At 30.1% G+C, this 45,058-nt stretch carries 39 protein-coding genes and 1 pseudogene (1 of these 40 running past the window's edge); 3 read left to right on the forward strand and 37 right to left on the reverse strand.

From position 1 onward, the window contains the following. The 9 genes from CLOBL_RS02100 to CLOBL_RS02140 all read right to left on the reverse strand — a co-directional run. Positions 1–1,150, reverse strand: partial view of an ABC-ATPase domain-containing protein gene (locus CLOBL_RS02100; protein WP_077857480.1) — the 5' portion only. The gene continues 551 nt to the left of window position 1, outside the view; 1,150 of the gene's 1,701 nt are visible here — the first part of the coding sequence; it begins with the start codon at positions 1,148–1,150; the stop codon falls past the left edge of the window. 187 nt (positions 1,151–1,337) lie between these two features. Next, entirely contained in the window at positions 1,338–2,255 is a 918-nt protein-coding gene (locus CLOBL_RS02105) for a HAMP domain-containing sensor histidine kinase (RefSeq protein ID WP_077857482.1), read from the reverse strand. Between the two features lie 108 nt (positions 2,256–2,363). Continuing rightward, on the reverse strand, positions 2,364–3,131 hold the full coding sequence (locus tag CLOBL_RS02110) for an ABC transporter permease (protein ID WP_077857483.1): 768 nt from the start codon (positions 3,129–3,131) through the stop codon (positions 2,364–2,366). Further along, a complete protein-coding gene (locus tag CLOBL_RS02115) occupies positions 3,124–4,044 on the reverse strand; it encodes an ATP-binding cassette domain-containing protein (protein ID WP_077857484.1) in 921 nt (306 codons plus the stop codon). The genes CLOBL_RS02110 and CLOBL_RS02115 overlap by 8 nt, the downstream gene beginning before the upstream one ends. Before the next feature lie 161 nt (positions 4,045–4,205). Continuing rightward, positions 4,206–4,907 carry a response regulator transcription factor gene (locus tag CLOBL_RS02120; RefSeq protein WP_077857485.1) on the reverse strand — a complete coding sequence of 234 codons (702 nt, stop codon included), beginning with the start codon at positions 4,905–4,907 and terminating at the stop codon, positions 4,206–4,208. Between the two features lie 529 nt (positions 4,908–5,436). Further along, entirely contained in the window at positions 5,437–6,063 is a 627-nt protein-coding gene (gene eda / locus CLOBL_RS02125; protein ID WP_009168216.1) for a bifunctional 4-hydroxy-2-oxoglutarate aldolase/2-dehydro-3-deoxy-phosphogluconate aldolase, read from the reverse strand. A gap of 116 nt (positions 6,064–6,179) precedes the next feature. Then, complete coding sequence (locus CLOBL_RS02130; protein ID WP_009168215.1) at positions 6,180–7,130, reverse strand: sugar kinase; 951 nt, start codon at positions 7,128–7,130, stop codon at positions 6,180–6,182. Between the two features lie 163 nt (positions 7,131–7,293). Beyond that, complete coding sequence (locus CLOBL_RS02135; protein ID WP_077857486.1) at positions 7,294–7,929, reverse strand: RpiB/LacA/LacB family sugar-phosphate isomerase; 636 nt, start codon at positions 7,927–7,929, stop codon at positions 7,294–7,296. Positions 7,930–7,945: 16 nt separating this feature from the next. Continuing rightward, complete coding sequence (locus CLOBL_RS02140; protein ID WP_077857487.1) at positions 7,946–8,749, reverse strand: gluconate 5-dehydrogenase; 804 nt, start codon at positions 8,747–8,749, stop codon at positions 7,946–7,948. 349 nt (positions 8,750–9,098) lie between these two features. Between CLOBL_RS02140 and CLOBL_RS02145 the strand changes: the two genes are divergently transcribed. After that, positions 9,099–9,896 carry an IclR family transcriptional regulator gene (locus CLOBL_RS02145; protein ID WP_077857488.1) on the forward strand — a complete coding sequence of 266 codons (798 nt, stop codon included), beginning with the start codon at positions 9,099–9,101 and terminating at the stop codon, positions 9,894–9,896. 80 nt (positions 9,897–9,976) lie between these two features. Here CLOBL_RS02145 and kduD read toward each other — a convergent pair whose 3' ends face one another. The 19 genes from kduD to CLOBL_RS02240 form a co-directional block, all read right to left on the reverse strand. Continuing rightward, positions 9,977–10,759, reverse strand: coding sequence for a 2-dehydro-3-deoxy-D-gluconate 5-dehydrogenase KduD (kduD, locus tag CLOBL_RS02150; protein WP_077857489.1), 783 nt, complete (start codon positions 10,757–10,759; stop codon positions 9,977–9,979). A 152-nt stretch (positions 10,760–10,911) separates the two neighbouring features. Further along, positions 10,912–11,730 carry a Cof-type HAD-IIB family hydrolase gene (locus tag CLOBL_RS02155; protein ID WP_077857490.1) on the reverse strand — a complete coding sequence of 273 codons (819 nt, stop codon included), beginning with the start codon at positions 11,728–11,730 and terminating at the stop codon, positions 10,912–10,914. 36 nt (positions 11,731–11,766) lie between these two features. Beyond that, positions 11,767–12,522: a DeoR/GlpR family DNA-binding transcription regulator gene (locus tag CLOBL_RS02160; RefSeq protein WP_077857492.1), complete on the reverse strand. Its 756-nt coding sequence runs from the start codon at positions 12,520–12,522 to the stop codon at positions 11,767–11,769. A 23-nt stretch (positions 12,523–12,545) separates the two neighbouring features. Then, positions 12,546–13,163, reverse strand: coding sequence for a DeoR/GlpR transcriptional regulator (locus CLOBL_RS02165; protein WP_077857493.1), 618 nt, complete (start codon positions 13,161–13,163; stop codon positions 12,546–12,548). A gap of 295 nt (positions 13,164–13,458) precedes the next feature. Beyond that, a complete protein-coding gene (gene manZ / locus CLOBL_RS02170; protein WP_077857494.1) occupies positions 13,459–14,280 on the reverse strand; it encodes a PTS mannose transporter subunit IID in 822 nt (273 codons plus the stop codon). A 22-nt stretch (positions 14,281–14,302) separates the two neighbouring features. Beyond that, a complete protein-coding gene (locus CLOBL_RS02175; RefSeq protein ID WP_077857495.1) occupies positions 14,303–15,097 on the reverse strand; it encodes a PTS mannose/fructose/sorbose transporter subunit IIC in 795 nt (264 codons plus the stop codon). 59 nt (positions 15,098–15,156) lie between these two features. After that, positions 15,157–15,648 (reverse strand): mannose/fructose/sorbose PTS transporter subunit IIB, encoded by a 492-nt coding sequence (locus CLOBL_RS02180; protein ID WP_077857496.1) that lies wholly within the window; start codon positions 15,646–15,648, stop codon positions 15,157–15,159. An 80-nt stretch (positions 15,649–15,728) separates the two neighbouring features. After that, positions 15,729–16,151, reverse strand: a complete 423-nt coding sequence (locus CLOBL_RS02185; protein WP_077857497.1) for a mannose/fructose/sorbose PTS transporter subunit IIA — start codon at positions 16,149–16,151, stop codon at positions 15,729–15,731. Between the two features lie 446 nt (positions 16,152–16,597). After that, positions 16,598–19,402, reverse strand: a complete 2,805-nt coding sequence (locus tag CLOBL_RS02190) for a sigma-54-dependent transcriptional regulator (protein ID WP_077857498.1) — start codon at positions 19,400–19,402, stop codon at positions 16,598–16,600. Between the two features lie 575 nt (positions 19,403–19,977). After that, positions 19,978–20,484, reverse strand: coding sequence for a GNAT family N-acetyltransferase (locus tag CLOBL_RS02195; protein ID WP_077857499.1), 507 nt, complete (start codon positions 20,482–20,484; stop codon positions 19,978–19,980). 105 nt (positions 20,485–20,589) lie between these two features. Continuing rightward, complete coding sequence (locus CLOBL_RS02200; protein ID WP_077857500.1) at positions 20,590–22,137, reverse strand: DHA2 family efflux MFS transporter permease subunit; 1,548 nt, start codon at positions 22,135–22,137, stop codon at positions 20,590–20,592. Positions 22,138–22,145: 8 nt separating this feature from the next. Continuing rightward, positions 22,146–22,799: an HlyD family efflux transporter periplasmic adaptor subunit gene (locus tag CLOBL_RS02205; RefSeq protein ID WP_077857501.1), complete on the reverse strand. Its 654-nt coding sequence runs from the start codon at positions 22,797–22,799 to the stop codon at positions 22,146–22,148. A 15-nt stretch (positions 22,800–22,814) separates the two neighbouring features. Then, a complete protein-coding gene (locus tag CLOBL_RS02210; RefSeq protein WP_077857502.1) occupies positions 22,815–23,801 on the reverse strand; it encodes an efflux RND transporter periplasmic adaptor subunit in 987 nt (328 codons plus the stop codon). 451 nt (positions 23,802–24,252) lie between these two features. Beyond that, the gene (locus CLOBL_RS02215; RefSeq protein WP_077857504.1) at positions 24,253–24,843 is read right to left on the reverse strand and encodes a TetR/AcrR family transcriptional regulator; all 591 of its coding nucleotides are present in this window, start codon (positions 24,841–24,843) and stop codon (positions 24,253–24,255) included. 11 nt (positions 24,844–24,854) lie between these two features. Further along, the gene (locus CLOBL_RS02220) at positions 24,855–25,553 is read right to left on the reverse strand and encodes an ABC transporter permease (protein ID WP_077857505.1); all 699 of its coding nucleotides are present in this window, start codon (positions 25,551–25,553) and stop codon (positions 24,855–24,857) included. Beyond that, on the reverse strand, positions 25,522–26,472 hold the full coding sequence (locus tag CLOBL_RS02225) for an ABC transporter ATP-binding protein (protein ID WP_077857507.1): 951 nt from the start codon (positions 26,470–26,472) through the stop codon (positions 25,522–25,524). Before CLOBL_RS02225 ends, CLOBL_RS02220 begins: the two co-directional genes overlap by 32 nt. 390 nt (positions 26,473–26,862) lie before the next feature. After that, positions 26,863–28,014: a lactaldehyde reductase gene (gene fucO / locus CLOBL_RS02230; RefSeq protein ID WP_077857508.1), complete on the reverse strand. Its 1,152-nt coding sequence runs from the start codon at positions 28,012–28,014 to the stop codon at positions 26,863–26,865. A 234-nt stretch (positions 28,015–28,248) separates the two neighbouring features. Next, complete coding sequence (rhaD, locus tag CLOBL_RS02235; RefSeq protein WP_077857509.1) at positions 28,249–29,067, reverse strand: rhamnulose-1-phosphate aldolase; 819 nt, start codon at positions 29,065–29,067, stop codon at positions 28,249–28,251. Positions 29,068–29,530: 463 nt separating this feature from the next. Further along, positions 29,531–30,289, reverse strand: coding sequence for a DeoR/GlpR family DNA-binding transcription regulator (locus tag CLOBL_RS02240; protein WP_077857511.1), 759 nt, complete (start codon positions 30,287–30,289; stop codon positions 29,531–29,533). Positions 30,290–30,513: 224 nt separating this feature from the next. On the opposite strand from CLOBL_RS02240, the gene rhaM reads away from it, so the two are divergent. Then, positions 30,514–30,828, forward strand: coding sequence for an L-rhamnose mutarotase (gene rhaM, locus CLOBL_RS02245; RefSeq protein ID WP_077857512.1), 315 nt, complete (start codon positions 30,514–30,516; stop codon positions 30,826–30,828). Positions 30,829–30,963: 135 nt separating this feature from the next. Here the strand turns inward: rhaM and CLOBL_RS02250 are convergent, their stop codons facing one another. After that, a complete protein-coding gene (locus tag CLOBL_RS02250) occupies positions 30,964–32,505 on the reverse strand; it encodes an MFS transporter (protein ID WP_077857513.1) in 1,542 nt (513 codons plus the stop codon). A 644-nt stretch (positions 32,506–33,149) separates the two neighbouring features. Further along, positions 33,150–33,989 (reverse strand): sugar phosphate isomerase/epimerase family protein, encoded by an 840-nt coding sequence (locus CLOBL_RS02255; RefSeq protein ID WP_077857514.1) that lies wholly within the window; start codon positions 33,987–33,989, stop codon positions 33,150–33,152. A 483-nt stretch (positions 33,990–34,472) separates the two neighbouring features. Between CLOBL_RS02255 and CLOBL_RS02260 the strand changes: the two genes are divergently transcribed. Next, the gene (locus CLOBL_RS02260; RefSeq protein ID WP_077857515.1) at positions 34,473–35,600 is read left to right on the forward strand and encodes a glycoside hydrolase family 88 protein; all 1,128 of its coding nucleotides are present in this window, start codon (positions 34,473–34,475) and stop codon (positions 35,598–35,600) included. 68 nt (positions 35,601–35,668) lie between these two features. Here the strand turns inward: CLOBL_RS02260 and CLOBL_RS02265 are convergent, their stop codons facing one another. From CLOBL_RS02265 to CLOBL_RS02295, 7 genes and pseudogenes are all read right to left on the reverse strand, one after another. Next, the gene (locus CLOBL_RS02265) at positions 35,669–36,931 is read right to left on the reverse strand and encodes an ABC transporter substrate-binding protein (protein ID WP_077857516.1); all 1,263 of its coding nucleotides are present in this window, start codon (positions 36,929–36,931) and stop codon (positions 35,669–35,671) included. Between the two features lie 60 nt (positions 36,932–36,991). Further along, the gene (locus CLOBL_RS02270) at positions 36,992–39,004 is read right to left on the reverse strand and encodes a methyl-accepting chemotaxis protein (RefSeq protein ID WP_242953771.1); all 2,013 of its coding nucleotides are present in this window, start codon (positions 39,002–39,004) and stop codon (positions 36,992–36,994) included. Between the two features lie 353 nt (positions 39,005–39,357). Next, positions 39,358–40,614, reverse strand: a complete 1,257-nt coding sequence (gene rhaA, locus CLOBL_RS02275) for an L-rhamnose isomerase (RefSeq protein ID WP_077857518.1) — start codon at positions 40,612–40,614, stop codon at positions 39,358–39,360. Between the two features lie 107 nt (positions 40,615–40,721). Beyond that, positions 40,722–42,119: a rhamnulokinase gene (gene rhaB, locus CLOBL_RS02280; RefSeq protein ID WP_077857519.1), complete on the reverse strand. Its 1,398-nt coding sequence runs from the start codon at positions 42,117–42,119 to the stop codon at positions 40,722–40,724. Positions 42,120–42,426: 307 nt separating this feature from the next. Beyond that, positions 42,427–43,908 (reverse strand): L-fucose/L-arabinose isomerase family protein, encoded by a 1,482-nt coding sequence (locus CLOBL_RS02285; RefSeq protein ID WP_077857520.1) that lies wholly within the window; start codon positions 43,906–43,908, stop codon positions 42,427–42,429. 70 nt (positions 43,909–43,978) lie between these two features. Beyond that, positions 43,979–44,602 (reverse strand): DUF4867 family protein, encoded by a 624-nt coding sequence (locus CLOBL_RS02290; protein ID WP_077857521.1) that lies wholly within the window; start codon positions 44,600–44,602, stop codon positions 43,979–43,981. A gap of 211 nt (positions 44,603–44,813) precedes the next feature. After that, positions 44,814–45,058: pseudogene (locus tag CLOBL_RS02295) on the reverse strand (transketolase); the annotation flags it as partial.

Raw genomic sequence — 45,058 nt, forward strand, 5'->3', positions numbered from 1 at the left:
TAACTACTTCAATAAATGGTGTTATTGGTTCCTTTTCTTTTGAAACTAGCTTTTGCATTAGCTCATCTCTCATCATAAAGTTAGTAGCTGAAGTATCTTCATCTATTAATAATACACCGCTGCCACTTTCTATTCCTTCTATTATATTAGCCGCCTGAGAGGTGCTTCCACTTGCATTCTCTGTACAGAATTCTGTAGTATTTTTTTCATTTGGCAGATTATTTATAAATAACGATATATCTGTTTTCGTTACACATCTATTATCTTCTGCTCTCACTTTCAATGCAGATTTATCTGTTATTACAAATTCTCTTCCATCACCCTCAATATGATTATAAACGCCAAGTTCTAAAGCTCTTAATAATGTGGATTTACCATGATATCCTCCTCCAACGATAAGAGTTATGCCCTTTTTTATTCCCATTCCTTTAATTGTGCCTTTACTTTGCGTATTAAACTCCATTTCTAATTCCTTAGGTGAAATAAATACCTTTCCATTTTTTAATGGTCTAGAAGATATTCCGCTTTCTCTAGGTAAAATTGATCCATTGGCAATAAATGCAATCAAACCTCTTTTGCCTAGTTCTTCTCTTATGCATTCCTGATCTTCCATTAGCTTTACTCTATTTATCAGCTTTGTACTATTGATGTTTTTATATATCAAAGTTTTCTCAACAATATTTGGTATAACATTATATAAAATTTTCTCAAGTTCCTTTGCTAAAACGCTCCTTCCTCTTGCAGGAAATCCAACATAAAACCTTGCTTCTAGCTTATCATTATCTATAATTATTGAAGTTCTTTCTAATATTTGCTGAGGGCATTTACTTATAACTATTAAGCCACTCTTTCCTGAACCAAAAATTCTTTCACTGCACTTATTTATATTGTAATAAAATTCTCTTGTTAAATAATCTGCTACCGCAATATTTTTGTATTTATTATCAAAAAGCTCCTTTGGAAATCCCGCCATTTTTTGATTTACTATTACTCTAATTCTAGACGGTGCTGCAAAAGGATCCCCTTGAACATGATCTATGCTCAATATATAATTTTTAAAATCATATTGCCCTTCTAGGTTTTTATATAGCTTATAACTTTTCCCATCAATTCTATCTAATTCTCTCTTTAATTCTTCTAAATTTTTCATGTAATTCACCTATTTTTCTCTTAATATTTAAGATTTTTTTCTTAATATATTTTCAACTTATTTAATAATATCATATTATTTTATAGCTAAACAAATTAGGGACTTGATTTATTCCTTGTAATTTGCAACTTGTCACTGCTTTAGTTATTGCCTTAATCTATAAAAATATTAGTTCTAAGTTATAAGCCTAGTTCCTATTCTGGATATCTATAGCTTTCCATTCACATATTAGTGAAATATTATTTTCTTCAAGATTTGCTATTATATTACCATTCATTTTTTCCATTAAACTTTTGACAATTGATAGTCCAAGTCCTGTTCCTTGTCCTTTTCTCACCTGATCTGCCATGTAAAATCTATCAAACATATGTAATATATCTTCCTGGTTCATATTTGTACATATATTTGAGATTTTAAAAACAGCTTCATTTTTAACTTCTTCTAAATTTATTTCAATATCTCCTTCAGCATACTTTAATGTATTTGAAAGTAAATTATCTATTATTCGCTCTAAACTATCTTCATCTCCCATTATAAAGATTGGGCTATTTAAAATATTTATCTTAGGATTAACTCCTTTACTTTCAAACACTTCATAAAAAGATAGAAGCTCTTCACGTACTATATTGGTTAAATTTATCTTTGTCATGTGTAATTCATAATCATCACTTTCTATGTATGCTAATTCAAAAAAGTCATTTATAAGTACATTTAGCTTATCCGTTTTATTCCTGAGTACATTTAACGCAGTTTCCCTATCTATCTCGTCATTTTCAAGTAACCTTAAATATCCTATTATTGATGTCAATGGAGTTCTTAAATCATGCGACATATTGGCTATTCCTTGCTTCAAAGTATTTTTAACCATTATTTTTTCCTGTTCATTTCTCTTATAAAGTTCTAAATATTCATTAATCTCAAAAGCTAAGCCTTCTATGTTTTTATCTGCTATTTTAATATTAACCTTCCTATTTGTTTTTCTCTTTCTAAATTCCTTAATTTGAATTGTAATATCTCGTATCTGCTTCTTATAAAAAAACAGCTTAATATTCATAATTATTACAAGTATAATTAGCATTGATAAAATAGCAATAAATAAATACATTTCATATCTCCTGATTCATCTAAGGCACTATCAAATAAATAACAAGTCCGCTTGCAAGGCTATTTTGGACTCGTTATTTATTTTCATGTGCCTAATATAATTTTTTAGTTATTTAATATCCTCATATTTTACAAATAAGATGCTTCCTCCAATTGTTATTATAAAAGTTATGATTGATGATATTATACATTTAATAATTTCAAATAGAGATGCAAATCTCACCATTGCATGAATTCCTGCTATATAAGGTAAATAGGACAACATATGCGAAACATATGGATATTTACCATTTGGAAAAGCATACTGAAATGAGATAATTAATACAAAAGGTGCAACGATTGTACAAAAATTACTCTTCGTTATTATAGCTGTCATAAAGATTATTGATATTGTCGCTAAATTATACATTATTCCAAGAATAATTGTTCTAACTAATGCTAAAATAGTATCCAGATTCAAGGAATCACAAAAACCGTGTATCAATGAAACATAACTGACTAAAACCGATATATATATTATTTCTAAAAGCAAAGAAAATAGCATTGTCACAAGAATTTTACTCAACAATACTTGAGTTCTTTTATATCCATAAACAAAACTCTTAGTTATATTACTACTTTTAAAATCTTTTACTATAAATCCTGAGGCAAGGAGTGCAAAGAGAAAATTTCCTAACATGATATCCCCAAACCCATCCCCATCTGTTAAAACATATGCTCCATTTAATATAGCACCTTCATAACTTCGATTCATTTCTCTCTCATGATCCCAAAAAATCATGAGTAAAAATCCAAACGCAAATGCTAAAGTTATCATTCCAATGAAATATTTACTTTTCCTTAACTTATAAAATTCTCCTCTAATTAAATTAATCATTACATTTACCTCCAACTAATTTAAAGAAATAATCTTCTAAAGATTCACCCATCTGCATTATTTCTTTAACCCCTATGCCATGTTTAGCTAAAGCCAGCGTAATTTTTTCTCCATCAAATTCATCATATATTCTTATAATATTATCTGGGAAAACTTCGTAATCTTTTATTCCAAGTTCATTTTCTAAAATAAGCGAAACATCTGAAGAATCCTTTACTTTTAAATGAAGGTAATTCCTAGATTTATCTGCTAGCTCACTCGCAGTTATTTCTTCAATTAATTTTCCATCATTAATAAAAGCATATATGTTACAAATTTGAGTAAGTTCAGTCAATATATGACTTGATATTAGAATTGTTGTTCCTCTTTCTTTATTTAATTTAAGTAAAAGTTCTCTTATTTCTTTTATTCCAACTGGATCTACTCCATTGATAGGCTCGTCTAAAATCAAAACTTCCGGGTCACTTAGCAATGCCATTGCAATACCTAACCTTTGTTTCATTCCCAATGAGAAGTTTTTGGTTTTCTTTTTTTCAATATCATTAAGTCCTACTGACTTTAAAGCTTCATCAATACATTTTGTTCCTGGAATTCCTCTTTGAATTCTAATAAGCTCAAGGTTTTCCTTTGCAGTCATATTAAGATATATTGCTGCCGAGTCTATTAATGTACCCATCCTGCTTCTTTGCTTTACAAGCTCCTTTTCATCACTATGTCCAAATAACTGAACTTGTCCTTCATTTGGTGCAGCAAGCCCAGTAATTACTCTTATCATAGTCGTCTTTCCAGCTCCGTTTTTACCTATAAAACCATATATATCACCTTTTTTTATCTTTATAGATATATTATCTAATACTTTCTTTCTATTGCATATTTTGGTAATATCATCTGCTTTAACTATATATTCATTCATTGTTTATTACTCCTTTCTTCGTTACGCTCTTATAATAAACAATGGCACTTAAGAAAACTTTGCTAAAGTATTTCAAAAACCTTAAATTTATTATTGAAATCTATTTCTCTAAATACATATTTTTATACAAATTATTTGGAATATTAAATGCGCCTCACTTATTACTTTTTCAACCTATATCCCATTGCCCAAATTGTTTCTATGTAGTCTTGTCCATTATTACCTGCCTTTGATAATTTATTTCTTAATCTGCTCATATGTACATTCACAGTATTATCATCTCCTAAGTATTCCTCTCCCCAAATACTTTCAAAAATATTAGCTTTACTATACACCTTACTAGGATTCCTCAATAACAACTCCAATATTGCAAACTCTCTTGAGGTCAGCGTGATAATAACTTTTCCCACTTTTACTTCCTTACTTTCCGTATCTAAACTAATGTCTTTATAACTTATAATATTACCTTTCTTTTCTTCCGCTGAAGAAAATTCTAAATATCTTCTTAAATTAGAATTAACTCTTGCAATTACTTCATCTGGATCAAAAGGCTTGCAAATAAAATCATCAGCACCTTTCTCCAATAGCTCTAACTTGGTTTTTTTAGAAGTCTTTGCACTTACAACAATTATTGGAGCCTTTGTTATTTCCCTGATTTTTAGAATGACTTCCTCTCCACTGATTCCTGGAATCATCAAATCCAATAAAATCATCTTCCACCTCTCATTTTCAATGCACATTAAAGCTTCTGTTCCAGAGAAAGCAGCTCTGGCTCTATATCCCTTTCTCTCAAGAATACTGCAAAGCAAATTATTAATGTCATTCTCATCTTCCACTACTAAAATTTTAGCTCTCTTATCCATAACTTCCTCCATTAAAATCTTCATAGTTACTTTTAATATTTATCTTTAGCTTAATACCAAATAAACTCATTATTATCCTTTAATTATATTTCATGTAAAAATTATACTATATTATCTAATGGTAATTCTTAAATAATTATTAATTCAAAACAATGTTTATAAAAAATAAACTATAAAATAAAAATATCCACATGAATTATAATTTCTTATAGTATTCATGTGGATATTTTATTTAAATTTATATGGACATCCGACTTACAATTCGAAATATATGCTCAACATTTACTTAAGCTTATATGCAGACAAAGAAAAGAAATACATGTTTGTGGAGTAGGCATTTGAAATTAAGCTGTGGAAGTTCTTAATTGGAGCTTGTTCTATTTCTGCTTGTCCTGAACTTGCTTCAGGAACATGCAGAAATGGATACAAGCTTCAGTTTAGAACTTCCCAGTGAAAATTTCATAGTCCTACGTAATAAACATGTATTTCTTTTCGATTCATATACGCTTAAGTATAAGGTTTATATGAATTATAAACTTTTTACTTTGCTCATAACTTCTGCACAGTATTCTGTTACTCCTGCAGCACCACCATTTTTGTATGCTTTATTTAAATCACTACCAATTCCGCTACAATCTGCTCCTGTAGTAATCCATTCAGTTATATTATCTTTATTTACTCCACCAGTAGGCATTATGTTAAGGTCTGGGAATATTGATTTTGCTCCACCTATGAAACCTTTTCCTACAACATTTCCTGGGAATACTTTTATAAATCTTAAACCTAATTTATAAACTTTATTTAATTCTGACATTGTCATTAATCCTGGAATTACTAATGCTTTTTTAGCAATTATATGAGTTATAACTTCTTCATCTACACATGGAGAAACAATAAAATCAGCACCATTTTCAATACATGCATCTGCTGCTTCTGTACTTAATACAGTTCCAGCTCCAACACAAGCATCCTTATATTCTTCTTTTAATTCTTTTATTAACTTAGGTGCATCTGGTACACTCATAGTTACTTCTATAATCTTCATTCCGCCTTTAATAGCAGCGATACTTATTTCTTTCGCCTCATCATATGTCTTAGTTCTAACAACTGCTACTGCTTTTTCTTCTTTTAATGTGTTATAAATTTTTTCAAACATTCTTACACCTCATTTAAATTTAAATTTTAATATATATTTTCAATTCTAGTTAACAATGAATAATAAAGTTTCCTTAAGCCTTGAGTTACTTATTAATTGTTAAATATCAACTGAATTTAGCGCTCTATTTTTTTCGCTTGTCCTAAATGTACTAATACATCTTCATAGTTAGGTAATCCTTCATTATCGCCTTCTACACCTACAACTAAAGAGCCAACTGCATTTGCAAACTTAACACATTCTTCTAAAGTTTTACCTTCACAGAATGCTGTTAAAAATCCTGCTGCAAATCCATCTCCCGCACCTACAGTGTCAACTAAAGCTTTAGGTTTAATAGCTTCTACTTCATATACATTCTTGCCATCTGAACCTAGTGCTCCTTTAGCTCCTTTTTTAACAATAACTTTGTCTATTCCATAACCATGGAATGTTTTTATTGCATCTTCTATAGTTGTTTCTCCTAGTAGAATTTCGATTTCTTCATCTCCAACAAGAAGAATATCAACATCAGGAAGTAATTTTTCTATATATGCCTTTGCTTCTTCCTTTGTCCACATTTTTAATCTTATATTAGGATCAAAAGATACAGTTAAATTGTGTTTCTTTGCTAATTTTACTGCTTCTAATATAATTTCCTGATTATTTTTAGTTATAGATGGAAATACACCGGTAATATGAAGTACTTTTGACTGCTTAAAATATTCTTCATTTAATTCTTCACTTTTCATCGTGCTTGTTGGTGAATTTTCTCTATAATAAAATGATCTGCTAGATCCATCAGATAAAACTTCTCTAAAATAAACTGAAGTTGGATGTCCATCTACAAGTTCAACTTCTGAAGTGTCAATGCCCTCTCCTCTTACAGTTTTTAATATGTACTTCCCGAAATCATCATTACCAAGTCTGCTTATCCAGCCTGATTTTAATCCTAATCTCGCACATCCTATTGCTACATTTAATTCCGCTCCACCAGTTTTCCTTTTAAACGTATCACAGAATATTATTGGGCCTTTCTCCTGAGGGCACATTGCAATCATTGCATCCCCTATAGTAATTACATCTAGCATTGATAATACCTCCTAATAAAATTTACTCTTCTTCTGTATAAAATACAAGTCTAATTTTAACATGTATCTGTACTTTTTCCTAATATGAAAGAACTAGATTGATGTAATTTACTAAGTCTAGTCCTTTCATATTTTTATATATTAATTTTTTATTATAATACTATTACAATATACTTTTAATATACTCTTCTATTTCCTTACATTTACAATTATTAAAGAAATACTCTTTGAATTTTTCTCCGCTTACAGCACCTTTTAGTAAATCCTGATCTATTTCCTTTAAAATTGTAACCATATCTCTATGTGTTATTTTCTTAACCTCATCTAGTATCTTTTTGTTTCTTTGCTCTGGAACAACTCTTTCCTTTGGATATCCTTGACCACTTTCTCCTTGAAATAACTTTTCAAAGATATATTCTAAGTTTAGCTCTGCTCCCCATCCAAATCCTTTTGCAAACGGTAATGCTATTGCATTTCCATCATTGATTTGTGCAAACATATAAGCATCTGATGGATCTACTATGTGACCACATAATACTCCTGGGAATGAGTTACATGCAAGCATTGCACCTTCACCTGTTCCGCATCCAGTAACTACATAATCAGCTGCTCCTGAATTTAAAAGAATAGCTGCTAAGATACCATTTTGAACGTATGTTAATTGTGCGCTATCTTCTGCACTGTACATTCCATAATTGAATACTTCATGCCCTTTTGGCTCTACTACCTTTTTAAGGGTCTCATATATAAGCTCATTTTTCGCTGCTTGGCTGTTTTCATTAATTAAAGCAATCTTCATTTTTATTACCTCTCAATTATTGTGGTTGTTTTCCAATGTAAGCTAGGATTCCACCGTCTACATATAATACATGACCATTTACAAAGTCTGATGCATTAGATGCTAAGAATATAGCTGGTCCTGTTAAATCTTCTGCTGTTCCCCAACGTGCTGCTGGAGTTTTTGCAATTATAAATTGATCAAATGGATGTCTTGAACCATCTGGTTGAAGTTCTCTTAATGGAGCAGTTTGTGGTGTTTCTATATAACCAGGTCCAATTCCGTTACATTGGATGTTATATTCACCATATTCAGATGCAATGTTTCTTGTTAACATCTTAAGTCCACCCTTAGCTGCTGCATAAGCTGAAACTGTTTCTCTTCCGAGTTCACTCATCATAGAACAGATGTTGATTATTTTTCCATGTCCCTTTTTAATCATTCCAGGAATTACTGCTTTAGAAACTATAAATGGAGCATTTAAATCTACATCTATAACTTTTCTGAAATCTTCTGCCTTCATTTCAAGCATTGGAATACGTTTGATTATACCTGCATTATTTACAAGAATATCAATAACTCCAACTTCCTTTTCTATCTTTGCAACTAATGCTTGTACTGCTTCCTCATCTGTAACATCACATACATAACCATATGCTTTTAAACCTGCTTCTTCATATGCCTTTAACCCTTTATAAACTAATTCTTGATTAATATCGTTAAATACTATTGTAGCTCCTGCTTCTCCATAAGATTTTGCTATAGCAAATCCAATACCATATGATGCACCTGTTACTAATGCTATTTTACCTTCTAATGAAAAATTTTTGATTATATCCATAATATGTTCCTCCTCAAATTATTATTTTAAACTTTAACCATATCAAGCATAATAGACAGGACTTATTTTTTGACTTGATAAGGTCAAATTAAATCTTTAACTATACCATATTTAATATACAAAACATGTAATTATTATTTTATCAAAGTGAAGTTATATATTAATATAATTCAAACCCATTCGTTCCGTATTGTGGAATGATGTTTCACTTTCCTAATATTATTTTAATATTCCTATTTCCACTTGTCAATGATGCATGCCTAAAAATACCTAAAATTTTTTATTTGTTAAAATATATATTAGCGATTACAATATACTATAAAGACAAAATTATGTAGGAGGATTTAATATGTCTCAAGATTTAAACAATTCTAATTTGGTTCAATCAGTAGAGCGTGCTATAGACATACTTGATTGTTTATCAGAATATCCAAAAGGTATTGGAATTGGGGAATTATCAAAAAACTTAGGTTTAAGCAAAAGCACTATACATAGAATAATATCAACTTTGAAATATAAAGAATATGTTACTCAAAATAAAGAAAATGACAAATATCAGCTTGGAGTGAAATTACTTAATCTCTCCTCTTCAATAATTAACAGCATGGATTTGATAAATATTGCTAAACCATATTTATATGAATTTGCAAATAAAGTTGATGAAGTTATACATCTTTGTATTCCAGATGAATCATACTCTAATATAATTTACGTAGATAAGGTATCCTCTGAAAATACAAGTAGAAATATAGTAATGTCTTCGAGCATAGGGAAAAAAGCTCCAACTTATTGTACAGCTTCCGGTAAATTATTATTATCTCAATTTTCTGATGATAAAATAAGAGAGCTATTAAAAGATACAGAGCTTGTTAAATATGCTGAAAATACAATAACTGACTTAGATACGTTCTTTAATGAAATTCATGAAATACGAAAAAATCAATATTCTCTTGATAATATTGAATATGATACTGGAGTTATCTGTATAGCTGTACCTATCTTTGATAGAACTAATAAAATAATTGCAGCTACAAGCCTTTCTTCAGTAACTCTCTTTAATACCTTGGATGATTTATTGAAATATAAAGATGAATTTATGCAAATCGCTAAGGATATTAGTAAATTAATGGGGTACATACCATCTTAAGTTCATTAACTTTTTTAGGGTAACCTAAAATAACCATAAGTCCATTAGTCGGACTTATGGTTATTTTTAATTTTTCTTTGTTACCTTACTAACCATCCACCATCAACTGCTAGAATATGTCCATTAACATAATCTGAAGCCCTGCTCGCTAAAAATACCACTGCCCCCATTAAGTCAAATGGCTCAGCCCATTTTTCTGCTGGAATTCTATCAAGTATTTCCTTATTTCTCTTTTCATCTTCTCGTATTGGCGCTGTGTTTGCTGTTTTTATATATCCTGGTGCTATAGCATTTATTTGAATGTTTTTGCAAGCCAGCTCATTAGCAAATGCCTTCGTTATACCAGCTACTCCATGTTTACTTGCTGTATATGGTGGTACAAATTTACCGCCTTGGAAGGTTAACATTGACGCAATATTAATTATTTTTCCTGAACCTTGTTTGGCCATTATCTTTGCTGCCTCCTGGCTTAAGAAATATACTGCATTTAAATTAATATCCATTACTGCATTCCAGTCCTCTTCATCATATTCAAGGAGTGGAGCTCTCTTTATAGTTCCTGCATTATTTACTAGTATATCTATTTTCCCAAACTCTTTCATACTAACTTCTATTATATTTTGCCTATCTTCTTTTTTAGTCAAGTCAGCTTGTACAAATACAACTTTTCTACCCATGTTCTCTATTAATTCTTTTGTTTCACTCCAATTGGTTCCATGAGTTGTGATTACTAAATCTGCACCTGCTTTGGCTAGAGCTGCTGAATACGCCTGTCCAAGTCCTGTATTTCCACCTGTAACTATTGCTACTTTTCCATCTAATCTAAAAAAATCCATTGAAAATTCATTTAAAAAGTTTGCCATTTTTGCTTTGCCTCCATATTAATTTAATATTTCTTCTTAACTATTAGATATAGTTATTGTTCCGTATTATGAAACTAAGTTTCATTTTTATAAATTAATTTTAATAGCATACTTAATAATTGTCAATGACACTATTCTGGAAAACCTCAAGTCTAAAGGGTATCAGATAACAAAATATATTTCTTTAATGCCTCCGCAACACCATCTTCGTCATTTGTTGAAGTCACACAGTCTGCATATCTTTTCACGTCTTCTGGAGCATTTCCCATTGCTATTCCAAGTCCTGAATACTTTAGCATATCTATATCGTTATAATTATCTCCCATAGTTATTATCTCTTCTTTAGCTGCATTAAACATTTTTTGCAAATAATTTATAGCAGTTGTTTTAGATACCGTGCCTTGCATAATTTCTAAATATGTTGGCTTTGATAGGTATAAATTTAAGTCATCTACCTTAATATTTTCCTTCAGTTTAATTATTTCATCTGGATTAGCCATACATAAAATTTTATTGGGTCCTGTCTTTTCTTTTTTCCATAGCTCTATTAGCTCTTTAAAATCAGATATTTTAGGTATAATATTTGTTATATCACTTTCTTGTTTTGCCCAATTATCCATTTCTTCTATATACCATTCATCATCTTTATATAGACTCATGTGTATATTATAATTTTTAGCTAATCTATATACTTTTTCAAGATCCCATACATTTATAAATTTCTTATCTAACACTGTCTTGTCCTTATCTAAAATTAAAGCTCCACTATAACAAATAATTGGCTGTTCTATTTTAAGTTCCTTTTGCAAAAATGTTATACCTTTTGGCATTCTAGCTGAAACTAATATTACAGGTATGTTCATTTTGTTTACCACCGCACTAATTGCATCTTTGACATTTTCACTAATTTGATGGTTAGAGTTTAACAAAGTTCCATCAATATCTAGGCACACCATTTTAAAGTTATTCATAAATTCAACTCCTCCATATATTTAAATTTTCTATTTTTAATTTGTAACTATAAGATTAATATCATTTGACTCTATAATATCTATAAATACAGAAGGTGGCATTTTATTAGTAATAATTACATCAATTTGATTCCAATTTACTCCCTTGTAGTAACTTAAAGTTTTAAATTTTTCATATTCAGCAAGAACAATAACTAAATTGGATTTTTTAATAGCTGCTTGTTTAATTGATGCATCTTCTTGGTCTACATAATATATTCCATCTTCTGTTATTGAAGCTGCACCTAAAATTGCAATGTCAAATCTTATACCCTCAAGATAATTTGCGCAGTCTAATTTATAAAAGAATCTATTTTTTTTATTTAGGCTTCCACCAATAGATTGCACATCTACCTCATTTTTCTCAGAAAGTATTTCAATGTTATCTAATGAATGTGTTAATACCCAAATAGGTTTATCTATTTTTTGGGCTAAAAAGCTTATAGTTGTAGAAACATCAAAAAAATAATGTTTGTCTTCCTTAATAAACTCCATTGCTTTTTGGGCAATATTTTTCTTTTCTTCTGAATAAGCTTCTATTCTCTCCCTATATGCTTTAATAGTATCTTGTAAAACCGGTAAGCTGATTCCTCCATGAGTTCTAACTGCTGTTCCCTCACTTATGAGTTTCACTATATCACGTCGTGCAGTATCTCTCGATACATTAAACATTTTACAAATATCATGAATAGACATATAGTTATGTTCATTTAAATGCTCTAATATTTTCAAAAGTCTTTCTTCTTGATACATTTTTGATCACCTACTTCTTAAATCTATATGATTACCAAGCTATTAGGATTAATTTTAATATTTTGCGATGCTATAATATATATAAATAAAGAAATTGCGATAGGATCAACAATAATGATATTTGCTTGTTCCAAATCTAACCCTTTATATTTAGCAGTCTTTTCATATTTTTGATGTTCTGCAAGCAAAATTACTTTCTTTGACCTTTTTACAACTTCTCTTTTAATAAAAGCATCTTCTTCATTTTCATAATAAATGCCATCACTTCTTATAGCTCCGGCGCCTAAAAATGCTGAATCAAACTCTACTCCATTTAAATACTTTTCATAATCTTCTCTATAAAAAAAACGATTCCTAACATTAAATTCTCCAGAAATTAAATTTACTAATACATTTGACTTTTCTGAAAGTATCTTAAAATTATCTAGAGAATGAGTGAATACAATAACATTTTTATTTAACTCTTGTGCAAGAAATTGAACACTAGTAGAAACATCAAAAAAGTATTTTCCATTATCGTGAATAAAATTCATAGCTTTTTCTACTATTTTTTTCTTTTCTGTAGTATTTACATATAATCTTTCCCTATATGGAAGAATTACATCATTATTTGATTTTTTACATACCTCTTCTTTTACCATATAAATCTCCTCCTCTAAAATTATTATAAGTATTTTTAAGTACTTATTCAATATATTTAAGTATATTTAAGCAAATTACTTTTTTATAATATTTAATTTTATTAAACTAGAATTAAATATCTACAGGTTTAACCTTAATATAATTTTTAAAAGGATAAAAAACAAGAACCTTGCACAATTCGGTTTTCATGCAAAGTTCTTATAATTCACTTATTTTTATTGATTATATTTTATACAAAAATGAAGCTGCTGTTCTAGCAATATAATATTTCAAATAATAATATTTATCTAAAAATTATTGTAATATTCCAGACGCAACTCCTAAAATACCTACTGCAAATAATCCAAATATGATTAATAATGGATTAACTTTTTTCTTTAATAGATACATACACAAGAATGTTAGTAGAAGAGGAACTAATCCTGGCATTAAGCTGTCTAATACACTTTGAACAGTTGTAACAACTTCTTTACCATCTTGCCCTGTATACCTAGAAATTACAAATGGTATATTGACAGTTGTCCATTTTGAAACAAGACCACCTATAACCAATAATCCAAGTACTGAAGAGCCTTCAGTAAGATACCTTAATTTATTTCCTGACATGTCAGAAACCAACTGAGTACCTTTTTCATAACCATAAAATATTCCATACCAGTTTATTGAAAGTCTTATTGCATTAAATACTAGGAAGAAAATTAATGGTCCAATAATACTTCCAGTAAGTGCAAATCCTGCACCTAAAGCTGCAAGCACCGGCCTTACTGTTCCCCAAAATATTGGATCTCCAACTCCCGCAAGAGGCCCCATAAGCCCTATTTTTACACCACTTATTGATGCCTCATCAATATCGGCTCCATTTGCCTTTTGTTCCTCCATTGCTGCTGTTATTCCCATAATTGGTTTAGCCACATATGGATGTGTATTAAAGAATTCCAGATGTCTTTTAAGTGCTGCTTTTAATTCATCGCCCTTATACAATTTCTTTAATGCAGGTATTAATGATACGCAAAATCCTACAGACTGCATTCTTTCAAAATTAAATGAACCTAAAAGGAAATTTGAACGGATGAACATTTTTACTAAATCACTTCTATCTAATTTTTTCTGACTCATTGTTGTATCCTCCTTCTGTATTTTACATTAAATCTGAATCATCAACATCATCTATACTATTACCAGCTGTTGCCACTACTACTTTTCCTTCATTAGCTATTGATTTAATATGGAATATTGCTGCAATTACACCTACAGCACCAAAACCAATTAAGTTAAAGTTAGTGAATGCTGCTATTAAGAATCCGATAAAGAAAAATGGCATTAGTGATTTACTCTTCATCATATTAATAACCATTGCATACCCAACAACTACAATAAATCCACCAGATACTTGAAGTCCTCTTGTAATTACTGTTGGTATAGCTGCAAGTGCTGCATTTACAGCATCTGTACCTGCAAGAACTCCTACAATAGCAGCTGGGACAGCCACACGTATTCCTTGAAGTGATAAACCTAAGATATGACACATTTCAATCCCTCTTGTATTACCAGCTTCAGCATACTTATCAGCTAAATGTTGGAAAAATACTGTTATTGTTCTTACAAATATAGTTAATACTTGTCCTGCTGCTGCTATTGGCACCGCGACTGCAATACCTGCTCCAATCGATTGCTTTCCAACGATTACAAGAATTGCTGATATTACACTTGCAAGAGCTGCATCTGGTGCCATTGCCGCACCAACATTCATCCATCCAAGTGCTAACATTTCAAGTGTTCCACCTAATATAATTCCTGTTTTAATATCTCCTAATACAAGTCCAACTAATGTACATGCAATTAGTGGTCTATGGAATTGTGCTTCGTCCAATACACTAGCCATACCAGCAACTGCTGCAACTATTACTAATAAAATTAATTGTAAAGTGCTCATTTATAAATTCCCCTCTTTCTTAAAAATTTAAAAATATATATAAACTATTATTTATATATCTATATAAGTTTTAATTCCTTAAGTCTATCCATTAAGTCGATTTTAGTGTCTTTGGCTAATTTTCTTACTTCTAATTCAATACCTTTTTCATGAAGCTTTTTGAATGATTGAATATCCTCATTACTCATACATAATGCATTTGTGATTTGCTTTGTACCGTCCTTATAACACATACCGCCAACGTTTACAGATTTAATGTCAACTCCACCTTCAACCATCCTAAGTACATCTGTTGGATTTGTGAATAAAAATAAAGTTTTAAAGCTATTAAACTTAGGATCTTTATATGCTTCTATTGCTTTTGCTACTGGAATTACATATGCTTTTATTCCAGGAGGTGCTACTTGAATTACTAATTGCTTCCTCAAGCTATCAGCTGCAACCTCATCACTTACAGCCATTATTCTATTGCAGCCACTTTCCTTTGTCCAAACTGTTGCAACCTGTCCATGAATTAACCTATCGTCTATTCTTACAAAACTAATTTCCATAACTATATCTCCTTCATATCTCTTTTTTCTTTTATATTGAGTTACATATATATTTACATGTAATTTTTTGCACTAAGCATTTATATCAATTCATCATTCATATTCTCTTGAAAATTTTTAGATAAAGTTTTTATAGCGTCTTTTCCTGAATCCGTTGCTACTTTTAGCAGCTCTGACATAGATAAAAGTTCTCTACTTCCTAATACCTCTAAAATCATTGGAAGATTCACACCCGTAACTATTTCCATATTCTCATTCTTTACTGCAATCAAACTAGCCGCATTAAATGGACTACCTCCAAAAAGATCAACCATAAATAAAACACCGTCATTAGAATCCATTTTCTTTATGAGCATATTATATTTTTCTACTAAGGCTTCCACTCCCTCGCCCGGTTTAAATGTAACAGCGCCCACATTTTCCTGAGTTCCAAAAATCATTTCTGCAGATTTAAGAATTTCTTCTGAAAACATGCCATGAGTGCCTATTATTACTGAGATCATTATTGCATCATCCTTCCATTAGTACATATATTATTTTTTATACCTTTTTTAATAGCAATTGCCATGCCAAGAAAGAGTGTAAATATATACATTGCAGTATAGAACTTTATTTTCAATACCTTAAAAAATTATATTTTTATAGACTACACTGTGGTTTCTAGATTTACACTCTTATATTTACGTTTAACACAGTTATATGTAAATTCTCACTTTAATTCACACACTCTTTTAGGCTTAATACATAAAATAATAGTTTATACTTTCTAAAAATATATTTACTCAAAATAATTTATCGTTAAGTAATGAAAAGTTAAGTATAAAAATTATGAGTACTTTCAATACTCATACTATTTTTATACTTAACTCTTCGCTGGCTATTTTTATTAAATAATTATCAACCTAAACATAACTCCTTTAAAATATTTTTGTTTCTATTTTATTCAATACTAATCTGTCATTTTTATGATATCTGCTATAAAATATATTTCATCATCCGTTAATTTTATTGATAACGCATCTTTAAAAAGCAAACTAGCTTCCTTTAATGCCCGAATAGTTTTTTCATCAAAATTTATATTTTCTTCATCATAAACTAGTCCATTATTTCGAATCATTCTTTCTAATGCACATGCGACATGAAACATAATTCTTAACTTAGCTGAATTGTGGAAACTTATATTTAATGATTTCTCAATCAAATGCAAAAATTCATCTAATAATGAATAAATTTTCTTTGGATTAAGAAATGTTATGATTTCCGAAAGATTTTGTATACAGAGATCTTTAAAAATCACCTGTTTGTTTCCTTTACTTTCAACAGGCTTAATATTTTTCCCCTCTAGAATACTTACTAAAGTATTTTCTCCACTTCCATCAATTAATTGCTCTATTGATATAAATGGTATTCCAAGCTTTGGATTAACAATTCCTATAACAGCTAAAATATTGCTTTCCTTAGAAATATGAGTAATGCTATCTTTTAAATTTTTCACTCCTAGTGAAACAACATTAATCTTTTCAGTACTTATATTCCTTATAACATTTTCAACTAATACTTTAAGTTTAAGCGCTGCACCTTTTCCTGTAGAACAAACTGTAACTATAACTTTTTCTTTTTGCTTCTTGTTTTTGGTTATACATTCAGAAATATTATTTGAATATCCTCTAAAATCTGTAAGTAAATATGAATACACTGAATTTAAATCCACATCGCAAACAGAACATTTTCTAACTGCCTCTAAAACCAAGGGGGTAGATACCATATCAATACTTTTTATTTCTATGCCTGTCTTTTCTTTTATTACTTCACCAAAACTATTTAGTGAACCCATATCTACCAAAAGTAATACCCCTTTTCCTTCATCAACCAGTTTAACTTTTTCAATAACCGTATCCAGTATGTCTGCTGGAGATCTTTCAAGCGGCATGTCAACCGCTAAAATGTTATCTGCTTCGAAGAGTTTTTTAGCTAAGCTAACCATACTCGTAGCAATATTGGCTCCATGAGAAGCCACAACTATTCCCACTCTCTCCTGACGAGATGATTCCTGTATTGAACTTAGGAGTAAAGCCAAATATTCAATTTCTACATCTGGTATAATAAGGTTGAAATTTTTTTGTATAAGTTCATGAATTTCTTTAGCAACTTTATACTCATTACTCTCAGCAGAAATTGATAAGGTAATATTGGATTCAAGTGACACAGTATTTTTTTTGATACGATTAAATAGAGCGCTAAAATGAAGACTTGTAGCATAAATAAATCTTTCATTTAATTTTCTATTCAATCTTGTTTCCGCTATTTTTTTTATCTCCTCAGCAAAATCAATAATATCCTTATCTACAATCTTCAATAGTCCTTCCCTTCGGTTAATATCATTTTTAAACCTATCGTAAAATTGTTTTAAATGAATATTTATATCCGTAGTTATAAAACTATTTATTTCATTATCATCAAGTCCTTCCTCCTTTAATAATGAAGTTTTATTTTCTATTATGCTGTAAATGTTAAATGGCGTTTCATAATCATCCGTTTCTAAAAATGTTTTATTTCCATCAGGTTGTATAGTAATGCTATTAGGCATCATATTCCACATTGTTGTATTGTCTCCTGTTTGATTTCCAAAAGCTAATATTCCACTTTTAATATTAGGAGGTAATAAAGTCAAATTTATCTCAATATTTTTATCTGTATTTACAGAATTAAAAAATCCCTTAGCACATACTAACTGTATATTTGACTTTAATTGTCCAACATTTCCATATGTAGTACTACCTATTAAAGCTTTAATTGCTTCTGATGAAATCCTAATGGCTTTATTCACTCTTTGGGCTTCTTTTGAAAACAAATATTGGACTAATTCTAACTTTTCATCTATAGATCTTTCATCAAATGCTGGTATTGTTATTGTTATAGGAATTCTTCTAATAAATGTATTTAATAATGCAGAATTTGGGTCCTCAGTTGTAGCCCCAATTAGCAATACATTTGCTCTTCTGCGTCTGTCCGTTTCTCCAAGTTTATTATATGTTGCAGTATCCATAAAATAAAAAACCATTTCTTGACCTTCTGGGGGCAATCTATGAATTTCATCTAAAAACAAAATTCCACCATCGGCTTTTTCAACTATACCTTCTTTCTCTTTTTCTGCCCCAGTAAATGCTCCTTTTACATGTCCAAAAATATGAGATAATAACAGTTGTGGATTATTACAATAATCCGCACAATTAAAAATAATAAAAGGAGGATCTTCTGGCAATTCTTTAATGCTCTTATAGTATTTATACATCATATTGGCAAACAAACTTTTCCCGACTCCTGTGCCGCCAATTATCAATGTATGAAGTCCGTTAGGAGGATACAATAATGCTGCTTTAGCTTGTTCAATTTGATTTTTTAAACTTCTATTAAAACCAATAAGGGAATTAAATGGTGATCTATCCTTCTTTTCATCAGATGTATCAATGAAGTCCTTAATATCTATGCCTTCTTCATAATCAAAGGCACCCTTTATATTTAATAATTTAATGAATTGTTCTTTTTCAAAATAGAGTACAGGCCTATTTTTTATTTTAATTATTTTTTTTTCACGGCAAAGATTGTTTAATTCTCGTGATACATTGCTTCTTAAAACCCCAAAATGCTCACCAATTTGTTGTGCGCTAAATCCCTTAACTTCTAATAATTTTTCTTTTGTAAATTCTTTAGATTTTAATAATATATAATTATAAATTTTCTCAATTTGCTTCATATGTTATACCTTCCTTTGAGCCATAGTAAAAAATAATTATTCTAATCATTGAATTTAGTGTCACCGTTTCCTATTTTTAATTAATTCACTAGGAAATATGACTTTCTAAAAAAATAAAATGCCTCTTTGTATATGTAATATTTTTGAAAAAAATTCATGTTTATTCTTATAATATAACTCACATTCAGTCTATCATTCAATATAAATCAAAATAATTCATAAACAGTCATAATGGAATTTTCGAAACATTTTGAACTAAGCTTATCCCTAAACTATAAAAATTTTTATTATCTCTATAAGTATTTAAAGCAATACTCATGCCAAATAAGCGTGTAATTTAAAGTGTTAACTATAACTTCTATTTCAAAGTCCTCCTCTATTAACACAAATGTTTTTTACACACTCATAGTTTTTATCACACACTATAATTTATTTTTGATACGCTTATTTTTTGTTAATTTCTAATAAGGCACAATCAAATAAATAACAAAAAAACTTTGCATAATCTAAGTATCATGCAAAGTTTATATTCTTTTACGACAATAAAATTTATTAATCAAAATATACTATTAATGTTAACTTTCATTTTTAATTATTTCTTCTATAGCTTCCTTATCTAATCTATGAATAATCCATTCCCTCATTGGTTTTGCCCCAATACTTTTATAAAAATTAAGAGACGGCTCATTCCAATCCAAGCAAGTCCACTCAATTCTTTCACATTTATTTTCTTTTGCTACATGAGCTAAAACCTCAAAAACCTTTTTACCTATTCCGTTTCTTCTATATTCCGGTTTTATATATAAGTCTTCAATATATATCCCCTCTCTTCCAACAAATGTTGAAAAATTAAAGAAGTATATAACATATCCTACAAATTCCTTATTCATTTCTATAAGCAATGCTTCTGCTCTATTATTGTGAAATATGGATTCACTTAGTGATTCTTCTGTTGCCTTTACTTTATCCAGCATTTTTTCATAAGCTGCTATTTGTTTTATAAAATCTAATATAATTGGAATATCTTTTTCTGTAGCTCTCTTAAAATTAACTTTACTTACTGTTTTCTCAATGTCTTTCATTTATCTCTACCTCCATCTTTTTACTTTTAATATTTTAGATAAGTTAAATGTTATTTATAATATATTTCTCACTTTACTTCTAATTTAAATATTATTTTTAGGTTTCTATCCTTCTGCCTTTATTACCTTTATTTCTTCTTGTTTACCTTGTTTTAATAAAAGTGTTGGAATAATTACAATAGCAGTAATTATTGAAATAACAAGCATGGTATCATTAAGAGCTTGGAGCTGTGCCTTAAGTGCAATTTCTCCAAACATTTTGTTTAAAGCAATTCCTTGAGCATTACCTGCTGACATCCCGCTTTTAATAAACACCCCTTGAAGCATTTCATATAATTTCATGCTATTTTTATTAAAAGATGTCACTTGAGATGCTAAGTTAGAGTAATCAATCACATTTCTATGCTGCATAACGCTTGTGATAATTGTAACTCCTATGGAAGTCCCTACCTGTTTTACTGTATTAGTTAAAGCAGATGCGTTTGACATTGCAGTCTTTGGTAATCCACTAAAACCTACTGTTTGAACAGGTGCCATAAGAAATCCGACACCAAATCCCCGAATCATTAATAAAATCATAATCGTCATATTAGGTGTATCCAAAGTAATTTTTGACATACTATAACTGTTAATGCCTATCAAAATTAATGCAAATACAGCAAATAACCTAACGTCAAATTTATTACCAATTTTCCCGTATAAGACCATAGAAATGGCTGTAGCTATTGCTTCTGGAAATAAAATCAAACCTGTATTCATTGAATCAAGTCCCCTTATTTGTTGAAGGAATATTGGCATCAGAAACACACCACCATAAAGAGCTAACATTGCAATATTCATGATAATATTACTCATACAAAAGGTGTAATTTTTCAATAGTTTTAAATCAAGCATAGGTTCTTCAATAAGTAATTCATTCACAACAAATATTACAAGACTGTAACACCCAACAATCATAAGCACGATATTTTTTATATCGTTCCAGTCCAAATCACTTTTCCCAAGTACATAAAGAACGCAAGACATTCCGATACTTGAAGTTAAAAATCCAATAATATCAAATTTCTTTGATGACTTATGTTCTGATTTTTTGAATATGAGTATAGCCATTATTGTGGCAACTATTCCAACTGGAAGATTTATAAAAAAAAGAAATCTCCAATTAAAATTTTGAATAATATATCCCCCTAAGCTTGGCCCTAAAGCTGGGGCTGCCATTACACACATTCCCATTACCCCTATTGCCATTCCAAGTTCGTTTTTATCAAAAGTAGTCATTAATATTGTCATACCAAGCGATATTATACAAGCTCCTCCAATTCCTTGAATTACTCTTGCAATTATCATTATAGTTTCATTCCATGAAATCCCACACAATAGTGAACCTAAAGTAAATAAAATTAACGCAGTAATAAATACGTTTTTAGTGCCAAATTTATCTCCAAAATAACTTGTTGATGGAATTACAACTCCTAATGTTAGGGTATATGCACTAACAACCCATTGTATTTGATCTATGGATGCGTTAAAGGTCTGCATCATTTTAGTAACAGAGATATTAATAATGCTGGTATCTAGATTTACCATAAAAATTGCCATAATTACAACACTCATAATAAGCCATTTAGCTGATGATTCTTTTTTATTTTCCATGCTCCCACCTACTTTATATGTATTTTTATGTCTGCATTTGTACCAGGTAGAAGCTTAGCATCATTTTCCTCAAGTTCAATTTTCACAGGTACCTTTTGAACAACCTTAGTAAAAGTTCCACCTGAAGAAGATGGGAGAAGTGAAAATGCTGAATTTGAAGCCTTTCCTATATATTCAACTTTACCTTGAAATACTTTCCCATCAAATTGATCAATTTTTATATCTACATTTTGCCCTTCTTTTAATTTTTCGACCTTGGTTTCTTCTATATTAGCAGTTATATAAAGTTTTTCTTGGTCAACCATTACCGCAAGCGTAGATCCAGCCTGAACATATTGCCCCTCCTCAGCTTCCTTTTTAATAATTATCCCATTAATTGGCGCTCTAAGTAAAGAAGAATTAACATTTTCATCTGCTATTCCCTCTTCATCTATGTGTCCTACAATTTGATCTTTAACTAAAGTTTCTCCTTCTTCTACACTAAATTCAAGAATACTTCCTGAAACTTTTGGAGTTATATCTATAAAATCTCCAGCTACCTGTGCATCTTCAGTTGAAACAAAATACTCATTTTCATACCAATAATAAAACCCAACTCCGCTAAGAGTTATTAACATAGCTATAGCTATACAAAAAATTATTATTTTACGTTTCCCTTGCATTTTTATCATCCCTTCCTAACTTCTCACGCCAACTTCGGCAAACATGCCAGGTTTCAATTGTTCGATTGAATCTGTTAAAATTATTTTTACTAAAACATTATTACTCTTAGTATTTAATTCTGAATTTATTACTGATATAGTTCCTTCAAATTCTGAATCTTCTATCTCCGACACTTTAACATTTACAGCTTGTCCTTCTTCTAGATTTTTTGCAATACTCAACGGTACATATGCATTCACGCATAAAGTGTCAGGATTAGATATCGAAATAAGAGTGCTGCCAGGTGATACTATTTCACCTTTATTTATATTTTTAACAGTAACTTTCCCTGAAATAGGCGCTGTAATAGCTCCGTTATTTAATGCTATTTGTGCTGTTTTTAATGCTTCTTCAGCTTGCTTTACTTGAGCCTTGTAAACATCTATACTCGTTTCTGTAGCACCATTTTTAAGCATTTCTAATTGTTCCTCTGCTGATTTTTGCCCTGACTCAGCAGAAGTAAGTTGCTGCTGTGCAGTTTCAAGTTGCACCTCTGTAGCTGCACCAGCCTCAACTAAAGCTTTTGTACGATCATAATCCTTTTTAGAGGCATCATAAGTTGCTTTAGCACTATCCAGAGCTGCTTGTGCTTGCTCTATTTGTTCAGGACGTGTACTGTTCATAGCATTAGTTAAATTTGCATTTGCAGTATTTACTGCTGCTTGTGCTTGATCTACCTGAGCCTGCAAGTCTTGAGTATCTAGTTTAATGACAGTATCACCTTGATTTACAACTGACCCTACATTAACTGATATATCTGAAACTCTTGCAGAAATTTTTGAAGATACATTTACTTGATTATCTGTTTCAAGTTTTCCTGCCATGATATATATGGATTTTTGCTCATTAACCTCTTCTGCTTGAACAGCATTTTCATTTCTATTATTATTTGCGACGCATCCTGTAAAAAAAGATGTTCCTATAAGCACTGGTAATACAATTAACAAAACATATTTCTTCATAAATTACTTACTCCTTTAACAAATTAATTATCGATAAGAACTCTCATTCTCATTAAGCTTTTAAATTTTCATCACTGAATTTATGTAATTAGTTAGGATTCCATTTAAAGTTACTATAAAAATTTTAACTTGTTCATCATCAACCTAACCTCTAACAGACATATTTTTATGAAATATATTCACTTTTTTAATAATAATGCTAATAAATAAAAATAAATGTATCTAGCCGTATATATATGCCCTTGTTTTACTTGCAATGTTCAGCCCAAAAATCAATAGATTTTTTCTTCCATTATTCTAAACTCAAATTAGCCACATTACCAACTTCTCCATAAAATTTTAACAAGTTTTATGATTTAATTGTATTCATGCCCTGAAGCTATTTCTTTGCTTTACAAGAAGTAACAAGGGAATCTTAATTTTAAGTCCCATGTTATTCTTCCCAATTAGATTATTTACTCGCTTTATATATCGGAAGTAAAATATTATCAATAATATCCTCAGTATTCGTTTCTGTGATCCTTCCATGCAAAACAAGCTCATTTATAATTAGTATAGCTGGTAAATTTAAAGCCTTTTCAGAAATAGTATCTATTGAAAGTGAAATCTCTTTGCGCTGATTAGCCCTCGTTATAATAGTTTCAGTTGATTCACGAAGACCATTTCCGTTGTTAATAACATTAAATAAATCGTAAGGCGTCATATTAGAAAGCATATCTAAAATCGCATCTCGTAGATCATCGGGTCTGATAATTTCAAATAGATTTAAAACATTAAATAAGGCAATTAAATCTTCTCTTAGCGAACCATGATCACTGACTTCTAATTCTATTGATGGTAGATGTCGGCTTAAAGCGGCAAAAATAAGATAACATTTTTGTGGCCATCGGCGATAAATAGCATTTTTGTTGGTTTTTGCAGCACGAGCTACGTCATCCATTGTCAATTTGCTATATCCAATTTGATTAAGCAATAACCAAGCCTCATCTAAAATTGCATTTTCAAGTATAGCGCCACGGCGTCGACTAGCATTATTGTTCATGATACAACCTCCTATTTTTGGTCTACATAATTCCACCATAATATAGTACCATAAACACCAATAAATAAAATAACAAGAATCGTCAATTTACTGATCCAATTAATAAGCTGAGGATTATTTAAATATATTCCAGAAATTGTCCATGGGATATAACGGCCTAACGGCTGTGATCCAAAAATGGCAGCTATAATTATAGCTACAAATGAAGTACTAACTGGAGCCAAAATTCCCCGTGTCATGCTGGCGATAAGAGGAAATAGAAAACTAAGACTACAATTATAGAGTGTTACTATCCCCAACCTTTTTAGAAGAGTTCCAGTCAATAGCACATCAAAATTTGTCAAATCTAAGCTCAAGCCTATGGCAAATGTCGCACCAATTGCTAATACCGTTATGCCTAAAAAACATAATCCTAAAGCAAAAAATTTTGAATATACCAAACTTGTACGAGAAATTGGCAATGATAAAAGATCTTTAAAAGTTTGATCTTGATACTCTCTACCAAATACCCAGCTGCTTAAAATACCAAAACCCATCAATCCAATAACAGTAGAATACATAAAAAAAGTATTTTTCAAAAATTCTTCCCACGTTTTATCCTGCATATGGATAAGTAACAAAAAGCTATAAAAAGCTAAAATATAAATTGGTATATGACCTCGTATTATTTTATAAAACTCAATTTTGGTCATTGACCATATCTGTTTCATAATGATTTGCCCCCTTAATTGTTCTAAGAAAAAATTCTTCTAAACTTTCATTTACAGATTGAAAAATCATTGGATTAAATTTCTGATTTTCTAACTGATGTAATAAAGCAGAATATTGGTTAATATGTATATCCGAAACAAGTATCTCCTCTTCACTTACTGGTGTGCATTGCAAGTTTTTTGTAGCAAGGTAATCAGCAAGATTCTCTACAGAGCCATCCGTTTTTATGTAAAGCTTGGATTCTCTGCAGGTTTCAAATTCTGAAAAATTTAATTCCCGTAGCAGACATCCATGTGCTAATATTCCAATTCGACTTACCAACTTTTCCATCTCATCTAATAGATGGCTTGAAATAAAAATAGTTGTTCCATTTTTAGCCATTTCTAATAAAGATTTACGAACAACTACAAGCCCCTCCGGATCCAATCCGTTTGTTGGTTCGTCTAACAAAAGAATTTTTGGCCTATGAATAAGCGCTTTAGCTAATCCAATTTTCTGATTGTTTCCTAATGAAAGATCTTTTACCTTAACCTGACGATAATTATCTAACAATAGCTGCTGTGAGATGTTATCAATTCGTTTCTTAATTTCTGAATCGGGTATTAGTCTTTGCTTTGCATATAATATAAGATTTTCTTCTACAGTAAAGTTTGGATAAGCATGTGGGGTTTCAATTAAGTAACCAACCTGATTCCAAAATTCAGAAGGCAGCTTTGAAATTGATTGTCCAGAGTAATAAATTTCACCAGATGTAGGATTAATCATTTTAAGCAACATCCGCATTGTTGTTGTTTTTCCTGCACCGTTTAATCCTAAAAAACCATATATTTCACCTTCATTAGCTGTCAGATTAATATCATAAACACTATTTTTTGATCCGTAACTCTTTGTTAACTTCTTCGTTTGTATTATTGACAAAACGTAGACACCTCCAATGTTATACTTCAATTAGGGTACTCCAGTACCTTAATTGAAGTATAACATTGGAAATTATAAAACGCAATACTAAATATCTATATTCTTTTATTTATTCTTATCATTATTACTATATCCCTGATCTATGAGACCATTTCCTGCTCACTGTCTTCAATATATAAACTCCTCTATAATATCCGATTTGTTTTAATTAAAGAGATATCATAGAAATTATTTTTAATGGCCAAAAAGGAGCTATTTCAATAACGAATCTCAATCCGTTATTGAAATAGCTCCTCATAAATTTAAATTACTCTTATTTTAAGGCACATGAAAATAAATAACGAGTCTAAAATAGCCTTGCAAGTGGACTTGTTATTTATTTGATAGTTCCTAATATATTGATTTATATATTTCTAAAATCTCTGCTACATTTGTATCTCTTGGATTACCTGGAGTACATGCATCTGCCATAGCTGATTCTGCAAGCGCCTTTAAATCTTCTTCCTTTACGCCAATTTCCTTTAATGTCTTAGGTATTCCAACATCCTCTGAAAGCTTTTTAACCGCATCAATAGCCGCTTTTCTGTATTCCTCCTGAGACATATTGTCTACACCTTGAACTCCCATTGCTCTAGCAATTTCTCTATATTTTTCGCCTGTAGCCTCTGCATTATATTCCATTACATATGGTAAGATTACCGCATTAGCAATTCCATGTGGAGTATCATAAAATGCTCCAAGTGGATGCGCCATTCCATGAACTATGCCAAGACCTACATTACTAAAGCCCATACCCGCAACATATTGTCCAAGAGCCATATCTTCTCTTCCCTTTGGTTCATTGTTTACTGCACTTCTAAGTGAACGTGAAATAATTTCAATAGCTTTTAAATGTAGTGCATCGGTCAATTCCCAAGCTCCCTTTGTAATATATCCTTCAATTGCATGAGTTAATGCATCCATGCCTGTTGCTGCTGTTAAACCTTTTGGCATTGATGACATCATTTCTGAATCAACAACTGCTATAACTGGAATATCATGTGGGTCAACACATACAAATTTACGTTTCTTTTCCTCATCAGTTATTACATAATTAATTGTAACTTCTGCTGCTGTTCCTGCTGTTGTTGGAACTGCTATAATATCAACACATTTATTTTTTGTCTCAACTGCTCCCTCAAGACTTCTCACATCTGAAAATTCAGGATTATTTATGATTATTCCAATAGCCTTTGCTGTATCAATTGATGATCCTCCACCTATTGCAATTAAATAATCTGCGCCAGCTGCTTTAAATTTATCTATGCCTGCTAAAACTACATTTATAGTTGGATTAGCTTTTACTTCATCAAATATTTCAAAATCCAAATTATTTACTTTTAATAAATCTGTTACTTTAGTAGCTACATTAAATTTAATTAAATCTTTATCTGTTACAACTAATGCCTTTTTATACCTTCTTATTTTAGCTTCTGTGATAATGTTTTCAATAGCACCTGCACCTATATAGCTTGTCTCATTTAAAACCATTCTGTTTGACATAAAAATCAATCTCCCTTTTTATATTTAATTTATTGTTAAATAATTAACTTTTCGGATAAAAAAAATCTATCCAAATATATTTATTAATTGAAGATTTTTTTATTACCCTTGAGAATTCTCAAGGGTAATTTTTTATATTATAATATATTAACAAGTTATCTGAGGCTATTGCTGAATACGGAGAAGTAGGCTCATACCAAAAATTTTTTCATAGCTTAGCCTCAAATAACTCTATTAACCTAAATAATCTTCTGAGATAGTAACATTAAAATCCTTTGCTAAATCTCTAAAGTTTTGAGAAGTTATAGTTTGTTTTTTTCCACCCATAGATAATACTTTAACTAAAATTTCAGCTGACTTTTCAACTGTGTCCATAAGTCCAAAAGTTAAATCTAATGTTTCTCCTGAGCAGAACATTCCATGATGTGCCCAAATAACAACATCATGGCTCTTCATTAGCTCACCTGTAACTTCTGCAATAGCAGCTCCACCTGGAACCATCCAAGGAACCACTCCAATTCCACTTGGAAATACTACTGGACATTCTGTTGCCATTTCCCAAAGCTCTCTAGTAAATACTACTCCATCTAGTGGTAATACAAATGTCAATGCTATTACATTAGTTGTATGAGAATGCATTATAACTCTGTGAGATCCATTTGTTTTTTCTACCTTTATAGAATGACTCATTAAATGTGAATCTAATTCACTTGTTGGTTTTGCTTCATTCTTTAGTCCCCAAACTATTTTATAGTTTTCTCCCTTTTCATCTATTTTAATTATTCCCGCATTTTCTTCTAATGAAATTTCCATGTTTCTTATGAATTTTCCACTTCCAGTTACTAAAAAATATTCATTAGCAAGATTTTTAACAGTTACACCAATTGGAGTATACTTTGAATCTTCATTAATAAATCCACCAATTGCTACTACTTCATCTTCTGTTAATCTATAAGTTATGTTTCCACCATTTCTTTCATGCCAACCTTTTAGCCAAGCATCATTGGTGATTTTTTTAAAGTTCTCTATAAATTTCATATCTTCTATTGCCATGCTTTCTCCTACTTTCATATTTATAATTGATTTTTAGATTTTTGCTTTAAATCTTTATTCTGATAATTCCATTTGAATTTCTCTCATTACTCTCAATTTTTCAAATAAACTTATTAATTCTGTAAAAATTACAAGTTATTGTGTGATGATAAATGCGCGTAACCTTTATTTATAGACATGAGCGCTATATCTATCTCAAATAACAAATAGATATATCCCCTCTAACTTCTTTAATTATACTTCATTTTTTAGTTAAACACAATTGTTTTTTGTTGTTTTTCTTTGTTTCTATTTGTATATTTTTTGCAACTCAACATTATTATTAAGTTTGTATTTATGTTTTTAACATAAATGTGATTATTCTAGTTCAATCCAGATATATGACTTTATTTTAAAAAAAATGATCAGCTGTAAATCATTTTTTACAATTCACAGCTGATCATTTTCTACACTAGGTTTTTAATTAAAATACAACTTCAATATTATATGAATGCAATAAATTTATCCATTCCTCTTTTGGTTCCTCATCTGTAATTATATAATCTATATTTTCATAATCAAAAAGCTTTACAAATGATGTTTTATCATATTTAGAATGGTCAACTAATAATATTACTTTATTAGATTGTTTAATCATAGTTCTCTTAATTTCTGCCTCTGCCTCATTTGAATCAAGTATTCCTTTTTCAAGGTCTATACCTTTGCAGCTTACAAGTGCTATATCAACGTTATATTTTCTTATAGTATTTTGTGTTATAGGACCTTGCAATGATAAAGAACGTTGTATTACACTACCACCAGTTGATATAATATTTAAATCTGATTGATTTAATTCTTGAAGCACCTCAATAGAATTTGTTATGACTGTTACATCATTTCTGTTTTTAATCATCTTTAAGGTTTCAAGAACTGTTGAACTGCAATCAGCAACTATTGTACTACCTTCTTTGATAAATTCTACAGCTTTTGCTGCTATATATTGCTTACTTTCTATATTAGTCTTTGATCTTTTATAAAAAGGTATGTCTTCATTGGTTTTTTCCGCGTTTAATATTGCACCACCATAGCTTCTAGTTACTATTCCTTGTAATTCTAACTTTTCTAAATCTCTTCTTATAGTTTCCTCAGTCACGTCAAACTTTTCACTTAACTTCGATACATATACCTTTTTTTCTTTTAATGCTATTGCTTTTATTATTTCTAACCTTTCTCTAGGTAACATCCTATTTCCTCCTTCTATTCATTTCACAGCTTCCATACATTTATATTTTAAATCATATTTCAAATAATTAAAATTACATATTTATTATTTGATACTTAATTAATTTATATCCAATATACCAAATCAACACAGATAATACAATACAAATCAAAATTAATTATTGACCATTTTTTAAGAAGAGCTATATAATGTACATATATTATTATTTTCGAAGGAGAATAGCTATGATACAAAAAGCTTTTAAAATGAAATTATTTGAAGGTAAGGAAGAAGAATATGAAAAACGACATAATGAAATCTGGCCAGAACTTGTAAAGGAATTAAAATCTCATGGAGCCTCGACATATCTAATATTTCATGATAAAGAGACCAATTACTTATTTTCTTATGTAGAAATGGAAAGTGAAGAATTATGGGATCAAATTGCAGAAACAGAAGCCTGCAAAAAATGGTGGGAATTTATGAAAGATATAATGGAAACTAATCCAGATAATAGTCCTGTATCTATAGAATTATCTAAGGTATTTAATTTAAAGTAATTATTAAAGTTTGACTTTCATAAACAAAAGTGACCAAAGTGACTTTAATTTCAATTTTAAAATATACAGCAAGAAAATAGCCTACACTTCTTGGTGCAGGCTATTTTCTTGCTATATTATATAATCCTATATTATTTAAGCTTTTTGATTTTCTTTATATCTTCTCCAGTTTCTATAACCCACCTTGTTATTTCCCCATACATTCTCGTAATTTAATCCTGTTAATTCCTCAACTGTTTCACGAGTTTCTGAATCTACATCCTCTTTTAATCCACCATCTTTTAATCTTGCAATTTCTTTCTTAAGTATTTCATGTGTTTTATGAGATACTTTGAATTTATATGATGATATTATACCATATATAAGTAGTATTGCTGGTGCTGCTATTAATATAACTGCCATAGCTGTTAATGCTTCTGGAGGTTGTGCTGTTGTTGATCCAGATTTAAAGTTGAATTCTTGTAATACAACTCCAACCAAGAAAACAGCAAGTGCTTGTGAAGCTTTACGTAAAAGACTCATAAATCCAGCAAATACACCTTCTCTTCTATCAGCAGACACTATTTCATCTACATCAGGAACAAAAGTATAGTTATTCCAAGGAACAAAGTTTATTCCACCTCTTCCAAGTCCAGCTACAGCTGATACAATATATAATGCAACAAGACTGTCAGGAACTGTTTTATATACTATTAAATATCCTATAATACTTGCAAAGAATATTAGTGATACAACTCTAAATGCCCCACCAGGACTTAATTTCAATGTGCAATAAGTTGCTATACCAACTCCCGCTATTTGGAATATATACATTAGTGCTAGTAAGTTTGATGCTACAACAGCACCTTTAAATAAAGCAAATACTATGAAATAAGTAAACACCGCATTAAATGTATCCTGTGCTAAATATCCTCCAATATACATTCCTAAATGAGCTCTAAAAGTTTTAATCTTAAGAGTTGTAATCAAATCTATGTAAATTTTCATTACATTTTGTCCAAATGATAATTTTTCTTTTGAATGTCTTCCTTCCAATATCTCTATTTCTTCTAAAGACCTTTCCCAAGTAAATGTGTATACAAGAATTAAAACACATATAAATATTACAGTAAAGATTCCACCAGCAATCAAGAACGACTGTGGAGATTCTTTTCCTAATGCATTTATAAGTCTTCCAGGTAAAAACGCTGCTAGAAAAGCTGAAAATTGAGCAATATACATTCTCGCACTAGTAAGTTTCGCACGAATTTTAAAATCAGATGTCATTTCTGCTGCCAAAGTATCATAAGGTATAAGTACCATTGTATAGACAATTTCAAATGCTATATAAGTCGCAACATAATAAACATAAGAGAAACCACTAATCCAAATAGTTGAATATACAATTATTAAAGGTATTGCTGCCAGTAAAAAGAATTTTCTTCTTCCAAACTTTCTTCCAAGTGCAGTTTTGTGGAAGTTGTCTGTTATAAATCCCATTGTTGGACTTGCTACCGCATCTACTATACGGGCCAATGCAAATATTGAACTCGCTTGAATTGGTGTTAATCCGCAAAAAGTTGTATAAAAATATAATAACCATGCACTTGTTAATGCAAATGCTCCTGCTCCTATGAAATCATTCATTCCATAAGAAAAATAATTTATAAATCTTATTTTTCCATCTTTCTTACTCATATTTCCTCCTAAAATATATTATAAATTTTATTTTTTACATAGTATTTAAGTGTTAATGTTTTTATAATATAAAAAACAAGCTTAAAATTAACCATACTATAATAAATTAAATATCTGATTACTCTGTTATAAATCATAAATAACATTATTTGATATGAGCTCTTTATTTTTCATAAATTTAACTTAACTTGTACACCTTAATGGAATTATCAAATGTAATTAATTCTTTCAATATATTTGTTTTTTCCCTATAGAGTTCTATCTACCATAGCTATTCCCCCCAAGTATCCTAAATTTGTTATCGGTTACTTAAAACATTTACATCCTCTATATTTATATATTACTTTGATTCCAACACAAAGTCAATATATTTTCTTGTATTTTCTTTTGTTTTTATTTGTTTGTGTTAGTTTTATCTTTAAAATCATATTTGAATAATCTTTTTTCAATCATTTTGGACTTATTTTTAGTCATACTTTTGTTTTTAACATTTACTACAATTCATCTTATTCATTCATTATATATTTTTAATGCTTTTAACTTTTAATATAAAATAAAAGAAGCCTAGGATTTCCCCATGCCTCTTTTATACATGCCAAACTCTTGTGTATATATTAAAATTAAATCTACCCTTAAATATAAATTTATAATAAGTTTTTATAAACTTCCTCAATATATTTTATACTTGAATCCAAATCTTCCGGTACTGTATCTTCAAGTATTATATCTATATAAGGTTTTCTTTTTTTGACTAAGGATAATAACAGCGGATAATTAAATTGTCCTTTTCCTATTGAAACCTGCTGCACCTTTCCATCTTTATAAACAAAATCCTTTGCATGTATTATTGCTATTTTTTCACCAAACAATTCAAATGCTTTCTTTATTATTTCATCTTGTCCTTCATAATTACTTTCATCTATAAAGTTAATAGGATCAAAAATCACTTGCAGATTATTTGATTTAACACTATCTAGTGCCCTCTTTAATCTCTCTGGAGTGTTCATCACATGTTTTGTAACTCCCTCTATCCCAACTGAAACCCCAAATTTCTCAGCTTCCTCTACAAGAACCTTTATTGAATTTAATGATCTTTGAAAAGCTTCTTCTGTATTATTTTTTTCTGTATAAATATATTCTCTATTTAAAGCTCCTGTTTCGGTACCCACAATATTGCAGCCCAGGTATTTTGCAAAGCGTATATGTTCCTTAAACGTGTCTAATAATTCATTAAGTTCTTTGTCATCTGGATTTGCTAAGTTAATATAACATCCAAGTATACTTATATTAATTCCATACTTTTGAAATGTTTCATTAATATATTGAGCCATTCCTGGTGTCATACTTCCTTTTGTTACCTCAAATTCTGATATTATTTTCTTTGCTACAAATTGTACACTTTTAAGCTTTTTATCATTCATTATCTGCCCTATTTGATCTAGTCTATAGTTTCCAATATCATGTCCTCTAATTCCAATTCTCATAATATTCTTCCTTTCCATAAATGATAGTTTTAATTATATAACTCGTCCAATTAAAACTCAACACCTTTTTGTGTATTTCTTTTCAAATTCAACATAAATCAAAATATTTTTATATTGATATACCTATCCAGCTTATATCCCATTTTTACAATGATTATATTTTTCTTGCGACTAATACTCTTTGAATATTTCATCGATATATCACTAATATTTTCTTCTTTTGCTTTTGTTTTATGTAGATTTATTTTGTTTTGTGATGTATAATTTATATTGAGATCAAAAATAATCTTAATTCTATAATAAATTTATAAATCATACTAATGATTGCAAACTTATACATTTACATTAAAACTATATTTATTCAATCAGTTATTTATTGATTGATATTATATTCTCGATTTTATAATAATTACTATTAGAATATAAAATAGAAAGTATATTCCATAATACTTTCTAGCAATAAAATATATGAGGTGATATATAATGAAATTAACAGAAAAAGAAATCCGTGCAAAGCTTGATTTAGTAGTTGATAAACTCATAAACTTAGATCGTCCAGCTGATGAAGAAAAATTAACTAAAGATGGCGGCGAAGCTATTGGAATGTTTCCAAGAGACTTTGGAATTCAAGAATGGGATTGGCCACAAGGTGTTGGATTATATGGATTGTTAAAGTTAGATAAACATGATAAAAGTAAAAAGTATTTAGACTTTTTAAATAATTGGTATAAAACAAATATAGATAATGGCTTACCATCCAAAAATATTAATACAACAGCACCTTTATTAACTCTAATAAATTTATTAGAAACAAGTCCTAATAAAGAATTTGAAAACCTTTGCTTGAAATGGGCTGACTGGCTTATTGATTGTCTCCCAAGAACTAAAGAAGGCTGCTTCCAGCATGTGACTAGCGCAAACGGAGACAGACAAGGTGTTAGATTAAATGAAAGTGAAATGTGGATCGATACCTTATTTATGACCGTTTTATTCTTAAATAAAATGGGACAAAAATATAATAGGCAGGATTGGATTGATGAATCAATTCACCAGGTACTTATTCATATAAAATATCTGTATGATAAAAAATCTGGATTGTTCTTTCATGGATGGAGCTTTAATGAAAACAGCAACTTCGGTGAAATTTTCTGGTGCAGAGGCAATTCATGGTTTACATTTGGCATCCTAGATTATATTGATATGTTTGATGGTGAAATGAATCCTGGCTTAAAGAAATTCTTAGTTGATACCTTCAAAGCTCAAGTAAATGCATTAGCTAAATATCAATCAAAATCAGGATTATGGCATACAGTCATTGATGATCCTACTAGTTATGAAGAAGTTTCTGGTTCTGCTGCAATAGCTGCCGGTATATTAACAGGAATAAGACTTGGAATACTAGATGATTCCTTTAAACCAGTTGGTAAAAAAGCTATAGAAGCAATCTGTAACAACATAGCTAAAGATGGTACTGTGCTAAATGTATCTGGCGGTACAGGAATGGGCTATAATAAAGAACATTACAAAAATATTATTATAGCTCCTATGGCTTATGGTCAATCACTAACTATAATGGCTCTCGTTGAAGCTCTTAACCACGTAGATTGTTAGTTTTTAATTACTAATTATTCAAAAACCTCATTCTCTAAAAATAAAGAGAATGAGGTTTTCTTTTATTATTATTTTCTAATATTATCCAGTGTTCTATTCAGATTATCATATGTTTCTTTAGCACATTGCTCTGGGCTGGTTTTGCCATAACCAACTTTATTTAGAGCATCTATACATACACTTTGAATTAACGTGTTTTCATAGTATGGGCTTATCAATACTTCCTTTACACTACTATCTTCTTTATTGGCTTCATATTGCAGTCCTGACAGTTTATTATCGGCTTCTAATGCTTTAATAGCTGTACTGCTTGATGGTACCCCTCTATCAAAACCTAAAACCTTAGCTGCATCTTCATCATTTAATATGAAATTCAATAATAAAGCAGCTTCTTTTGGATGCTCTGTATTTTTACTTATAGCATATAACATTGATGGTTTTACATAGCTTAAACTTGTTTTTCCATCAACAGATGGCAATTTACTAAATCCAGCTCCTTTATTGTTTTTCTTCATTAGTCCTTCAATTTTAGTCGCATCTGAAGTCCATGAAAAACCTGCGACAGATTTATTATCACTTAAATCATTGGCGCCTTTGTGAAGGGTAGCTGGGATTACCTTGTTATCTACAAGAGTTTTATAAAATGTTAATAGATCTTTCAAGTCCTCTTCATTAAATCCAAGAGTTCCATCATCCTTTATAAAGTCTTTTCCAGTCTTCTCCTGAACATAAGCCGTAGGTAGAGACCATGCACTAACATCATCTAGTTCTAATGGATATTCATTTTCATCTGAAATTTTACTTCTGCTATTTAAAAGCTCGTCCCAAGTATTAAATTTCTCAATTCCATATTTTTTAGCTAAATCTTCATTGTAATAAAAGACCTGCTTATTCATAGAAATTGAAATACCATTTAACACATTATTTTTAGTACCATATTTTAATATCTCTTTAGAATAATTATCTAATTTTAGAACATCTGAAACTGAGTTCAAATCATAGAATCCTGATCCATCTTTAGAATATGCTTCAAGCCAGTCATAATTTATTTGCATAAGATCTGGCTCTTCATTTCCGGCTATGTTCATGCTCATTTTTTTATTGAAACCTGTCCATTCCGCAAACTCTGGCTTCACCATAATATTAGGGTATTTTTCTTCAAATTTTTGTATAACTTCCATAGTTTTATCGTGCCTGCTCTCTCCACCCCACCATGAAAATCTTATGGTTACACTATCTTCTAACTTATCTTTATTATTATTTGATTGGCATCCATATATACTTAATGATGTGAAACAACACATTAATATTGCTACAATTCTTTTATACATTACAACTTCCTCCTAAAAACATCTAATTTTTTTTATAATTCTTGCGTCCAAAATCCAAAATTAATTTGTCTTAAATATACTTAAGCTGTCTTCTAATTTTTTCACAGTTTCACTTAATTTCATTGAACGCTCTTCCAAGTTTTCAGCACTAGCTGTCTGTTCTTCTGTTGCCGCCAAAACTTCTTCTGTATTAGCAGATGAATTTTCAGTAATGTATTTTATACTATTTGTTGATTCTAAAGTTTTATCTTTTTCATGATTTATTTTATTCATTAAACTTTCTATATTTCCTATCTCACCAGTTATCTTTTCAGTTGAATTTATTATATTGATAAACGAATTATTAGCAAAAGTTACAGCTTCACTTTGCTCCTTAAATACTTCTCTAGAAGTATCTATGAGATTTTTAGTAGTGCTTGCTTTTGAATATACATCTTTAATTACTTTACTTATGCTCTCTGTTGATTTCCTTGATTCTTCTGCAAGCTTCTTTACTTCTTCAGCAACTACTGCAAATCCTTTTCCACTTTCCCCTGCACGCGCAGCTTCAATACTTGCATTCAATGATAAAAGGTTAGTTTCTTCACTTATTCCTTGTATCATTTCAATTACTTTTTCTATTTCCTTTATGCTCTCAGTTAATACCTCGATATTTGATGTTATTTCTCCCATTACCTCATTACTATTTTTAGTTTTAACCTCTAACCCCTTAACTATATTTAATGATTCATCTCCAACCTTTTTAGTTTCATTAGATATAATTGTCACATTTGAAACATTAGATATTATATTATTAATACTGCTCGCTAAGTTTTCCATTATTCCTAATGTTACATCTAATTCATTTGATTGTTCCACAGTACCTTCTGCAATGCCTTCCATTGCCTTGGATACTCCTTCTGCTATTTCAGAAGTTTGTCTTGATATTTCCTTCAAATCTTTCGCTTCTCTTACAACGATTTCAGAAACGCTTCTGGTTTCTTCAATTAAATTTCTTATAGAACCAATCATTGAATTGAAACTCTTGCTGAGCATTCCAATTTCATCTTCTCCAAAGACATCAGCTTTTACGGTTAAGTCTCCCTCTTCTGCTTCTTTCATCTTAACTACAAGATTATTAATCGGATTAGCTATTTTTCTTGCAAGGAATAATCCAAATATGCCTGAAATTATTATGCACACAATAGTCAATACTATTGTAAGTATTCCTGAAGTTTGAATTTCATGTAATATGTACCCTTTTGGAATTTCATCTATTAATCTCCATCCATTGCTGCAGGTATTTAATGTAATTAAATTGCTGCCTGATTCAAATACTTTAGAATTAACTCCATCTATGCTTTTAGCTATGTCATCATTTACCTTAGCTCCAATTCTATTCTTGTCAGTTGAATATATGGCTATCCCCTGGCCATCTATTAATGATAATACAATTCCACTGTTATCTTCTTCCCTTTGAAGCATTCCATCAAGTTCACTTGTATAAATTGATGCTAACATCATCGTTTTATCATTTACCTGCTTTGCATAATATAATTTACTGTAGTTCCCATCTTTACCCGTAAACCAATTTGCTTTACTCTTATTACCACCTACTTGATTTTTTAAATCCGTATATAATGCTTTCATGTCATGCATATTAGTTATGGTTTCAGATGTTTTACCAATTGTAGTTCCATCTTCATAGACTAGTGCAAAATCAGTAAAATTCTGCATCAGACTTATAGATAATAAATAATCACTTATTTCTTTTGATACTTGCTCTTTTTGAAACTGATCTGCTTTATTATCAAGTGGATTAAATATTAAAATGTTATCATTTGCAAAAATAAGAGAAGTTGCATTTTCAATTTCACCTAAATAATTATCTATGTTTAACTGAGTCTGTGCACTTGTACCTTTAGATAACTCTCCTACTTTATTTGTTAATATATTTCTATTATTAACATAAGTTAATGATGCAATCAGCACTATTGATACCAATGCTATTGCTATGTAACTAGCCATTAATTTAGCTTTTAAAGACTTTTTTATATTCGTCCCTTCCTTAAATGCCATAAGTTTTATATCCATTAAAATTCCCCCTAAACTATAGTTAATTAAATTATGATAACCCTTATTATCAGCATGGTTATAATTAGCATTATGCTTTAATAATCTATTATTAGAATAATATCCCATGCACATTGTCTAAAAAAACTTTGCCAAAATATTTCATTCTATTTTGACAAAGCCCAATTTATATTTAATTTATCTAACCTGTAATGCATTCTGCTAGTTAGCCACCATGAGCAGCTAGTATATGTCTATTAACTTTAAAAATTATTGTATTGCGTTAAACGCTATATTTTACTTTAAATAATATATCTATTGTTAAATGCTATATTATTTTCAAAACTAATTTTTATTCATTTTGTTCTTATCTACTAGGCTCTTTTAGATAGAACCTTTTCTTCATACACTTTAACTTCTTTGAGCCAGCTTTCAGCAACTGGTACATTATTCTTTTCACAATAGTAATTCCAAATATCCCCCATTGGATAAGTTTTGAATTCTTCCATTAGTGCTAATCTTTCTGTGAAATTTCCAGCATCCTGTAGTTCTCTTAATTTATCATTTGGTATTAACATTGCATTTAGTAACGCTTTTATCATATTTCTTGTTCCAATTGTCCATGCTGCAATTCTGTTTATGCTTGCATCAAAGAAATCAAGCCCAATGATTACTCTATCTAAAGCATCGTTTCTTACTATCTCTTTAGCTAATTCCTTAAGTTCATCATCTAAAACTATAACATGGTCAGAATCCCATCTTACTGGTCTGCTTACATGAAGAGCAACCTTTTCATCAAATAATAACATTGCTGAAAGTTTATCTGAAACAACTTCTGTTGGATGATAGTGTCCTGTATCCATTAATGACATTATGTTATTTTTAGCTGCATAATTTAGATAAAATTCATTTGATCCTACTGTGTAAGCTTCTGCACCTAAACCAAATACCTTTGATTCAACACAATCTAAATTATACTTTTTATCTATTTCTACCTTTAAAATTTCATCTAAAGATTCTTTAAGTCTTCTTCTTGGTCCTAACCTATCACTTGGAATATCCTTATAACCATCTGGAATCCAGATATTTGTTAAACAAGTCTGCCCTAGTTCTTTTCCAAAGTATTCCCCAATCTTTCTTGAAGCTACGCAGTGTCTTATCCAAAAGTCCCTTATTTCTTTGCTTGGATGAGATAATGTTAGACCATCTGAAGCTTTTGGATGAGAGAAAATTGTTGGATTAAAATCAAGGCCTAAACCATTTTTCTTTGCCCATTCTACCCAGTTTTTAAAATGTTCTGGTTTTAATTCGTCTCTTTCTACTGCTTCTCCATCAGTCTCTGCATAAATAGCATGAAGATTAATCTTATGTTTTCCTGGAATTAAACTTAAGGCTTTCTCTAAATCTTTTCTTAATTCTTCTGCATTTCTTGCTTTCCCTGGATAGTTACCAGTTGCAGCAATACCACCTGACAATTCATTTTGACTTACTTCAAATCCTGTAACATCATCTCCCTGCCAGCAGTGAATTGATATTTTAACTTTATTAAGTTCTTCTAAAACCTTATCTACATCAATTCCCCATTTTTCATATTCTTCTTTGGCTAATTCATATTTTTCTTTAATATTCATTTTTTACTCCTCCGTTTATATTAGAATTTTATAAATTTTCATTTACTAGTTTGTTTGAATAATTTATACTAAAAAAACTTATATGCATATATAAATTTATTTTTGTTTTACTTAAATGCTTTAATATCAAATGATTCTTTGATAGCTTGTCTTGCTTCTCCTAAGTCTTTAAAAATATTTTTACTTATAAGCTGAGCTACAATGTTTCCTATTGCTGTAGCTTCTACTGGGCCTGCCAGTACTTCTTTTCCTGTGACTTTAGCAACTAATTCATTTAGTAAATCATTTTGACAGCCGCCACCAAAGATATTTATTCTCTTAAATTCCTTTTCAAATATCTCCTCAAGACTATCTACAGCTTTCTTATAACAATGAGCCAGACTGTTAAACACGCACTGTGCCACTTCACCTATTTCTTCTGGAACTTTTTGATTGGTCTCTTTGCAGTAAGCTTTTATTTCCTCAATCATGTTTTCTGGTTTTAAGAATCTATCATCATCAACATTTACTATTGAAGCAAACTCTGAATGTTTTCTTGCTAAATCAACAAGTTCTGCAAAAGAGTATTTGTTTTGATTATTCCTTCTGACTTCTTGAATTACCCAAAGTCCCATAATATTTTTTAAGAATCTATATCTATAATCTATTCCGCCTTCGTTTGTAAAGTTATGCTCCATTGCCTGTGGTACACAAATTGGGAACCTGTTTTCTACACCGATAAGCGACCATGTTCCTGAACTTAAATAAATGCTGTCATTATCATTACATACAGATGAGATAAATGCTGAGCCCGTATCATGGGTTGCTGGAAGTATTACCTCCATATCAAATCCAAATTCATTAACTAATTCTTTTCTTAAATTTCCTAAGCTTGTTTTAGGTAATTTTATTTCCTGGAAAATTTCTTTGTTAATTTCAAGCTTTTCTAAGATTTCTTCGTCCCAAGTCCTTTCAAAAGAGTTAACTAGTTGAGTTGATGTTGCATTAGTATATTCATTGACTTTCTTTCCTGTAAGCAGGAAATTCAAATAGTCTGAAATCATTAAAAAAGTTTTTGCCTTTTCTAATATTTCCGGATTGTTTTTCTTTATAGAAAGTAGTTGATACACTGTATTAAACCTTTGAAACTGAATTCCTGTATGCAAATACAAATCATCCTTTGGAATAATCTTAAAGACTTCTTTCATCATACCTTCTGTTCTGTCATCTCTATAAGCAACTGCGTTTCCAAGTATCTTATCGTTTTCATCTAATAAAATAAAATCAACTGCCCAGGTATCTATTCCTATGCTCTTTGGAATTTTTCCTATCTCTTTGCATTTTTTAATTCCATTTTTTATATCCTTAAATAATTGCTCAATATTCCAGCAATATTCATTTCCTACTTTAGTTATTCCATTTTCAAATCTATATACTTCTTCTAGATTTATCTTTCCATTTTCTATTGAACCTAATATATGTCTCCCGCTAGATGCCCCAATATCAATGGCTAAATAATAATCCATACATTTCCTCCTATTTATTTATTATTTTATCTAAACTATATTTAAATTATATTGCTTGCGAAAGTCATTTTTAATATCTAGGTTTGTTTAATTTATTATCCTTATTTGCAATTTTATCTATTTTTTTATCATCTTTCAAAACAAAAATAGTTTTGCTCTCTTTTAGTTTTTATAACTATCACAAAGCACTATATTTAAGGGATTTTAGATAAAAATAAATAAAGGTCTGATTCCAATTAAATATTGAAATCAGACCTTTATTTTATAATCTGTATTTTCTATTTATTTGCTTTATTATATCAACCTATTACTCGAATGGATTTTCTGTTTTATATAACATACCTTTTGGTTGATTGAATCCTACTTTTTGTACACCCAAATATCTGAATAAATTGTAAATTGCTTTTCCAAAGTGTCCAAATGCAACTGCTCCATGGTGTGGATATCTACCTTCAATTAATACATGACGATAGAATCTTCCCATTTCAGGTATTGCAAATACTCCTATAGAACCGAAAGAACGTGTTGCAACTGGTAAAACTTCTCCTTCTGCTACATAAGCTGTAAGTTCTGCATCTGCATTACTTTGTAATCTAAAGAAAGTAATTTCTCCTGGTACAATATCTCCTTCTAATGTTCCTCTAGTTATATTTGGCTCTTGATTTGGTTCTAATGCTCTTGCCATAATCATTTGGTTCTTCATAGTACCTTTTGTTAATTTACAAGCTGCTGTATTACCACAGTGGAATCCCATAAATGTATCTTTTAATGTATAATTAAATTTACTCTTTATTTCTCCTTCATACATATCAGCTGGTACTGTATTGTTAATATCAAGTAATGTTACAACATCTTGACTTACGCAAGTTCCAATATATTCACTTAAAGCTCCATAAATATCAACTTCACATGATACTGCAATTCCTCTTGCTGTTAAACGGCTGTTTACATAACAAGGTACAAAACCAAATTGTGTTTGGAATGATGGCCAGCATTTATTTGCAAATACAACAAATTCTCTTGAACCCTTGTGCTCTTCCATCCAATCTAATAATGTGATTTCATATTGAGCAAGCTTTGGTAAAATACCAGGCATCTTATTTCCTTCACCTAATTCTTCTTCCATACTAGCCATTACTTCTGGAATTCTTGAATCATCTTTATGTGCATTAAATGCTGCATATAAATCAAGTTCTGAATTTTCTTCTATTTCAACACCTAAGTTATATAATTGCTTAATAGGTGCATTACAAGCTAAGAAATCTTGAGGTCTTGGACCAAAAGAAATAATCTTTAAATTCTTTAAACCAAGTAATGCTGTTGCAACTGGTACAAATTCAGCAATCATATCAGCAACTTCTGTTGCAGTTCCAACAGGATATTCTGGAATATATGCTTTTATATTACGAAGAGCTAAATTATAGCTTGCATTAAGCATTCCACAATATGCATCGCCACGTCCTCCAACTAAGTTATCTCCTGTTTCTTCTGAAGCAGCTGCAAACATAACTGGTCCATCAAATTCTTTAGCAAGTAAAGTTTCTGGAGTTTCAGGTCCGAAGTTTCCAAGATATACTACGAGAGCATTTACACCAGCTTCTTTAACTTCTGCTAATGCCTTTTGCATGTGTTTTTCATTTTCGATAGCTGTTGGACATTCATAAATATCTCCATAAACTTTCTTATAAGATTCTACTACAGCCTTTCTTCTATTATTTGATAATTCCATTGGGAAACAATCTCTACTTACAGCAACAATTCCTAATTTTACTTTTGGTGTATTATTCATTTTTAATTCCTCCATTTTTATATATATTTTATTTCAAAACTTTATTTTTGTTTTATATATCACTAATTGATTATTTTAACGAAATATTTTCTCCTTTTAAGCCTATAAATGCACCTTGCTCGCCTAGGTCAGTATCTTTATGTCCAATTAACCACTTATTTCTTGCAAATAGTAATGCATCTTCGCCTGATTTTGAAATTTCATTTTCTAAAGGTAAATTAGTATCCCTTGGTAAAACAACAACACATCTGAATCCATCTTCATTTGCATTACATGGTGCATAGTGAAGTGTAGTTGCATATACTTCAATTATAGTTCCAGCTGGAACTTTAAAAGCTTCAATTTTAGATGTATCATATGAGTAATCGTCTTCAATATCTTGCTGAGAACCTATTAATAGGATAAGATCGTTTACTGCTATATTAATTTCTGATGAACGATGATATTCAACTGCATTTAACATATAGTTATTACCATTACAATATCCTATTTGTATTGGCAGCTCACCATATTCTCTATCTTGTAACTCTTTAGCAATGCTTAATTTCTCAAGCTCTTCAATTGATGGTTCATATATTACATCATCTGGTAATGGTGTACTTTTCATTTTTTCGATTATTTCTGTGCAATCATAATTCTTTAGTACTTGTCCATACTTTTTAAATGCTTTGTCAGTAACACTTTTAATAACCATATTAATCTTCCCTTCTCACATATATTCAATATTAAATACACATTTTATAACAAAATCTATAAATATACTTTAACTACTTCTCTAATTCTTATATTTTATCATTTATACAACTCTTATTTCTTCACACTTTTTTACACTACAATTCTTATACATATCTTTTTAGCTATAGTAATACAGATGAGTTTCAATATATTTATAGATTGAGTACTAATTATTTTGAAACAACCTTAATTGTTCTTTCAACCACATTCTCTACAGTAAAGCCAAACATTTTAAATAATTCTTCTGCTTTACCTGATGCTCCAAATGTATCTAGAGAAATAACTTCTCCATCAAGTCCTACATACTTATGCCATCCAAAACTTGTTAAGGCTTCTACCGCAACTCTTGCTCTTACTGCCTTTGGCATTACAGACTCTTTATAGCTTTCCTCTTGAGCATCAAATAACTCAAAAC

Source organism: Clostridium sp. BL-8 (genome assembly GCF_002006495.1).
Classification (GTDB): domain Bacteria; phylum Bacillota; class Clostridia; order Clostridiales; family Clostridiaceae; genus Clostridium.

What these genes read in the sequence shown, in the direction of transcription:
- rhaB (WP_077857519.1), bottom strand. Translation starts at nt 42,119, where the DNA reads ATGGATTATTATTTAGCCATTGATATTGGGGCATCTAGCGGGAGACAT.
- CLOBL_RS02130 (WP_009168215.1), bottom strand. Translation starts at nt 7,130, where the DNA reads ATGCTAGATGTAATTACTATAGGGGATGCAATGATTGCAATGTGCCCT.
- CLOBL_RS02190 (WP_077857498.1), bottom strand. Translation starts at nt 19,402, where the DNA reads ATGAAGCAAATTGAGAAAATTTATAATTATATATTATTAAAATCTAAA.
- kduD (WP_077857489.1), bottom strand. Translation starts at nt 10,759, where the DNA reads ATGGCAAACTTTTTAAATGAATTTTCAATGGATTTTTTTAGATTAGAT.
- CLOBL_RS02250 (WP_077857513.1), bottom strand. Translation starts at nt 32,505, where the DNA reads ATGAGTAAGAAAGATGGAAAAATAAGATTTATAAATTATTTTTCTTAT.
- CLOBL_RS02145 (WP_077857488.1), top strand. Translation starts at nt 9,099, where the DNA reads ATGTCTCAAGATTTAAACAATTCTAATTTGGTTCAATCAGTAGAGCGT.
- eda (WP_009168216.1), bottom strand. Translation starts at nt 6,063, where the DNA reads ATGTTTGAAAAAATTTATAACACATTAAAAGAAGAAAAAGCAGTAGCA.
- rhaD (WP_077857509.1), bottom strand. Translation starts at nt 29,067, where the DNA reads ATGGCAATAGAAGATATGAAATTTATAGAGAACTTTAAAAAAATCACC.
- CLOBL_RS02205 (WP_077857501.1), bottom strand. Translation starts at nt 22,799, where the DNA reads ATGCAAGGGAAACGTAAAATAATAATTTTTTGTATAGCTATAGCTATG.
- rhaM (WP_077857512.1), top strand. Translation starts at nt 30,514, where the DNA reads ATGATACAAAAAGCTTTTAAAATGAAATTATTTGAAGGTAAGGAAGAA.
- CLOBL_RS02120 (WP_077857485.1), bottom strand. Translation starts at nt 4,907, where the DNA reads ATGGATAAGAGAGCTAAAATTTTAGTAGTGGAAGATGAGAATGACATT.
- CLOBL_RS02270 (WP_242953771.1), bottom strand. Translation starts at nt 39,004, where the DNA reads ATGGATATAAAACTTATGGCATTTAAGGAAGGGACGAATATAAAAAAG.
- CLOBL_RS02290 (WP_077857521.1), bottom strand. Translation starts at nt 44,602, where the DNA reads ATGGTTATTAAAAGTGTTACTGACAAAGCATTTAAAAAGTATGGACAA.
- manZ (WP_077857494.1), bottom strand. Translation starts at nt 14,280, where the DNA reads ATGAGTCAGAAAAAATTAGATAGAAGTGATTTAGTAAAAATGTTCATC.
- CLOBL_RS02220 (WP_077857505.1), bottom strand. Translation starts at nt 25,553, where the DNA reads ATGAAACAGATATGGTCAATGACCAAAATTGAGTTTTATAAAATAATA.
- CLOBL_RS02255 (WP_077857514.1), bottom strand. Translation starts at nt 33,989, where the DNA reads ATGAGAATTGGAATTAGAGGACATGATATTGGAAACTATAGACTAGAT.
- CLOBL_RS02180 (WP_077857496.1), bottom strand. Translation starts at nt 15,648, where the DNA reads ATGGAAATTAGTTTTGTAAGAATAGACGATAGGTTAATTCATGGACAG.
- CLOBL_RS02165 (WP_077857493.1), bottom strand. Translation starts at nt 13,163, where the DNA reads ATGGTAAAAGAAGAGGTATGTAAAAAATCAAATAATGATGTAATTCTT.
- CLOBL_RS02175 (WP_077857495.1), bottom strand. Translation starts at nt 15,097, where the DNA reads ATGAGCACTTTACAATTAATTTTATTAGTAATAGTTGCAGCAGTTGCT.
- CLOBL_RS02285 (WP_077857520.1), bottom strand. Translation starts at nt 43,908, where the DNA reads ATGAATAATACACCAAAAGTAAAATTAGGAATTGTTGCTGTAAGTAGA.
- CLOBL_RS02160 (WP_077857492.1), bottom strand. Translation starts at nt 12,522, where the DNA reads ATGTATCAAGAAGAAAGACTTTTGAAAATATTAGAGCATTTAAATGAA.
- CLOBL_RS02135 (WP_077857486.1), bottom strand. Translation starts at nt 7,929, where the DNA reads ATGAAGATTGCTTTAATTAATGAAAACAGCCAAGCAGCGAAAAATGAG.
- CLOBL_RS02115 (WP_077857484.1), bottom strand. Translation starts at nt 4,044, where the DNA reads ATGAATGAATATATAGTTAAAGCAGATGATATTACCAAAATATGCAAT.
- CLOBL_RS02210 (WP_077857502.1), bottom strand. Translation starts at nt 23,801, where the DNA reads ATGAAGAAATATGTTTTGTTAATTGTATTACCAGTGCTTATAGGAACA.
- CLOBL_RS02240 (WP_077857511.1), bottom strand. Translation starts at nt 30,289, where the DNA reads ATGTTACCTAGAGAAAGGTTAGAAATAATAAAAGCAATAGCATTAAAA.
- CLOBL_RS02195 (WP_077857499.1), bottom strand. Translation starts at nt 20,484, where the DNA reads ATGAAAGACATTGAGAAAACAGTAAGTAAAGTTAATTTTAAGAGAGCT.
- CLOBL_RS02140 (WP_077857487.1), bottom strand. Translation starts at nt 8,749, where the DNA reads ATGGATATAATCAAAAATTTTTCATTAGAAGGTAAAATAGCATTAGTA.
- CLOBL_RS02110 (WP_077857483.1), bottom strand. Translation starts at nt 3,131, where the DNA reads ATGATTAATTTAATTAGAGGAGAATTTTATAAGTTAAGGAAAAGTAAA.
- CLOBL_RS02185 (WP_077857497.1), bottom strand. Translation starts at nt 16,151, where the DNA reads ATGATCTCAGTAATAATAGGCACTCATGGCATGTTTTCAGAAGAAATT.
- rhaA (WP_077857518.1), bottom strand. Translation starts at nt 40,614, where the DNA reads ATGAATATTAAAGAAAAATATGAATTAGCCAAAGAAGAATATGAAAAA.
- CLOBL_RS02105 (WP_077857482.1), bottom strand. Translation starts at nt 2,255, where the DNA reads ATGTATTTATTTATTGCTATTTTATCAATGCTAATTATACTTGTAATA.
- CLOBL_RS02155 (WP_077857490.1), bottom strand. Translation starts at nt 11,730, where the DNA reads ATGAATAACTTTAAAATGGTGTGCCTAGATATTGATGGAACTTTGTTA.
- CLOBL_RS02260 (WP_077857515.1), top strand. Translation starts at nt 34,473, where the DNA reads ATGAAATTAACAGAAAAAGAAATCCGTGCAAAGCTTGATTTAGTAGTT.
- CLOBL_RS02215 (WP_077857504.1), bottom strand. Translation starts at nt 24,843, where the DNA reads ATGAACAATAATGCTAGTCGACGCCGTGGCGCTATACTTGAAAATGCA.
- CLOBL_RS02200 (WP_077857500.1), bottom strand. Translation starts at nt 22,137, where the DNA reads ATGGAAAATAAAAAAGAATCATCAGCTAAATGGCTTATTATGAGTGTT.
- fucO (WP_077857508.1), bottom strand. Translation starts at nt 28,014, where the DNA reads ATGTCAAACAGAATGGTTTTAAATGAGACAAGCTATATAGGTGCAGGT.
- CLOBL_RS02265 (WP_077857516.1), bottom strand. Translation starts at nt 36,931, where the DNA reads ATGTATAAAAGAATTGTAGCAATATTAATGTGTTGTTTCACATCATTA.